This window comes from Saccharopolyspora halophila, from assembly GCF_039531955.1.
In the GTDB taxonomy this organism is placed as follows: domain Bacteria; phylum Actinomycetota; class Actinomycetes; order Mycobacteriales; family Pseudonocardiaceae; genus Saccharopolyspora; species Saccharopolyspora halophila.
This window is the reverse complement of record NZ_BAAARA010000004.1, coordinates 1-55,794: the sequence shown is the minus strand read 5'-3', so window position 1 is coordinate 55,794 and position 55,794 is coordinate 1. Positions and strand designations below refer to the sequence as shown.

Genomic DNA, 55,794 nt, shown 5'->3' with positions numbered 1-55,794 from the left:
GACCGAGAAGACGATCATCCAGACGTGGAAGAACGCGAGCGCGATGCCGGCGAAGGCCGCTGCCGCGGCCAGACCGACCGGCCAGTAGCTGCCCGGGCTGAAGAAGCCGAGCTCGCCCGCGCCGTCGCTGATCTCCGCGTCCGGGTTGTCCTCCGGGCGGTCCTCGATCCGGCGCGCCACGAAGGAGAAGTAGCTGCCGATGATCAGCGAGAGGCCGCCGACCAGGATCAGGGCCACGGTGCCGACCGGCTCCTTGGCCCACCAGCCGTACACGACCGCAGACAGGAAGAAGAAAACGGTGATGATGTTGAAGATCTTGGATTCGACCTTCATGGAGTCCTCGCTCTCACGCCGTACGCCCCGTCGAGGGCACCCCTAGCTGTTGTTCACGCCCAGACCGGAGGGCTGGCCACCGGTGCGATCGGTGTTGAACGGAACACCGGTCACCGCGTGCGGCGTGCACAGCTCGCCGCAGTTCATCTCCTCGAGCGCCTCGGCCGCGGTGAACGGCCTGCCGGACTCCGGATTGACCCGCGTGCGCAGCTGCATGTACTGGTCGAACTTGTCCTTCGACAGCGCCCGGACCTCGAAGTTCATCATCGAGTGGTAGGTGCCGCAGAGCTCCGCGCACCGGCCAACGAAGGAGCCTTCCCTGTCCACGGTGTTCTGGAAGACGTTGTTCTGGTCGTTCTTCTCCGGGTGCGGGAAGGTGTCCCGCTTGAAGTGCCAGGCCGGGACGAAGAACGAGTGGATCACGTCCGTCGAGCGGATGTGGTACTCCACCCGCGAGCCCACCGGAACGACCAGCAGCGGGATCTCGCTGCTGCTGCCGACCGTGCGGACCGGCTGGCCGTCCGGCGTCTGGTAATCGGGGTAGTTGAACTCCCAGTTCCACTGGAACGCCACGACGTTGACCTGCTCGTCCGGGTTCTCCGGCGTGGCCAGCACCTTGTTCTGCGTCGTCGCGGTGAAGAAGAACAGCACCACGACCAGAACGAACGGAATCGCCGTGTACAGCAGCTCCAGCGGCAAGTTGTACTGGAACTGACGCGGCAGCTCGTCGTCGTTCTTCTTCTTGCGGTGGAACGCGACCGACCAGAAGATCAGCGCCCACACGATCACACCGACCGCGAGTGCAGCGATGACCGACCAGGTCCACAGGTTGCGCATCGCGTCGGCCTGAGGGGTGATTCCCTTCGGCCAACCGAACCGCAGGACCTCGTCAGTCGAGCAGCCAGTAGCCGCGACACCAACCAGGCCGATCAGACCAGCGACCTTGACCAGCCGTGGCACTCGGGTCCCCTCCTTCAGGCCCACTGCGCGACGCCTCCTCGTACAAACTTCACCGAAGCGGCTCGAGAGTCCCGCGGTCAGGCCGACCGCGGACCCGCCGCCGGAATCCTGCGCAGCAGCCTAGCCCAGGTGTAGCCGCAATACTGCTCCGGGGGCGGAGATCGTGACGCACACCCCGCGCGTGCAGCGCGCAGTCGCGGTGTCTGCATACTGGAACCCAGCCTTTTCCCCTCGACTCGGAGAGGTGCACCAGACGCGTGTGCGGCCTGCTTGGACTTGTTTGTCCCACCGAAGAGAACGCCGGTAACGCGGTCAACGCCGTGGCCAACGCGCTGCCGTGCCAGCGGCACCGGGGACCGGATGAGAGCGACACCTGGCAGGGCGGCGAGGCCGTGTTCGGCTTCAACCGCCTGTCGATCATCGACCTCGAGCACTCCCACCAGCCGCTGACCTGGGGGCCGCCGGAGAACCCGCGGCGCTACACGATCACCTTCAACGGCGAGATCTACAACTACCTGGAGCTGCGCGCCGAGCTCATCGAGCAGTTCGGCGCCCGGTTCGGCACCGACGGCGACACCGAGGTGATCGTCGCGGCGTACCACTACCTGGGCACTTCGATGGTCGGCAGGCTGCGCGGCATGTTCGCGTTCCTGATCTGGGACAACGAGCGCAAGGTCGTCTTCGGCGCCCGCGACCCGTTCGGGATCAAGCCGCTGTTCTACGCCAGCGGCCCCGGCGGCATCGCCTTCGCCAGCGAGAAGAAGAGCCTGCTGAACCTGACCAACACGCTGCGCATCCCCGAGGAGCTCGACCACAAGGCGATGCAGCACTACCTGGTGCTGCAGTACGTTCCCGAGCCCGAGACGCTGCACCGGCAGATCCGCCGGATCGAGTCGGGGACCTCGTTCACCGTGGCCCCGGGCGGGCAGCTGGTCACCGAGCGGTACTTCCAGCCGAACTTCCGCGCCCGGCCCGCCAACACCGACGCCGACGCCAAGCGGCTGCACAACCAGATCGTCGACGTGATGCGCGACTCGGTCGCCAAGCACATGCGCGCCGACGTCACGGTCGGCGCGTTCCTCTCCGGCGGCATCGACTCCACGGCCATCGCGGCGCTGGCCAAGGAGCACAACCCGAACCTGGTCACCTTCACCACCGGTTTCGAGCGGCAGGGCTACTCGGAGGTGGACGTGGCCGCCGAGTCGGCAGCGGCGATCGGGGTCAAGCACGTGGTGCGCACCGTCTCCGCCGAGGAGATGATGGAGGCGCTGCCGCTGATCATCTGGTACCTCGACGACCCGGTGGCCGACCCCGCGCTGGTGCCGCTGTGGTTCATCGCGCGGGAAGCCCGCCAGCACGTCAAGGTGGTGCTGTCCGGTGAGGGCGCGGACGAGCTGTTCGGCGGCTACTCGATCTACCGCGAGCCGCTGTCGCTGGCGCCGTTCGAGAAGGTCCCGGGCGCGCTGCGCAAGGCGATGGGCAAGGTCTCCACGCACATCCCGGAGGGCGTGCGGGGCAAGGACCTGCTGCGCCGGGGCGCGCTGGACCTGGAGGAGCGCTACTACGGCAACGCGCGCATCTTCCGGGACGACCAGCTGCGCGGCGTGATGCGCAGCTTCGATCCCGGCGTGTCGCACAAGGACGTGACCGCGGGCCCGTACCGGCAGTCGCAGGGCTGGGACCCGGTGACGCGGATGCAGCACACCGACCTGTTCACCTGGCTGCGCGGCGACATCCTGGTCAAGGCCGACAAGATGACCATGGCCAACTCGCTCGAGTTGCGGGTGCCGTTCCTGGACAACGAGGTCTTCCGGGTGGCCAGCACGATCCCGCTGGAGCAGAAGGTCACCGACGAGACCACCAAGTACGCGCTGCGCCAGGCGCTGTCCCAGGTGGTTCCCTCGCACGTGCTCAACCGCCGCAAGCTCGGCTTCCCGGTGCCGATCCGGCACTGGCTCAAGGACGAGATGCACGACTGGGCGCGCAACATCATCCAGCAGTCGCAGACCGATCACCTGCTGGACCGCTCGGCGATCCTGCAGCTGCTGGAGGAGCACCGCTCCGGCGTGCTGGACCACAGCCGCCGGCTGTGGGCGCTGCTGGCGTTCATGATCTGGCACGCGATCTTCATCGAGGGCCGCATGCAGCCGGAGGTCCCGGAGCCGCACTACCCGGTCCGCCTCTGAAGCTCGACCGAGAGCAAGAACGGCCTGTTCCCCGCTGGGAGCAGGCCGTTCTTGCTCGAACGGGGGAAATCGACCGGCTCCTGCTGGTGAGCCGGACCGGCGCGTTGGATCATGCCTCGCGATGTTTCCCGCCACGAATGGAGACGCGGTGCCCTCGAACCCGGAAGCCCTCCGCGACCAGCCGACCGCCGATCAAGCGGCGGATCCGCGCGACGCGGGTCGCGTCGCCCGCGAACGCGACCAGGCCGTCCACGAGCTCCTCGAGCTCGAGCACGCGGCGACGGAAGGCCCCCAGGTCCCGCGACAGGCGTGATCCCGCGGATCAGGCGCCGATGGCCAGCCAGACAGCGGTGTTCGCGGGCAGCTCTCCGGTCCAGGTTCCGGAACCGTCGCTGCGAACGAGCAGTTCACCCGGCAGGTCCAGGACGACCGGCGAGTCGCCGAAGTTGGTCGCGCAGGCGAAGCCGGGATCCCGGCTGAAGGCGAGAACGCCGTCCGGCGCGTCCAGCCAGGACAGCTCCCCGTCACCCAGCGCCGGGTGCTCCCGGCGGATCGCAAGCGCCGCGCGGTAGGTCGACAGGGTGGAATCCGGGCTGCCCGCTTGAGCCTGGACCGCGGATCCGGCCCAGCTCGCCGGGATCGGTAACCAGCTCGCCGCCGCGCTGAAGCCGAACGGCGGCTCGTCTCCCGACCAGGGCATCGGGACCCGGCAGCCGTCCCGCCCCGGATCGGTGCCGCCGGAGCGGTGCCAGATCGGGTCTTGGCGGGCCTCGTCCGGGAGGTCGAGGACCTCGGGCAGGCCCAGTTCCTCGCCCTGGTAGACGTAGACCGAGCCGGGCAGGGCGAAGCTGAACAGGGCCGCCGCGCGGGCGCGTGCGCGGCCCCGCGCGCCATCGCCGTAGCGGGTGACCGGACGGCGAACGTCGTGGTTGCCGAGGACCCAGGTCGTGGTGGCCCCGACCCGCGCGGTGGTGGCCAGCGACTCGGTGACCACCGAACCGAACTCCGCCGCGGACCAGGGTGCTTCCAGCAGGGCGAAGTTGAAGGCCTGGTGCAGCTCGTCCTCGCGCACGTAGCGCGCCAGCCGTTCGCTGGTGGAGGCCCACGCCTCGGCGACGCCGATCCGCCCGCCCGAGTAGGAGTCGAACAGCTGCCGCCAGTCGCGGTAGATCTCGTGCACCTCGTCCTGGTCGAAGTACGGCAGCTCGCCCTTGCCCAGCAACGCGATCTGCTCGTCCAGACCTGTGTCGGGCAGGTCCGGGTGCTTGATCATGCCGTGCGCGACGTCGATGCGGAATCCGTCCACCCCGCGATCCAGCCAGAACTTCAGCACCTTGCGGAAATCCGCGCGGACCTGCGGGTTCCGCCAGTTCAGGTCGGGCTGCTCGGGTGCGAACAGGTGCAGGTACCACTGCCCGTCCGGGAGCCTGGTCCAGGCGGGACCGCCGAAGATGGATTCCCAGTCGTTGGGCGGCAGCTCGCCGTCCTGCCCGCGGCCGTCGCGGATCAGGTAGCGATCGCGGGCCTCCTCCCCCGGCTCGGCGGCCAGCGCCTCGGCGAACCAGGCGTGCCGGTCCGAGGTGTGGTTGGGCACGATGTCGACCAGCACCCGCATCCCGGCGGCGTGCGCCTGCTGGAGCAGCGCGTCGAAGTCCGCGAGGCTGCCGAACAGCGGGTCCACGTCGCAGTAGTCGGCCACGTCGTAGCCGCCGTCGGCCATCGGGGACGGGTAGAACGGGGTCAGCCAGATCGCGTCCACCCCGAGCTCGGCCAGATGCGGCAACCGCTCGCGCGCGCCGGCCAGATCGCCGACGCCGTCTCCGTCGCCATCGGCGAAGCTGCGCACGTAGATCTGATAGACGACGGCATCACGCCACCAGGACATGCTCTCGGGCTCCTTTCAGAATGCGGCGGAGCCGCATGCGGTGTGGGACTCGGCTCGCGCCGCTGCGGGTTCTCAGACGTCGTCGGGTGAGGACAGCCGCAGCGCCGCGTAGGTGGCCACTCGAGTCGCGGATCCCGGAGCCCGACGGCGGCTGAGGTTCCGCTCCTCGCGCCGCCACGCAAACCTCAAACTGAAAAATCTCCTGAGCACCCCTCAAATCTCTCGGGTCGATTCGCGGACGATCAGATTGGGCCGGAACATGCGGCTGAAGCTGGTGGAGGCGCCCTCGGCGGTGTCCGGATCGAGCTGGCGCAGCAGCTCGTCGACCGCCGCCGCAGCCATGTCCCGGATCGGCTGCGCGAGGGTGGTCAGCGCGGGCTGGCAGTAGGCGGCCATCGGGATGTCGTCGAAGCCGACCACCGAGATGTCCTCCGGGGTGCTCAGCCCGCGGCGCTTGGCCTCCCCCATCGCGCCCAGCGCCATCACGTCCGAGGAGCACAGCACCGCGGTCGGTTTCGGGCCGTCGAGCAGCCGCGCCATCGCCTGGGCTCCTCCGTCGGCCGAGAACGCGCCGTGGGCGACCAGCTCGGCCTCCGGTTCCACACCGGCCTCCTCCAAACCCGCGGCCCAGCCCGCGCGCTTGAGCCGGGAGGGCAGCGCCCGGGCCGGGCCGCTGACGAAGCCGATCCGGCGATGCCCCAGGTCCAGCAGGTGACGGACGGCGGTGTGGCCCGCCAAGTGCTCGTCGACGGTGATGTCCGGGACGTCCAGGCTCGGCGCACCGCCGTTGATGAACACCATCCGCACGCCGTCGCGGCCGAGTTCCTCGTAGTAGCTGCGGCTGCGGCGCTCGTCGTTGTCCGGGTTGGCGATCTCCGGGGAAACGAAGATCATCCCCTCCACGCCGCGCGCGAGCAGCATCCGGACGTATTCCTTCTCGGTCATCGCCGCCCGGGTGTTGCACAGCATCGAGGCGTAACCGGCTTGCGAGGCGCGGCTTTCCACGGCCTCGGCGAAGGCCGGGAAGACCGGGTTGGACAGCTCCGGGACCAGCAGGCCGAGCACACCGGTGCGGCGCAATGCCCCTACGCCGCGAGCGGTGTGCGGCATCTGGTTGAGCACCTCGAGCACCCGCTGGCGGGTCCCGTCGGCGATCCCGCCCTTGCGGTTGAGCACTCGGCTCACCGTGGACACGCTCACGCCCGCTTGCCGGGCGATTTCGGCCAGATCCGCCACCTGTCGCTCCGCTCGTTCTCGATGCCGTCGCGAACATCCTGCACGCGATCGCAATAATTTGCAAACCATCGACATCCCAACGGACCTGAATATTTCCTTCCGCCTCTCCAAAAACCTTGACTTCAGTCACATATTGGGTATGCAATCGACTGCCAGATGTTCGCAAAAATTTGCAAACAGGAGGTCGGGATATGAGACCCGAGGCCACGGTCATCGCCGCCCTGGGCCTGGTCGGCTCGCTCACCCTCGCCGGGTGCGGTGGCGCGGAGAGCAACGCGAACGAGGTCGTGTACTGGGACACCAGCGGCTCCGCGGAGAGCGAGGTGTTCCGACAGGTCGCCGCCGAGTGCGAGAAGTCCGGCGACTACGACGTGCGGGTCGAAACGGTCTCGTTCGACCAAGCGCTGAACAACTACAAGACCGCCGCGCAAGGCGGCCAGGGACCGGACGTGCTGCGCGCCGACGTCGGGTGGATCTCCCAGCTGGCCGAGGCCGGGCTCATCCAGGACCTCTCCGGCACCCCGCTGGCCACCGATACCGCCGACTACCTGCCGAAACCCCTGGAATCGACCAAGTACCAGGGCAAGACCTACGCGGTCCCGCAGGTCACCGATTCGATGGCGCTGTTCTACAACAAGCGCAAGCTCGCCGAGGCCGGCGTCGAGCCGCCCGAGAGCTGGGAGGACGTCAAGCGGATCGCACCGAAGCTCGGCGGCGAGAACGCGTTGTTCATCAACAACGACGAGTACTACGCGCTGCCGTTCCTCTACACCCACGGCGGCGACCTGGTGGACACCGAAGCCAAGGCGATCACGGTCAACTCGCCGGAGTCGGTGCGCGGCATCCGGATCGCCAAGGAGCTGCTCGACGCGGGCGCGGCGCGCACCGCGCTGGACCAGCCCAACTCCTACAGCAGCATGAAGACGGCCTTCACCAGCGGCGAGGTCGCGATGGTCATCGACGGCCCGTGGGCGGTCCCGGAGTACACCGGATCGGCCGCTTTCTCCGACCCGAAGAACCTGGGCATCGCCCCGATCCCGGGTTCGGCTACCCCCTCGCCGGTCGGCGGGCACGACTACGTGATCCGGCAGGGCAGCGACGCCACCGAGGCATCGCAGCAGTTCATCCGGTGCATGAGCAGCACGCGGAGCCAGGCCAGGATCGCCGCCGAGCTGGGGCTGCTGCCGACCCGCAGCTCCGCCTACGAGGACCCGGACGTGGCCGACAACCCGATCGTGCAGGCGTTCAAGCCGCTCGCGGCCGCCACGCACAGCCGCGCGTGGATCCCGGAGAACAACGAGCTCCTCGAACCGCTGCAGACCGCCTACGCCGACATCCTGGCAGGCCGCCAGGACCCGCAGCAGGCGCTCGACGGGCTGGCGGACAAGTACAAGAGCACGGTCCTGCCCGACTACGCGAAGCGCTGATCGACGATGCGGAACTTCCTCGGCCGCCACTGGTTCGCCTTCGCGATGGTGCTGCCAGTGATCGCGGTGCTGGCGCTGCTCGTGGTGCTGCCGCTGCTGCAGGGGCTGTACTTCACCTTCACCGACATCAACGACACCAACATCGCCAACCCGATCCTGGACCGGGAGGCGACCTACGAGTTCCTCGGCTGGCAGAACTACGTCAACGTGCTGTCCGGCTCGGCGGCCTACGGCTCGTTCTGGGCGACGCTGCTGCGCACGCTGATCTGGACCTTCGCCTGCGTGGGCTGCCACTACGGCATCGGCATGGGACTGGCGCTGCTGCTCAACCGGCGGGTGCGCGGGCGCGGCGTCTACCGGGTGCTGCTGATCCTGCCTTGGGCGGTGCCGGTGTTCATCAGCGCCTTCGCCTGGCGCTACCTGCTCAACTCCGAGTACGGGCTGGTCAACTGGGCCCTGGAGGCGGTCGGGTTGCCCGGGCAGGTGTGGCTCGGGCAGTCGAACCTGGCGCTGCTCTCGGTGATCGTGGTCAACGTGTGGCTCGGCGTGCCCTTCATGATGGTCGCGCTGCTGGGCGGGCTGCAGGCGATCCCCTCGGACCTGTACGAGGCCGCCGACATGGACGGCGCCACGGCGTGGCAGCGCTTCACCAACGTCACGCTGCCCGGCCTGCGGCCGGTCTCGTCCACCGTGGTGCTGCTCGGCGTGATCTGGACGTTCAACATGTTCCCGGTCATCTACCTGATCACCGGGAACAACCCGCACACCCGGATCCTGGTGACCTACGCCTTCGAGCGGTTCTTCTCCGGTGCCACCAGGGATTACGCCATCGCGTCGACCTACGGCGTGCTGATCCTGTCGGTACTGCTGGTGTTCGCCGCGATCTACCGCCGCGCGATGGTGCGGCAAGGGGAGGTGCTGTAGGTGAGCCTCGACGTGGCGACACCGCGCCCCGAGACGACCCGTCCGGCCGCCCCGGCGGCGAGGCCGCGGCGATCGCGCTCCCGGCTGGCCAGCGCCGGACTGCACGGCGCGCTCGCACTGGCCTCGCTGATCGCGGTGTTCCCGGTGTTCTGGGTCGTGGTGGTGTCGTTCAAACCGAACGAGAAGGCGATCGCGGCGACCCCGTCGCTGGTCGACGAGTCGAGTTTGGACAACTACCGGGACGTGCTCGCCGGCGCCAAGGGCGCCTTCCTGACCTGGTTCGGCAACTCGGTGCTCATCGCGGGGCTGACCACGGTGCTCGCCGTGCTGCTGGCGGCGTCCACGGCGTACGCGCTGAGCCGCTTCCGGTTCCCCGGCAGGCACTGGCTGCTGCTGTCGTTTCTGGTGGTGCAGATGTTCCCGTTCGCGGTGCTGATCGTGCCGCTGTACAACATCCTGCTCAAGCTGGGCCTGCAGGGCAGCGCGCTCGGGCTGGTGCTGGTCTACTGCAGCACCGCGATCCCGTTCTGCACCTACATGCTCAAGGGCTACTTCGACGGGATCCCTGCCGATATCGACGAAGCGGGCCGGGTCGACGGGCTCAGCCCGTTCGGCGTGTTCTGGCGATTGGTGCTGCCGCTGGCCCGGCCGGGGCTGGCGGTCACGGCGTTCTACTCGTTCATCGTGGCCTGGAGCGAGGTCGCCTTCGCCTCGGCATTCCTGTCCGCTTCGGACGAGTCCAAGACGCTGGCCGTGGGGCTGCAGGTGTTCGTGCAGCAGAACCGGGCCGAGTGGGGCCACCTCGCCGCGGCCTCGGTGCTGGTGGCCATCCCGGCGGTGGCGGTGTTCTACGCGGTCCAGCGCTTCCTGGTCAGCGGCCTGTCCGCGGGCAGCGTGAAGGGCTGACCGGTTCGCGGGAGGTCCGGACGCCGGCTCCGGACCTCCCGCGAACCGTCTCACCGACCGGGAGCATCGCGTGCGTGTTCGCGCTGCCCGGCGTGACGTCCCGTTGCGAGCGGCTTCGCGGGATTACGCTGGTGCCGTGACGGTTTTCCGAGTGAATCGGCCATTGGTCCTCGACGGCGGGCTGGCCACCGAGCTGGAGGCGATGGGCCACGACCTCGCCGACCCGCTGTGGTCGGCGCGCTTGCTGGCCGACGCCCCGGAGGAGATCGTCGCCGCGCACGCGGCCTTCTACCGCGCGGGGGCGGACATCGCCACCACCGCCAGCTACCAGGCCTCGTTCGCCGGTTTCGCCGACCGGGGCATCAGCCGCACCGAGGCCGAGCGCCTGCTGCACCGCAGCGTCGAGCTGGCCCGGCTGGCCGGTGAGGTGGAGGCGGGCGAGACGCGCATCGTGGCGGCCTCCATCGGTCCCTACGGCGCCACGCTCGCCGACGGATCCGAGTACCGCGGCAACTACGGGCTGAGCAAGCGGCAGCTGCGCGACTTCCACCTGCCGCGCATGGAGGTGCTCGCCGAGTCCGGGCCGGACATCCTCGCGCTGGAGACCATCCCGGACGTGACCGAGGCCGAGGTCCTCGTCGAGGCCGCCGCCGAGGTCGGCGTCCCGGCCTGGTTGTCCTACACCGTCGACGGCGGCAGGACGCGGGCCGGCCAATCGCTGACCAGTGCCTTCGCGCTGGCCGAATCGGACGCGATCATCTCGGTCGGGATCAACTGCTCCGCGCCCGACGAGGTCCTGCCCGCGCTGGAGACCGCCCGCGCGACCACGGCGAAACCGCTGATCGCCTACCCCAACAGCGGCGAGTCCTGGGACGCCGACCACCGCACCTGGATCGGAGCCACCCATCTCTCCGCCGACCAGGCCCGCGAGTGGCGCACCGCCGGGGCCAAGATCATCGGCGGCTGCTGCCGGGTGCCGCCGGAGGAGATCACCGCCCTCGCCCACGCGTTGACCACGACCTAGCGGTCAGCCCGGCCGCCACCACGCGGACTCGACGCGCGCGAACGGCCGGACACCGCGCGGCGGACTGAGCCGGTGGACCTCGATGCCGAATCGCCCTTCGACACCGATTACCTGCACTCCTACCGCGCCGGGATCGACGCGCGAGCTGCGGCCGAAGCCGACCTGAGCCGACAAGCCGCTCCACCTCGCCCTCGGCCCACGGGCGGCTGTCCGAACCGCTGACCGCCCGCGGGTGCCGAGTGACCGGTCCGACGCCTGGGCGCACTTTCTCGACATCGCGCGACGGCCGCACCCGGCAGATCCCCTTCGCGGTGCGGCTGCACACCGCTCCGGAGCTGCCACGCCCGGCTGCTCCGCGCGGGAGTTCGCCGCCCCCGGGTTCAGCGGCGAGGACGCCGAGCCGCTGGCCGCCGCGCACCCGACGGATGATCGTCACCACCACTCGCCCGTGATCCACCCGGGGAAGTCCGCGGGTCTTCGCCGGGCGAGAGCTCGCGAACTTCGCGCGCGAGGTGGCCGGTGGGCGGTCAGCTCTGCGGGCGCAGCACCGACTCCGGAACCGCGAAGCCGCGGATGCGCTGCGGGTGGTCGCCGACCGGGATCCGGGCGGCCTCCTTCTTCCCGTCGAAGTCGATGATCGAGACGTCGTCGCTGCCGCTGTTGGACAGCATGCAGTACTGGCCGTCCGGCGTGGCCGCGGCCCAGTAGGGCTTGTCGCCGGTGGGGATGATCGCGTCGGTGGTCAGCGACGGCACCGAGACGATCGCCGCGTAGTCCGAGACCGTGCCCGCGTCGCAGAGCTTGGTGTGGTCGGCGTTGGCGTCCAGGCCGTGGTGCGCCGAGTCCAGCGGGTACTCGTCGCGGCGCAGCTGCTCGGCGTCCTCGGACAGCGGCAGGTGCACGGTGCGGGTGATGCGCTTCTCGGCCAGGTCGTACTCGATGAAGCCGTGGTGGAAGGACAGCTGCGCGTACATCGTGCTCCCGTCCGGGGTCACCAGGAACGGCCGGATGCCCGCGTCGAAGTCGATGACGTCGCGCACCTCGTCGGTCTCGGTGTCCACGATGGTCAGCTGGCGCTTGCCCTTGAGCGGGTCCAGCGCCGGGGCGTCCGGGGCGATCACCCGGCCGATCGTGGCGTTGTAGAGGGTCTTGCCGTCCTCGGAGTAGCGGTTCTCGTGCGGGAAGTCGCCGGTCGGGAACTCGCCGGTCACCGAACCGTCCTCGGTGTCGAGCAGCTGGACCACGTTCGCGGTCGTGGCCGAGACGGCCAGCTCGGAGCCGTCCGGGGACAACGCCATGTGGTCCGAGCGGAATCCGGCGACCTCGGTGCGCCACAGCTGCTCGCCGGAGTCCAGGTCGAAGGCCGCGACGTCACCGAGACTGGGCCGCGAGACGTACAGCGTGCGCCCGTCCGGCGAGACCCAGACGTCGTCGACGAGCTGGTCGTTCCCCTCACCAGCGGTTTCGCGGATGACCAGCATCGCGGCGCGCTCGTCGGGAGTCATCTCGCGCTTGCGCTGCTCGAGATCGGGCACCACATCGATCCGCTGGTACTTGTCGAAGTTCTCGGCGTCGACCAGATCGACGGTGCCGTCCCAGTTGTTCCCGACGAACATCACGTCGCGGTGCTGCTCGGCCGCGGCGGAGCCGGGCAGCACCGCCAGCGCGACCAGCGCCGCGGCGGACATCGCGCACGCTCGTGTTAAACCTGTTCGCATCCGAAATTGCCCTTCCTCCGCAAGTGGAACAACTCCACCAACGAACCCGAGATCGTTTCGGATGTGCCCGGCCGACCGGCCATCCGGTATTGCACCCGAAAAGCCGACGACCGGGCGTTCGTTCAGCCGATCTTCGCTGCTGCGTGCAGCGCGATGCCGGAGTTGGCGGGCACGGTGGCGCTGAACCAGCCGTTGCCGCCGACCTCCACGGTCCGACCGGTGCAGCCGCCGCCGGAGACCTCCCCGGTCATCACATCGCAGTAGGTTCCCGCGGGAAGCGAGGTCTGGTAGCTGCGATCCATCTCGGTGCCCTCGCGGTTGATCACCACGTAGCCCCTGTCCTCGCGGCCGAACGCGATCCGGCCGCCGCCGTCGTCCCACCAGTCGGTGAGTCCGGTACCCGCGACTGCGTTGTGGAAGCCGACCATGCCTGCGATGACCGGACGCCGGTGCTCGCACACCCAGGCCGCGTCCGGGCAGCTCGCGGGCTTGGTGGTGCCGTCGGCCTCGGTTGGCGGCCCGGCATCGGAGTCGTCGAAGGCGAAGCTGGAGATCAGCTTCGGCGTCCCGTAGGGGTAGGCGAGCTCGAAGGCCACGCCCAGGTCGTAGACGGCACCGTCCTCGTAGGTCAGCGTCGGCTCGCTGCGCTGGGTGTCGTGGTTGTCGATGAACACCACGGCCTGGTCACCGGGCAACGACATCGAATCCGGCAGGCTGCGCAGATCGGCCGGCGAGCCGTTCGCGAACGCCTCGGAAACCCGCCCGTGGTAGGCGAACTCGGTGACGTCGCCGTTGCCGGTGTACTCCCCCGCCGTCGTGGTGGAGTCGGCGATGACCTCCTGGAACACGTACGGCTTCTCGCCGGTGCCGGGAACGGTGTTCAGCGCGCCGAAGATCGCACCGATGTCCTCCGGCGGCATGTGCTTCGAGCCGTCCACCCGGAAACCGGACACGCCCAGGCCGACCAGCTCGTTGAGGTAGTCGATCTGGGTGCTGCGGACGTAATCGCTCTCGGTCTTGAGATCGGAGAGCCCCACCAGCTCGCAGTTGCGGACCTCCCACTTGTCCTCGTAGTTGGAGATGTCCCGCCTGCAGTCGTGGAAGTCCTGGTCGGCGTAGGTGCCGGGATAGTCGTACTTCTGGTGCTCGGTTCCGCCGCTGCCGGTTCCGCTGCCCGCCGACATGTGGTTGACCACGGCGTCGACGTAGATCTGCACACCGGCGTCGTTGCAGGTCCGGACCATGGCGGCGAACTGCTCGCGATCACCGCGGCGGCTCTGCAGCTGGTAGCTGACCGGCTGGTAGTCCTGATACCAGGAGTACCCGGTGTCGGGCAGCACCACGTGCTCCTGCGGCGGCGAGACCTGCACCGCCCCGTAGCCCTTCGGGCCGAGGAAGTCGGTGCACTCCCGAGCGACGGAGTCCCAGGGCCACTGGAACATCTGGACGATCGGCCCATCCACCGGTGCGGACGCCGGTGCGGGCGCGGGCGGCTCGGCCGCGCGCTGCTGCCCGAAGGCGGCGGGAACCACCGCGGTGCCGACCACGGCGGCTGCCAGCGCGAGCACGGATAATCGCATAGCGCTCTCCTCTGAGGTCGAAGCGAACGCCTACGATCACATTTTCTTGCGCGAGTTAAGTCAATACGACTTTAGAAGCAGGGATTTACCAGCAAAAACGGTTCGCAAAAATTTGCAAAATCAATCCGGAAGCACGGCGACGAGTTCGTCGGCCGCGGCGACGCCGTAGGCATTGGTCAGCCGCTTGTGGCACCGCTGCAGGTTGAGCGTCCACTCCTGAGTGCCGGTGACCTCCAGGACGTGCACCGCGATCAGCGAGCCCAGCTGCGCCGAGCGCTCCAGCGACAACCCGCTCTCCACCCCGGCCAGGAACCCGGCGCGGAACCCGTCCCCCACCCCGGTCGGGTCGGCCTTGCCGAGCTCGGGAACCGCGGCGACGCGCACCCGCTCGCCGTCGCGCCCCACGACCTCCGCACCATCGGCGCCGAGGGTCGTCACGCGGGTGCCCACCCGCCGCATGACGTCGTCCTCGGTCCAGCCGGTCTTCTGCAGCAGCAGACCCCACTCGTAGTGGTTGGTGAACAGGTAGTCGGCCCCCTCGACCACCCGGCGCACCTGCTCGCCGTCGAGCCGGGCGAGCTGCTGCGAGGGATCGCTGGCCCACTGGAAGCCGAGCTGACGGCACTCGTCGGCGTGCCGCAGCATCGCCTTCGGGTCGTTCGGGCTGATCAGCACCAGCTCCGCCGAGCGGGCCGCGACGATCGGCGCCAGCTCGATGTTGCGCGCCTCGGACATCGCGCCCGCGTAGAACGAGGCGATCTGGTTGAAGTCCTGGTCGGTGGTGCACACGAACCGCGCGGTGTGCGCGTACTCGGAGAGGTGCACGCCGCCGCAGTCCACGCCGTTGCGCTCCAGCCAGGACCGGTAATCGGCGAAGTCCTCGCCCGCCGCGCCCACCAGCACCGGGTCGCGGCCGAGCATCCCGAGCGCGAAGGCGATGTTGGCGGCCGCACCGCCGCGCCGCACGACCAGGTCGTCGACGAGGAAGCTCAGCGAGACCCGCTTCAGGTCGTCCGCGACCAGCTGGTCGGCGAAGCGCCCCGGGAAGTGCATCAGGTGGTCGGTGGCGATGCTGCCGGTTACTGCGACGGACACGGAACGCCTCCAGATCATTACCAGCCGTGATTCCTCGAGGTGAGCCTAACGCCGCGCGCCGCTTTCAGCCGTGCGCCAGCGAAGGCGGGCCGACGGGCGCGCGCGCCTTGCGGAGATAATCGGGGCATGCGCGATGTGGAGATCTCCGACGAGATGATCAGGCTCGGCCAGCTGCTCAAGCTGTCCGGACTGGTCGAGGACGGCACCGAGGCCAAGGAAGTGCTGGAGGAGGGCCTGGTGACGGTCAACGGCGCCGTCGAGACCCGCCGCGGCAAGCAGCTCACCGACGGCGACCAGGTCGCCATCGAGGACGAGGAGGTCCGGGTGGTCAGCAGCTGAACGACCGCGCCGAGAACACGGGATCACTCGACCGTGGAAACGGCCCGGTTCCTAGCATCGGCGGTATGACCTCGGACTCGGAGTCACCCCGCAACCGGCGGATGAAGGGCCTGGGCGCAGGCGAGGTCGGCGAGGCCGCGCGCATCGCCTTCAACCTGGAGCGCTCCTCGCGCCAGGTCCGCGAGCAACGCGACCGGCAGGATCCGCGACAGGGCGATTCGAGCACGACGCCCGAGGAGTAATCACCGGACAGCGAACGGCCGGCGCTTCGCCGGGATCACCCCATGGTGGAAACTGCCCAGTTCATACCATCAATGATATGAACTGGGGCACCGTAGAGCTGGAACCGGGAAGTTCGTGAGTGGCTGGTGGGCCTCGCTGTAGCTCACTTCGCGACAGTTACTCGGTGAGCCGCACACGAAGCAACTTCGGGGCAAGCTGCGGGAGCTCAGGTTCCACCTTGACGGCGACGCAGCGCGGATCACCTACTGGATCGCCTCCGGACGGCGGATCGTGCTGCTGACCGCCTCCCGCAAAACCAGGGCACGAGAGTGCAGAGAAGTAGAGCGGGCATGGCGTGCCCTCCAACGATGCCTCGCCGAAGGCCACACGGTGGATGAACACGATGATGACGAGGGGGTCAGGCCGTGGTGACGTCGGACTGGGAGTCGCTTCGCAGCCGTCGGATGAACGAACCGGGGGCCTCTGAGGCTTACGAAGCCGCCCGAATCGCCTTTGAACTGGGCCGCTCCACGCGCGAGCTCCGCGAAGAACGCGAATGGACGCAGGCGCAACTCGCCGAAGCAGCCGGAATGAGCCAACCGGCCGTGGCCCGCCTCGAAGCCAGTGGCACCGTGCCCACCATTCCCGTGCTGGAGCGGTTGGCGCACGCGCTGGGAGTGGAGCTCGTCGTGGAGTTCGCCTCCGGCAAATCCGCCGCGGGCGCCTGAACGGCGAAGAGGCCGGTGCCCAGGTGGGCACCGGCCTCTTGCCGAATCAGAGAGCGACTGTCAGTGGAACGAGTCGCCGCAGGCGCAGGAGCCGCCCGCGTTGGGGTTGTCGATGGTGAAGCCCTGCTTCTCGATCGAATCGACGAAGTCGATGACGGCGCCCTGCACGTACGGGGCGCTCATCCGGTCGACGACCACACCGAGGCCGCCGAAGTCGCGTCGCGCGTCACCATCGAGGGAGCGCTCGTCGAAGAAAAGCTGGTAGCGCAGGCCCGCGCAACCACCGGGCTGGACGGCGATGCGCAGGTGCATGTCATCGCGACCCTCCTGCTCGAGCAGGGCCTTGGCCTTCTCGGCGGCAGAGTCGGTCAACTCGACACCGTGGGCGGGCGCCTCGGTCTCGGTCGTGGTGTTCGGGGCGGTCATGGACACTCCCTCGGTCTCGCTCATCCGAATCCGGCGTGAGGTGCAACCACACCCGGACGCGGGCTATTCCCACGGGGCGAACCCGGGGACGCATTGATGTCTCCTCCGTACATGGTGGCACAGACAGCCCCGGAACTGGTGTGAGCTGTCCGGCGATATCCGTTCTGGGCGGTCTCCTGCAACTGCCGCAGCGGCGTCGAATAGCCTGGAGGGGTGAGGTTCCTTCGCCGCAACACTGAGCAGAACGCCACGGACGACGCCGACGACCAGACTGCGCAGTCCGCGGCGGAGCAGGAGCAGAGTCACACCCCGAAGAAGGGGCGACCCACTCCCAAGCGGCGGGAGGCCGAGGGCAAGCGCCGCGGACCGGTCCCGCCGCCACCGATGACCCAGCGCGAGGCCATCAAGCGCTCCCGGGGCAACAAGGAGGAGCGCCGCAAGGCCACGGCCGAACGCCGCGAGCGCATGATGCAGGGCGACGACCGCTACCTGATGCCGCGCGACAAGGGCCCGGTGCGCGCCCTGGTGCGCGACCTGGTCGACACCCGCCGCAACCTGATGGGCCTGTTCATGCCGCTGGTGCTGATCGTGTTCGTCAGCACCCTGGCGCAGAACATCGTGATCCAGCAGTACGCGACCCTGTTCTGCATGGTGCTGCTGGTGCTGATGATCGTCGAGGGCCTGATCCTGGGGCGCTACGTGAACCGGCACGTCCGGGCGAAGTACCCCGACCACAAGGACCGCCCGATGGCCCTGGGCTGGTACGCGTTCACCCGAGCCATGCAGATCCGCAAGCTCCGCGTCCCGCGCCCGCGCTACAGCCCCAAGGACATCGCCAAGCTCGGCTGAGACTCCCGCCGAGAGGTCCCCGCGAGACCAGCTCGCGGGGACCTCTCGCTCAGCAGGGCGCCGACCCGAGGCTCAACCGCCGAGCTCACCACGCCGAACGGCTCCCAAGAACCGCGACCACGCCTCCCGGCGAACCTCCAGCACTCCCCGGTCCGCGCGCCCGGCCTCCTTCGTGTCCCGCACCCCGGCCAAGCTCCCGTCCGCGGTGAACCCGACCTCGACGCAGTTGCCATTGTTGCCCCCGGACCGCGTGGCTTTGCGCCACTCCCCATAGGTACGACTCGGCTTCGGCATCGCGTGTCCCCTCACTCTCGCTTCAGCAGGCTCGGACCGCCTCGAGCAGCATCGCGCGCGTTCCCTCCGGACCCGCCGAACGCTGTTCAAGATCGGCCACGTTGACCGTATAGCGCTCGATGTCTCCAGGGTCCTCCTGGTAGATGGCACCGCGGTCGTGCTCGACGTAGACGAACGCGGGACTCTCCTCGTCCGGGAATCGCATCATCACGAACGACCCCAGCATGGCCGCGTGCTGCCCGGCAGCGAAGGGAAGAACGCGCAACTCGACGTGCGGGAGCCGGGAAGCCTCCACCAGACACTCCAGCTGGTGACGCCACTCCTCGGGCCTTCCCACCGGCCGACGGATCACAGCCTCGTTCAGAAAGAAGCGCAGTTTCGGCGGATGCTCCCCATCGATCCGCTCCTGCCTCTCCCGCCTCAGCGCAACTGACTTATCAAGATCCTCGTCAGCAGCAGCGGGTCGCGCGGCCCGCGCGATCGCTCGGACGTACGCGGGAGTCTGCAACAACCCCGGAACGAGCTCCGCCTGGTACTCCCAAATGACCTCAGCATCGGCCTCCAGGCCGACGAACTGCCGGAACCAGTCGGGAACCGTGTCCCGGTACGCCGTCCACCAGCCGCGCTGATTCGCCTCGTTGGCAAGTCGCAGGAGGTAATCGACCTTCGCAGCGTCGAGGTCGTACAGCTGCCCCAGCGCCCGCAATGTGGGCGGCTTGACGGTCTGGCGCGCCTTCTCGATCTTGCTGACGTTGGATTCGGTCATCCCGAGCCAACCCGCAGCATCCTTGATCGTCTTTCCGGATTGCCTGCGGAGTTCGCTCAGCGTCGCGCCGAGCTGACGCCGACGAACATTCGGTCCGGGTTGCTTCGTCACGGGCTGCCTTTCCAGCGGTGATCACGAACTCGCAAGAGTCTGACACGCCACACAGGGTGTTGATCACCCGATGTGATCATCTCATTTACGAGAAGTTGTGTTTGCGACATGTCGCATGCGACCTTCTGTTTGCGACGTCAACACCGCACCAATCCTCCCCCGCGCGGAACGGCACCGTGCGGGGACTCGTCCGGCACACCCCTCCAACAGTCGGACGAGCCATGCCGTCGGCCGGGCAGCGTGATCTTCGGGCGCCCCGCGCCCGGCCGACGGCCTCCACGCCTGAGCCCCGGAGGTCATTGGCATGAACACGCAGGTAATCCTGGCACGAGCACGACGCGCAGGAGCGACGACCGGGCGCCCCTCTGCGGACGGACCGCCGGAGGTCCACGCCTACCGCGTCGGCGAGGAAGGCTCACCGCTCTGGGAATCGGCCTGCGGAATCCGGCTGGCCGAGCGCGATGCCGAGATCGTCGGAAGGTTCACCGGCACGCCGTGCACGGCGTGCTTCCTGACCGCGATCATGGCCGGCGACACGACGCCGATCACCCGCGCCGAGCTCGATCCCCCTCCCCGCGTTGAGCTCGCCAACGGCGCGACCTTCCCCGTCCGCTACGTCGCCTCCTGGCGAGAACGCGTGATCCACCTGCCCGACACCAACCCGCCCAGCACCGAACTCGACGGCGAACCCGTCGTCATGGCCCGATGCGGCAACCTCGGCTGGCCCACCACCAGTCCAGCGGGATGGCACCTGTGCGAGGAGTGCGATCAGCTGCCGAACGAGCGGGACACCCGGCCCGCGATCTCCGGTCCACCCATCCCGTTCCCGGTCGAGGTCACTCCACTCGCGACCGGAGCGGGCGAAGACGTCGACCCATTGCCGGAGCCTGAGCAACACGAGTGACGAATCCCAATCCGGAACATGCTGCTCTCAGTCATGGACGGCCTTCGGCCACTGCCGGGGCCGTTACGGGCGGCCTTTGGCGGCGCTGTCAGGGCGATCGCCGGTGCTGCTCGTCGGATCGGGCTCCAAATTGCCGCGGACGAGACGTGGAACTCTACGACCGTTGGTGGGAAGGGAAGCCGTGCACCAGTTCCCCTAGCCCCGTCCCTGACCGGCCGCCGCCATCGGAGGCACCACCGTTGCGGCCACAACGCCGAGCGACCGCGTGGTCCCGGCTATCGCTTCTGCCAGTACTGCGGTTGCAGGTTGAGCCGCAGGAAGTCCCGCGCCATCTGATTGGTCTCCGCACGACGGACGTAGACCGAGTGCAGGATTCCGTTGTAGACGAGATCCCACAGCTCGCGGTTCAGCTGGAGATCACCGAGCTGGACCGAGAGCTTGTTCCCGCGCGCGTCTTCCAGCTCGAGATATCGAACCGCACCTCCCGTGGTCGCGTTGACCTCGGTCAGCTCGTACGTCTTGATGAAGGACTTCTTGCCGAGGCAAGGCCAGTCAGCTCCGGCGGAAAGCCTCGTGCCGCGGTTGTACAGCCAGACGAACAGCAGGAACGGGGCCATGATCACCCACAGGAACCAGTGCGCAGTCCAACCGAATCCACCGTCGCGGACCGTGAGAAAAACGACGAAGATGGCCAGCAGGATCGCGACGAAGTTAGACCCCGCGACCGGTCGTCGCGCAGAACCACTCCAGCATCGGCCCCTCGCCCTCCGGTGGCTTCGGGACCTTGATCGCACCGTTCTTGCGCTTTTCTTCGGGCCTCTGCCACTCGGGTTCCAGCGGTGCGTGCGGCGGACGAGGCTCACCGGTCCGTGCATCCGGCTTCGGAGGCAGGTCGGTCTCACGCATCGTCTACCTCGCCCCAGAACAGATCACTTGCCCAGTCCCCAACCGCATCAGCCGCGTGTCCGACAGCCCGGTAGCCCCTGCGACACCGAGCTATTCATCACGTCGAGCGTTGCGAGTCCCGCGCTCATGTTCAGGATGGCGGCGAAGATCGCGCTCAACATCGCGGGACCCGTGGAAACAGGACGCGCCCGCCCGGATCATCCGGACGGGCGCCTTCACATCGGGCTCGCGGGGACGCGGGCCGGTGCGCGGCGGCGTCAGTCGTCCACGTCCTCCTCGACCGAGACGATCTCGCCGTTGTCCGCGTCGATCTCGATCTCGTACTCGGTGCTGTCCTCGCGGAGTTCGAGTTCCCAGTCCATGCCGTAGCAGCGGTCCAGGTCGACCTGGGTCACGCTCGCGCCCGGGACCTCCTGCAGCGCGATTCGCTTGGCCCGTTCGGCGTCCACCGAGGGGTCCGCGGTCGAGCAGTGCTCCGGCCACGGATTTCCCGCGTGAGCCCAGCGCGGTTCCGGGCCCGTGTAGATCTCGTCCGGTGCGGGGCCGGTGTAGTGGTCGCCGGGACCGGTCTGGGGCCGGTCATCATCGGTGCCCTTCGTCGGCGCATCGGACTGCTCGACCGACACCGGGCGGGTGCTCGCGGCGCCGCTTCCGGTCTGGCCATCCTCGGCGGTGCAGGCGACCGCCGTGCTTCCGAGGATCAGCAGGCCGCCCGCGACCGCGATCGCACCGAATGGCTTCTCGTTCCCCGTCATGTCGTGCCTTTCCGTCGGTTCGACGATGTCGCATCGCCGTCGCCGACGTTGGCAGCGGCACGGCTAATCGGGCGCTAGTCGAATGCTAAAAGCACGATAAGAATCGTCATCGCAGCTCACAGATCCGCGACCCCGAGCTCGACGACCACGCGAGCCCCACCGGCCGGTGATCGTTCCAGCCGCACCGCGCCACCCGAGTCAACGGCGACGCGGCGCACGATGTCCAGCCCGAGACCGCTGGATCCGCTGCCGCTGGCACCGCGTTGCAGCGGGCCCGCGTCCTCCGCGGGAAAACCCGCGCCCTCGTCGTCGACGACCACGACCGCCGTCTCGTCGTCGCGGGACAACGACACGGCGAACCCGGCCCCGTCCTCGGTGTGGCCGAAGACGTTGCCGAGCAGGGCGTCCACGCACGCGGCCAGATCGGCCTCCGCGACCGCGACCGGCAACGGGCCCTCGGCCAGGTCGATCCGCACCTCCCGCTCGGTGTCCTCGGCGAGGACCGACCAGAACTCGACCCGCTCCGCCACGACCGCCGCCGCGTCGCAGTGCTCGGCCACCTCGCCGGTGGAGGCGCCGCTGCGCCGCTGCGCTTCGTCGATGATCCCGGTGACCGTGCGCTGCAGGACGTGCACGTGCCCGGTGATGCGCTCCGACTCGGCCGGATCGGACAACGCCTCGGCATCCAGTCGCAGCGACATCAGCGGTGTGCGCAGCCGGTGCGACAGGTCGGCGGCGCGCTCCCGCTCCTCGGCCAGCAACTCGCGGATTCGACCGGCCAGGCGGTTCAGCGCCGTGCCGACATCGCGCATCTCAGGCGGCTCCTCCGCCCGTGCCCTGGCGTCGAGTTCCCCAGCCGCCAGCCGGTGGGACACCCCGGCGAGTTCGCGCGTCGAGCGCACCAGACCGCGCGCCATCCGGTCGGCGACGAGCGCGCTCAGCCCCATCAGCACCACGCCCAGTGCCGCCAGCAGCAACCACGCGCGGTGCACCCCGCGCATCAGCTCCTGCTCGCTGACGGAGGTGCGGATCACGGCCTGGTCACCGGCCGCGTCGCCCACCGAGACCGCGACCTCCACACCGCGCTCGGTGTCCACGGTGAGACTGCGTCCCCGTTCGGCCAGCCTGACGGTCGGCGTCCGCTCGGCATCCGCACCGATCTGCGTGCCGTCGGAGCGGAAGACGGTGATCGGGAACCGCCCGCTCGCGTTGGCCTGCTGCACGCTGAGCTCCAGCGCGTGCTCGTCCGCGGTGGCCACCACCGAGGTGAGGGCCTGCGCCTGCACGGTCGCCTCGTTGACCGCGCGGTCGAACGCCACCGCGCGCGCGAGCACGGCCAGCGGGACGAGGAAGGCGACGGCCACGAGCGCGGTCGTCGCCACCACCAGCAGAGCGATTCGACGGCGCATCAAGCGCTCCCCCGCGCCCCTGGGCCGTCCAGTCGAACGCCGACGCCGCGCACGGTGTGCAGGTAGCGCGGGTCCTTCGCGGTTTCGCCGAGCTTGCGGCGCAACCACGAGAGGTGCACGTCCACGGTCTTGTCCGCACCGCCGTAGGGCAGTTGCCACACCTCGGCGAGCAGCTCCTGCTTGCTCACCACCTGCCCAGGACGGCTGGCCAGGTAGTGCAGCACGTCGAACTCGCGCCGGTTCAGGTCCAGCTCCTCGCCGTCGAGCACCGCCGTCCGCGAAGCGGGCTCGAGGCGCAAGCCGCCCACGACCACGGCCTCGGGCGCCGCGTGCGCACCGCCGCGGCGCAGCACCGCGCGGATGCGCGCGTCCAGCTGCCCCGCGCCGAACGGTTTGACGACGTAGTCGTCGGCACCGGCGTCGAGCACCTGGACGATCTCGTTCTCCGCGCCCAGGGCGGTGGCGACCACGATCGGCACCCGGCTGACCGCGCGAACCATCCGCAGCACTTCCCGCCCGTCCAAGTCCGGCAGGCCGATATCGAGCACCAGCACGTCCGGGCGCAGGCTCACCACGCGGTTGAGGCCGTCCATGCCCGTCGCCGCGGGCGTGACGGCGTGCCCGAGCTCCTGCAGCGCCTCGCTCAACGATGCGCGGATGCTCACATCATCTTCGATCAACAACACGTGCGCCACGCACCGCACCGTAGCCCGCGCGGGCCGGGAAGGTTGACATAGTGGAGGCCATGGCCCGTTCCACGCGCACCGCCCTGGCAGTGCTCGGTTGGCTGGCCGCCTCGGGCATCGCGGTCGCGCTGGGCCTCGTCGCGGTGTCGGCGCTGGGACGCGGCATCCTCGACCCGGGGCCTCCGATCACCAAGCCGAGCGATGTGGCCGCGGAGCTGTCCCGTCCGGCACCCGCCCGGACCGAGACCGCTCCGGAGGCCTCGCCAGGCGCTGAGCCGCTGGCGCGCCACGTCGAGCGGACCCCGGGAGGCACCGCGGTGACCGGATGCGACGCCAGCGGACGCACGATGCTGGTGTCCTGGAGCCCCGCTCAGGGCTTCCGAGCGGACGACATCAACGACGGTCCGGACGACGAGGCCGAGATGACCTTCACGTCCGCCGACACCGACGTGGACATCTCCGTCGAGTGCAGCGGCGGCCGGCCCCGCACCACCGTCGAAGTGGACGGCTGAGCACGGCGGCCGATCGGCCCGGGACCGACTCGGATCACAACGAGGCCCGCGCAGGACACCCGTGCCGGTACGGTCACGGGTCGGATCGATCGGGAGGTCTTGTGCGAACGCTGGTGCTGGGTGGGGCTCGGTCCGGGAAGTCGGCGCACGCCGAGGGGTTGGTTCCCGACTCCGCCGAGGTGATCTACGTGGCCACCGCGCGGCGGGTGGACGGGGACGCCGAGTGGGACGCGCGGATCGCCCAGCACGTGGCTCGCCGTCCCGCCGCCTGGCGGACCGTGGAGGCTCCCGACGCCGAGGCGCTGCGGCGAGTGCTGGCCGAGGCGCCGGAAGGGGCGCAGCTGCTGGTCGACGACCTGGCAACCTGGTTGACGGGCGTGCTCGACGACGCCGGGGCGTGGGAGCGCGATCCGGCCGCGATGGAGATCGTCGCGCGGGAGTGCTCCGAGCTGGTCGAGGCCGCCGCCGGGTGCGCGGCGCGGTTGGTGCTGGTGTCGGCGGAGGTCGGCCTCGGCGTCGTGCCCGCCACCCGGTCTGGAAGGCTGTTCCGCGACGAGCTCGGCTCGCTCAACGCCCGGTTGGCGGACGTGTGCGACGAGGTTCTGCTGCTGGTGGCCGGTTGCCCGCTCCGCCTGCGATGAGCCGGGCTGCGCTGCACGAACACGGAGGTTTTCCCTTGTCGACCGAACACAACGACCTCGAGTTCCCGGCCGTTCCGGGACCCGATGAGCAGGCTGGGCGCGAAGCCGTGGCGCGGCAGGCGCAGCTGACCAAGCCCGCGGGCTCGCTCGGGCGGCTGGAGGAGCTCGGCGTGTGGGTCGCCGCGCGGCAGGGCGCGTGCCCGCCGCGGCCGTTCGCGCGGCCCCGGGTGATCGTCTTCGCCGGTGATCACGGCGTCGCGCAGGAAGGCGTCTCGGCGTATCCGCCGGAGGTCACCGCGCAGATGGTCGGCAACTTCCTGTCGGGCGGTGCCGCGGTGAACGTGCTGGCCCGCCAGTCCGGGGCGACCGTGCGGGTGGTCGACATGGCCGTGTCGGCCGACACGGCACCGGTGGTCAGCGCCCACAAGGTCAACAACGGTTCCGGGGCGATCGACCGCGAGGACGCGCTGACCGACGAGCAGGTGCGCGCCGCCATCCGGGCCGGGCGCGCCATCGCCGACGAGGAGGTGGACTCGGGCGCCGATCTGCTCGTCGCGGGTGACATGGGCATCGGCAACACCACTCCGGCGGCGGTGCTGATCTCACTGCTGACCGGTACCGAGCCGGTCGCCGTGGTCGGGCGGGGTACCGGGATCGACGACCAGGCCTGGATGCGCAAGACCGCCGCGATCCGCGACGCGTTGCGCCGGGCGCGCAAGGTGCAGCACGACCCGGTGGAACTGCTGCGAACCTCGACCGGGGCGGACATCGCGGCGCTGGCCGGGTTCCTCGCCCAGGCCGCGGTGCGGCGCACGCCGGTGCTGCTGGACGGCGTGGTGATCGGAGCGGCGGCGCTGGTGGCCGAGGAGCTCGCGCCCGGAGCGCGGCAGTGGTGGCTGGCCGCGCACCGCTCGGCCGAGCCGGGCGGTCAGCTGGTGTTGCGGCACCTGGACCTCGAACCGGTGCTGGACCTCGAGCTTCGTCTCGGCGAGGCCTCCGGTGCGCTGACGGCGCTGCCGGTGGTGACCTCGGCGATCAAGGTGCTCGCGGAGATGGCCACCTTCGCCGAGGCCGGTGTCGGCGGTCCCTCGGAGGCCGAGGCGACCGGCCCGAAGTCGTGATGGACGGGCTGCGGCTGGCCGTGTCCTGGCTGAGCGTGCTGCCGGTTCCCGCGGGCGAGGTCAACGACCGCTCGAGCAAGCAGGCGATCGCGCTCGCGCCGCTGGTCGGCGCGCTGCTGGGGGCGGCGGGCGCGCTGCTGCTGTGGGGGCTGTCGTTCACCGGCGCTCCCCCGCTGCTGGCGGGCCTGCTGGTGGTGGCGCTGCTGGCGCTGCTGACTCGCGGGATGCACGTCGACGGCCTGGCCGACACCGTCGACGGGCTCGGCTGCTACGGCGGCCCGGAGCGGGCGCTGCAGGTGATGCGCGATGGCGGCACCGGGCCGTTCGCGGTGGTGGCGCTGATCATCGCCGTGGGTGCGCAGGCGGTGAGCATCGGTGCGCTGGTGCAGCAGCCGTGGGTGCTGGTGCTGGCCTGCGCGGTCGGGCGCGCAGGTTTCGTGTTGTGCTGCCGCGCCGGAGTCCCCGCCGCCCGGCCCGAAGGCCTGGGCGCGCTGGTGGCGGGCACTCAGCCGAGCTGGCTGGTGGCCGCCTGGTGGCTGGTCCTGATGCTGGCGGCCTTCTCGCTGGCCGGCCCGCAGGCCTTCCTCGGCGTGCTGCTCGCGGCTGCCCTGCTGAACCTGTTCACCCGGCACGTGACGCACCGCTTCGGCGGCATCAACGGCGACGTCCTCGGCGCCGCCTCGGAAATCGGTACCACCCTCGTCCTCATCGCGGCGGCCCTCGGGCTCAGCTGACAGTTTTGCCTAAAACCGTCAGGCTGCGGCGCCCGAAATGTCCGGACAGTTTTAGGCAAAACTGTCGCGCGCATGAAAAGGCGGCCCACCTGGTGGGTGGGCCGCCTTCGGGTTCGCCGTGCGTCAGGCCAGGTTGGTCATCCAGTTGTGGGTGTCCTCCGAGATGCCCTTCTGGATGCCCGTGAGACGGTCTCGCAACTTCATGGTGACCTCGCCCGGCTGACCGTCGGAGACGGTGAACTCGCCTTCGCGGTGCTTGACCTTGCCGACCGGGGTGATGACCGCGGCGGTACCGCAGGCGAAGACCTCGGTGAGCTCACCGGTGGCGGCGGCCTTCTCCCACTCCTCGGCGGTGATCTTGCGCTCCTCGACCTGCATGCCCAGCTCCTTGCCGAGCTCCAGCAGCGAGGACCGGGTGACGCCGGGCAGCAGGCTGCCGCTCAGCGCCGGGGTCACCAGGCGGGCGTTCTCGCCGGACCCGAACACGAAGAACAGGTTCATCCCGCCCATCTCCTCGACCGTGTGCCGGTCGCAGGCGTCCAGCCACACCACCTGGTCGCAGCCCTGCTCCACGGCCTCGGCCTGGGCGAGGAACGACGCGGCGTAGTTGCCCGCGAACTTGGCCGCACCGGTTCCGCCGGGCGCGGCCCGCACGTACTCGTGGCTGAGCCACACGGTCACCGGCTTGATGCCACCGGAGAAGTAGGAACCGGCGGGCGAGGCGATCAGCGAGTACAGGTAGCTCTTGGACGGGCTGTTCACACCGAGGCCGATGTCGGTCGAGACCATGAACGGCCGCAGGTACAGGGAGCTCTCGCCCTCGGTCGGCACCCAGTCCCGGTCCGCGGCGACGAGTTCGCGCAGCGACTCGATGAACAGCTCCTCGGGCAGCTCGGCCATCGCGATGCGCCGCGCGGAGTCCTGCAACCGGCGCGCGTTCGCCTCCGGCCGGAAGGCGCCGATCGATCCGTCGGGCTGGTGGTAGGCCTTGAGTCCCTCGAAGATCGCCTGCGCGTAGTGCAGCACCGAAGTGGCCGGGTCGAGCTCGAACGAGTGGTAGGGCTCGAGCTTGGCGTCGTACCAGCCACGCCCCTCCTGCCACTTGATGGTCACCATGTGGTCGGTGAAGAACCGTCCGAATCCCGGATTCTCCAGTACCTCCGCCCGGCGGTCCGCAGTAGCCGGTTGCGGGTTGGGGCTCCGGGTGAAAGACAGCGCTTCAGTCATGGACGTACGTTATCGCGCCCGCTGGAGCAGTGGAAACCGGATCACTTCGATTGGTCGTCCAAGTATCCGGGCGACGGCGAGAACTGGAAATGTCCGGACCGGATTCGGGTGATCCGGGGCGCGCGGGAGGCCTATGATGTGTCCATGAACGAGGCGTCCCGCTCTTCCGCCCCACCCACCCCGACCACCACCAACCAGGACGTGCTGGCCGCGTCACTGGCCGCGCTGATGCCGCTGGGCGGCGGCCTGCTGCTGGTGCTCGGCTACGTCTGGGTCGGAGCCTTCGGCGCCGTTCTCGCCGCGGCGGGCGTCGCGGGCTGGGCCTACTGGTGGTACGGCAAGAACCAGCAGCGCTGGTTCCCGGCCGACCTGCGGGGCGGCCAGGTGGGCGGCATCGCCGTGCTGGTCGCGGTCATCACCCTGCTGCTGTTCCTGTCGATCTCCTGAACCCGCTGGCTCAGAACCGCAGCACGGATTCGGGCAGTTCCGGCAACGCCCACCGCGGGTCCGGTGCCGAGTCGCAGTAGGTGCCGTCGAACGGGAACCGGCCGTCCTCGGCCAGCTTGATCATCCGCTCGCCCTCGGCGCGCAGCTCCTCGGCGTGCTGACGCTCGAAACGCCCCGCCGCCACGGCCGCGGGCAGCTCGTGCTCGTCCTTCCACGACCAGGTGCCGTCCGGCAGCACCTCGACGTCGAGCACGCCGTCGACCCGCCGCACGCCGGCCTCGTCGCGCCCCAGCGGGACCTCGAGGTTGACGTACCAGTTCTGGAACGTGCCGTCGGCGTCGAAGAACCACCACACCGACGACCAGTGGTGCTCGTAGACCAGCCGCAGCGTCGACGTCCCGCGCCAGGTGGAACGCCGGGGCACCCGCGGACCGCTGAAGCGCTCGTCGAGCGGCATGTCGCGCGGTCCTCGTCCGTCCGGCGAGGTCGTGGTGCGGATCGGCGTGCCGGCCAGCACCCAGCACAGCAGCTGGTCGCCGTCGTCGCCGACGACGCGGCCCGGGTGCACCGTGCCCAGCGATCCGTCCAGCCGCCAGAAGCTGTAGAGCACGTCCGAGCCGGGAAAGAACGTCCGGTTGCGCTCGAGTTCGGTCCTGGGCTCGAGGTTGGTGGTTGGCATGGTCCCGCCTCACTTCCAGCGGCGGGACACACCTCCCGCCAGCAACGGTCCGATGACGACGACGGCAACGGTGCACAGCATGGCATCGACCGGCATGCTCATCGCCAGCACGACCGACAGCCCCATCCCGAGGCAGGCCGCGCGCATCGACCACGCGGGCCCGTCGGCGAGCAGCAGCCGCGCCCCCGCGCTGGCGAGAGCGTAGTGCAGCAGCAGCGCGCACGCGGCGAACGACATCGCCGCCACCGGCGAGACCACCAGCGCGACCACCACCGCGGCCACGCCGCCGAGCAGATCCAGCAGGTAGGGCGTTCCGCCGGAGCCGACGCGGCCGAGCGCGCGGGGCAGCTCGTTGTCGCGGGCCAGGCTCGACGCGGTCGAGCGGAAGGACTCCAGCGCCCCCAGCAGCACCGGAAGCAGCGCGACCGCCGCGCCCACGCTGATCAGGGGACGCATGTTCGTGGCTGCCGCCGCGGTGAGCACCTCGCGAACCGGCGACGGCGAGAGCGCGAGCCGAGCCCATCCGAGCTGGTAGGCCAGCGCCAGGGTCATCACGACGAGCGCCGCGGTGACCACGCCCAGCGAGATCGCCGCGCCGCGCCGGATCGCCCGTCCGGTGAAACGCCGTCCGTCCGGTGCGGTCAACCGTTCGATGCCGAGGAAGGCGACGAAGAGCACGCCCGCGGCACCGAACGGACCCACGGCGCTGCCGGCGGCCTCCCCCGCGGGCTGCCCGCCGACCGGGGCGATCGCGAAGCAGGTCAGCGCCACCAGGCCGATCACCAGCAGGCTCAGCGCGGTCCAAAGCCAGGCGGCGCCGCCCTCGATGCGCAGGCCGGTGGTCGCCGAGAGCACCACCAGCAGGATCGCCGCCGCGGCCACCTGCGGCGCGGCCGAGGGGAGGAAGAAATCACCCAGCACTCGGGCGATCGCGGCCATCGCGGCGACCTGCCCGGCCAGGTGGGCCGAGGCGCCCACCCTGGAAGGGAGCAGCCCCACCCGCTCCCGCACGCACGCGTAGACGGCACCGCGCCCGCGGTAGGAGTCGGACTGGTGAGCGGTCGTGACGGCCGCGCAGATCGCGGCCACCAGCGCTACCGGCAGGCCGAGCAGCGCCCACGGCCCGGCCGCGGCGACCGCCGGGGCGGGTCCGAGCAGCACCCCGATCCCGAGCATCCCGCTGAGCGCGAGCGGCACGGCACCGCCCACCGCGCTCGATCGAACACCCGTTTCAACCTGTTCGGTCACGCGACCACCCTTGCAGAGGATTGCCCGTGGATCAGCCGCTCTCCGGCTGATCCGTGGCGAGGGATCGCTACCAAGCGTAAGACGGAGGCGCGGACGGGCTTCGAGCGAGCTGCGCCGTCAGCGAACCTGTGGGTTTCCGGATGGCGGAGCGTTCTAGAGTGCCTTCAGCTTCGCTTGTGGGTCCTCGCAGCATGCGGCGGTAGCCGCTGCGGTGTGAGACTCAGCCGGCGCCGCGGCGGGTTCTCGGAGGTCGCCGGGTGAGGAGAGCCGCAGCGCCGCGCAGGCGGCCGCTCGAGTCGCGGATCCCGGAGCCCGGCGGCGTCCGAGGTTCCGCTACCGGCACCGCCACGCGAACCCCAAACCGAAATATCTCCCTGTCCAGCACGATCCGGAGGATGACCACGTGACGACCCCCAAACTCGCGCTCACCGACACCGCAGTGAGCAAGCTCAGCGCCGACGCGCTCGTCATCGGCACCGTTCAGGGCGCCGATGGCCTGGAACTCGCCCCCGGGGCCGCTCAGGTCGCCGAGGCCCACGACGGCGACCTGGTCAAGGTGCTGACCTCGCTGGGCGCGACCGGCAAGGCCGACGAGGTCGTCAAGCTGCCCGCGAGCGGCAAGCTCAAGGCCGGGGTGCTGGTCGCGGTGGGCCTGGGCAAGCCGGGGGACGCAGGCGTGACCGCGGAGGCAGTCCGCCGCGCCTCCGGTGCCGCGGCGCGTGCGCTCTCCGGCGTCGAGCACGCCGCGAGCACGCTATCGGCTGGTGAGCTCTCGGCCGCCGTGCAGGGCACCGTGATGGGCGCCTACGGCTACACGGCCTACAAGTCGAGCGACGGCGGTGACGGACCGGTGGCCGCGGTGGACTTCCTCGTCGAGGACGCCAAGGCGGACTCGAACTCCCACGCGCTCAAGGGCGCCACCGCCATCGGCGAGGCGGTCAACACCGCCCGCGACCTGATCAACACCCCGCCGAACGACCTGTTCCCGGCCTCGTTCGCCGAGCGCGCCACCGAGCTGGCCAAGGCCGTTGGCCTGGAGGTCGAGGTCCTCGACGAGAACGCGCTGCGCAAGCAGGGTTTCGGCGGCATCCTCGGCGTCGGCGCGGGCTCGACGCGGCCGCCGCGGCTGGTACGCATCAAGCACAAGGGGCCGAAGGCCGCCAAGAAGGTCGCGCTGATCGGCAAGGGCATCACGTTCGACACCGGCGGCATCTCGCTGAAGCCGGGTGCGGGCATGGAAAACATGACCTCGGACATGTCCGGCGCCGCGGGCGTGGTGGCCACCATGGTGCTGGCCGCCAAGCTGAACTACCCGCTGGAGATCACGGCGACGGTGCCGATGGCCGAGAACATGCCCTCGGGCAGCGCCTACCGCCCGGGCGACGTGCTGAGCATGTACGGCGGCAAGACGGTCGAGGTGCTCAACACCGACGCCGAGGGCCGCCTGGTGCTCGTCGACGCGATCACCCGCGCCTGCGAGGACGGCCCCGACTACCTCGTCGAGACCTCGACGCTGACCGGTGCGCAGGTGGTGGCGCTGGGCAACCGCACGCCCGGCGTGATGGGCGACGACGAGTTCCGCGACCGGGTCGCGAAGCTCTCGCAGGGCGTCGGCGAGGGCGCCTGGCCGATGCCGCTGCCCGAGGAGCTGCGCGGCGACCTGGACTCCAAGCTCGCCGACCTGGCCAACGTCACCAACCACCGCTGGGGCGGGATGCTCGCGGCGGGCCACTTCCTCAAGGAGTTCGTGGCCGACGGCGTCAAGTGGGCGCACATCGACGTCGCGGGCCCGGCCTACAACACGAACTCCCCGTGGGGCTACACGCCCAAGGGAGGCACCGGTGTCCCGGTCCGCACCCTCGCCGCGGTCCTGGCCGACATCGCCGACCGGGGCTGACGCCGCTCTCCGGAGCTGCCCTGCCGGGCGGCGCGGGCGGTGGAAACCGCCTCGTCGCCCGGGGCAGATCGGTCCAGCCCGAAGCGTGCGCGGCCCGGTGCTCGTCCAGCCGCTCACGCCGGGTGGGCGCCGCCGATCGGGCATCACTCATGTGGGTCAGGCCACAAAAAGGTAACCGTGCACGGGGTCCGAAATGTCACGATGGGTTAATGACCCAATCTGAACCGGCCACTGTCACCGAGACCCGGCACGGCTATCAGGTCGACGTGGTGTGGACCGGAAACACCGGACAGGGCACTACCTCCTACCACTCCTACGAGCGCACCCACGAGGTCCGCGCCGCGGGCAAGGACTCCATCGACGCCTCCGCGGACCCGGTCTTCCTGGGCGAGGGCGACCGCTACAACCCGGAAGAACTGCTGGTCGCATCGCTGTCGCAGTGCCACATGCTGTGGTTCCTGCACCTGGCGGCCGACTCCGGCGTGGTGGTCACCGGCTACCACGACCGCGCCCGCGGCATCCTCGCGGAGAACGCGGACGGTTCCGGCCAGTTCGAAGCCGTGGAACTGCTCCCGGAAGTAACCGTCTGCGATCGCGCCAGCGTCGACGTCGCCGAGGCGCTGCACGAACGGGCGCACGAGCTCTGCTACATCGCCAAATCGGTGACGTTCCCGGTCAGGTTCACCCCGACCGTGCGGATCGCGAACTGAACCGCGACGCGAGCTGATCGATTCAGTCATCACCGGCGGCCGTGCGCGCGGAAATGCCGCTCGGCGGCGTTCCGCCTCACGGCCGCTCGTCCGCGGCGCGTTGCGCCCGCCTGCGCAGAATTCGCTGCCTGGCCTGGTAATCGCGCATCCGCTGCGGATATCCGACCTTGTGCACCTCGTACAGCGGCATTCCCATCGCGCGGGTGAGCCGACCGGCCGCTTCCGGGCTCGCCACCCGTCGCCGGGTCCATTCCCCGTCGTGCGCGACCAGCAGCAAGGTCGTCTCGGTGACCAGCGTGCGCGGTTCCAGAAAGCCCTCGACGCCGCGCCGCTGCTCGGCCCAGGCCCGCAGGTGCGCGGAATCGTCCGAGGAGGCACCGCGCACCCGGCCGGGACGACGGCGGCCGCGGAACCGGTCGAAAAGTCCCACCGCGCTCTCCCTCCAAGCCGAAGAACCGGGTTCGCATTCGAATACCGGTCCGAACGTCTCCTTCGATTTTGCCACCCGCATCGCCCGGAGAATCCGAAAATCGGCTGATAATCGTGCCACCCTTCGACCACTTCTCGATGAGGGTGACGAACAGATCACCCCGCCCGCGTCGCATCGGCGGCTCGGGTGGTGACAAGATGGCCAGTGGTGCGCGTGACCACCTGGTCAAGTCACCGCAAGCAAGCCAATGAAGCCCTGTCGAGGAGTGCGAAGTGACCGACACGTCCGCCGATCTGGTCATCCTCGGCGGCGGTTCGGGCGGCTACGCCTGCGCTTTCCGCGCGGCCGAGCTCGGCCTGTCCGTCGTCCTCATCGAGAAGGACAAGCTCGGTGGGACCTGCCTGCACCGAGGATGCATCCCGACCAAGGCCCTGCTGCACGCGGGCGAGGTCGCAGACTCCGCGCGGGAGGCCGACCAGTTCGGAGTCCGCACCGCCTTCGAGGGCATCGACATCGACGGGGTCAACAAGTACAAGGACGGCATCGTCAGTGGCCTGTACAAGGGTCTGCACGGCCTGGCCAAGCACCACGGGGTGACCCTGGTCGAGGGCGCGGGAACCCTGGTCGACGCCAAGACCGTCGAGGTGAACGGCACCCGCTACACCGGCAAGAACCTGGTGCTGGCCACGGGTTCGTACTCCAAGTCGCTGCCCGGCCTCGAGCTCGGCGGCCGCGTCATGGCCAGCGAGCAGGCCCTGAACCTGGACTACGTTCCGGAGAAGGTCGTGGTGCTCGGCGGCGGCGTGATCGGTGTCGAGTTCGCCAGCGTGTGGCGCTCCTTCGGTGCCGAGGTCACCGTGGTCGAAGCGCTGCCCAACCTGGTTCCCAACGAGGACGAGTTCCTGTCCAAGCGCCTCGAGCGCGCCTTCCGCAAGCGCGGCATCAAGTTCAAGACCGGCGTGAAGTTCACCGGCGTCGAGCAGAACGACAACGGCGTCTCGGTGAGCCTGGAGAACGGCGAGACCTACGACGCGGACCTGATGCTGGTGGCCGTCGGCCGCGGGCCGAACACCGCGGGCCTCGGCTTCGAAGAAGTCGGCGTCACCATGGAGCGCGGCTTCGTGCGCACCGACGAACGCCTGCGCACCGGTGTTCCCGGCGTCTACGCCGTCGGCGACATCGTGCCGGGCCTGCAGCTGGCCCACCGCGGTTTCCAGCAGGGCGTGTTCATCGCCGAGGACATCGCCGGGCTCAACCCGCAGCCGATCGACGAGGCCGGCATCCCGCGGGTCACCTACTCGCACCCCGAGGTCGCCTCGGTGGGTCTGACCGAAACCGCCGCCAAGGAGCAGTACGGCTCGGTGGAGACCTTCACCTACGACCTCGCGGGCAACGGCAAGAGCCAAATCCTCAAGACCAGCGGCGCGGTCAAGCTGGTCCGCGCCACCGACGGCCCCGTCGTGGGCCTGCACCTGGTCGGCGACCGCGTCGGCGAACTCATCGGCGAAGCGCAGCTGATCTACAACTGGGAAGCTCTGCCGGACGACGTCGCTCCGCTGGTGCACGCTCACCCCACCCAGACCGAAGCTCTGGGCGAGGCTCACCTCGCCTTGGCCGGCAAGCCGCTGCACGTCCACGGCTGAACGGCGCCCAGTCAGCCGCACCCCGCCACACCCACGAGGAGTCAGCAACAGATGGCCTTCTCCGTTCAGATGCCGGCACTCGGCGAGAGCGTGACCGAGGGAACGATCACCCGGTGGCTCAAGCAGGAGGGCGAGACCGTCGAGGTCGACGAACCCCTGCTGGAGGTCTCCACCGACAAGGTCGACACCGAGATCCCGTCGCCGGCAGCCGGTGTGCTTCAGCGCATCATCGCCAAGGAAGACGACACCGTCGAGGTCGGCGGCGAGCTCGCGACGCTCGGTGAGTCCGGCGAAGAGGCCCCGGCCCCCGCCGCGGAGTCCGCTCCGGCCCAGGAAGCCCCGGCCGCCCAGGAAGCACCCGCCGCGCCGGAGCCGCAGGCCGCCGCATCGGCGCCCGCCGCATCGAGCGGTGGAGCCGCGCAGGGCACCGACGTCGAGATGCCCGCGCTCGGCGAGAGCGTGACCGAGGGAACGATCACCCGGTGGCTCAAGCAGGTCGGTGACACGATCGAGGTCGACGAGCCGCTGCTGGAGGTCTCCACCGACAAGGTCGACACCGAGGTCCCGTCCCCCGTGGCGGGCACCCTGCTCGAGATCAGCGCCGGTGAGGACGACACCGTCGAGGTCGGCGCCAAGCTCGCGGTGGTCGGTTCCGCCGACGCCGCCCCGGCTCCGTCCACGCCCGAACCGGAACCGGCCCCGGCCGCCGCTGCGGAACCCGCCGCTCCGGCCCAGCCGGCAGCACCGGCGCAGCCCGCCGCTCCGGCGCAGCCCGCCGCTCCGGCGCAGCCCGCCGAGCAGGAGCAGCCCGCCGAGCAGGAGCAGGACTCCGCCCCGGCAGGCGGTACGCCGTACGTCACGCCGCTGGTGCGCAAGCTGGCCAACGAGCACGGCATCGACCTGACCACCCTCAAGGGCAGCGGTGTCGGCGGTCGCATCCGCAAGCAGGACGTGCAGGCGGCGATCGACGCGAAGCAGGCCCCGGCGAGCTCCGCTCCGGCCACCGCCCCGGCTTCGCAGAGCGCCCAGGCCACGACGCCGGCTCCCTCGGAGGAGGCCGAGGCGCTGCGCGGCACCACCCAGCCGATGTCGCGGTTGCGGCAGCTGCTGGCCCGCCGGATGGTCGAGTCGCTGCAGACCGCGGCGCAGCTGACCACGGTGATCGAGGTCGACGTGACCAAGATCGCTCGCCTGCGGGACCGCGCGAAGGGCAACTTCGAGGCGACCGAGGGCGTCAAGCTCTCGTTCCTGCCGTTCTTCGGCAAGGCCGCTGCCGAGGCGCTGAAGCTGCACCCGAAGGTCAACGCCTCGATCAACGAGGAGCAGAGCCAGGTCACCTACCACGGCGCCGAGCACCTCTCGATCGCCGTGGACACCGACCGCGGCCTGGTCTCGCCGGTCATCCACGACGCCGGGAACCTCAACCTCGGCGGACTGGCCCGCAAGATCGCCGACCTGGCGGCGCGGACCCGCAACAACAAGATCAAGCCCGACGAGCTCTCCGGTGGCACCTTCACCATCACCAACACCGGTAGCCGGGGCGCGCTGTTCGACACGCCGATCCTGAACCCGCCGCAGGTGGGCATGCTCGGCACCGGCTCGGTCGTCAAGCGCCCGGTCGTGGTGGCCGACGAGAACGGCGGCGACACCATCGCCATCCGCTCGATGGTCTACCTGGCGCTGTCCTACGACCACCGCCTGGTCGACGGCGCCGACGCGGCCCGCTTCCTGGCCACGGTCAAGCAGCGCCTGGAAGAGGGCGCCTTCGAGGCCGACCTGGGCCTGTAACGGCTGATCCGCGGTCGTCCCGCCCCGCACCGCGAGCGCGGCGACCACCGGACGCGGCGACGGCCGCTCACCTCTTGGGGTGGGCGGCCGTTCGTCCTTCGCGCGAAATGTTCGCGCCAAGTCGGTCGATGCGGGACGATGCCGGGCATGCGCGTCGTCGTCGCCGGATCATCGGGCCTGATCGGTACGTCCTTGGTCGCCGGGCTTCGCCAGGCCGATCACGAAGTGGTGCGCCTGGTGCGCCGGGTGCCAGCCGCTCCGGACGAGCGCGGCTGGGACCCGGACACCGGTTCGCTGGACGCCGATGCGCTCGACGGGGCCGATGCGGTGGTCAACCTGTCCGGCCCGGGCATCGGCGACAAGCGCTGGACCCCCGAGCGCAAGCGCCACCTCGTGCAGGCCCGCGTGCGCGCGACCGAAGTGCTCTCCGAGGCGGTGGCCAAAGCGGGCGTGCCGGTGCTGGCCAACGCCTCGGCGGTCGGCTACTACGGCGACACCGGATCGCAGCCGGTCACCGAGACCTCGGCACCGGGCACGGACTTCCTCGCCGACCTGTGCCAGCGCTGGGAGGCGGCGACCACGGCGGCCGCCGATGCGGGCGCCCGGGTGGCGCTGCTGCGCACCGGTCTGGTGATCGCCCCTTCGGGCGGCCTGCTCGGGCAGCTGCGGCCGTTGTTCAAGCTGATGCTGGGCGGCAGGCTCGGCTCGGGACGGCAGTACATGCCGTGGATCTCCCTCGACGACGAGATCGCCGCGATCAGGTTCGTGCTGGAGAACCCGGCGATCTCCGGCCCGGTCAACCTCACCGGGCCCGCGCCGGTGACCAACGCCGTGTTCACCCGCGCGCTCGGCGAGGCGCTGGGGCGGCCCGCTCCGTGGATCGTGCCCGGTTTCGCGATGCGCGCCGCGCTGGGCGAGCTCGCCGACTCCGCGCTGACCGGGCAGCGCGCGCTGCCGACGGTGCTGGAGGCCAACGGGTTCTCCTTCCAGCACCCCACGATCGACGCAGCGCTCGCGGCCGCGACCGGCCGCTGAACGAGCCGCTGAACGAGCCGCTGAACGAGCCGCTGTGCGGAAGCGTAACCTGGGCGGACGTGAGCCGAGCTGATTCTTCGTGCCGCACCTCCTCGGCAGCGGTGGACGTGAAATACCTGGGTGTCATCGACTACCTCGACGCGTGGGAGCTCCAGCGGGAGCTGGCCAACGGCCGTCTCGAGGAGCAGAACCCGGACACCCTCCTGCTGCTGGAGCATCCTTCGGTGTACACGGCGGGCAAGCGCACCTCGACGGAGGACCGGCCGACCGACGGCACCCCGGTCATCGACGTCGACCGGGGCGGCAAGATCACCTGGCACGGCCCGGGCCAGATCGTCGGCTACCCGATCGTGGGGCTGGCCGATCCGATCGACGTGGTCGATTACGTGCGCCGCCTGGAGCAGGCCCTGATCCACGTCTGCGACGAGTTCGGGCTCGACGCCGGGCGCGTGGACGGCCGCAGCGGTGTGTGGCTTCCCGCCGACGGCGCCCGGCCGGAGCGCAAGATCGCCGCGATCGGCATCCGGGTGCAGCGCGGGGTCACGATGCACGGCCTCGAGCTCAACTGCAACGCCGACCTCGGCGGCTTCGACCGGATCGTGCCGTGCGGCATCAGCGATGCGGGAACCACCTCGCTGTCGGCCGAGCTCGGCCGCAACGTCACCGTTGACGAGGCCTACCCGATGGTCGAGCAGGCGGTGCTGGACGCCCTGGACGGCCGCCTGGCGGTGACCGAGCGCGACATCCCCAGGGATCAGCCCACCGCGGCCGGGGTGACCTTGTCCCTGGACCCGAGCCTGCGCTGAGCGCCCCGCGACCGGAACTCCGGCAATACCTGACATCTCGACACCGCTCCTCTAGTATTCCGTAATTACGGACTACTGGAGGAGCGGTCATGCCGACATCCCGCCGGAGCCTGCTGATCGCGGCAGGTGCCACGGCTCCCCTGCTGCTCGCGAAACCCGCTCCGGCCCGGGCTCAGCCGGATCTGAGCACCCCCGAAGGCTGGCTGAACTGGGTCTCCGCCCACCGCGACGCGATCGGGCTCGCGATCGACGACGGCCGCGGGCACCGGCTCGCGCACGCCGCCGACACCCCGCGCCCGCTGGCCTCGGCGGTGAAGGTGCTGCACCTGGCCGCCTACGCCGAAGCCGTGATCGCGCGCCGGATCGACCCGGACGAACGAGTGCGGGTGGGCGACTGGGAGCGCTACTACGTGCCCACCGATGGCCACGCGCACGCCAACGCCCTGAGCCAGCTCGGGATCCCGGCCGATTCGAGCGAGTTGTACGCCGCCGATCCCGAGCAGCGGGTGGCGCTGCGCGACATGGTCTCGATGATGCTGCTGTTCAGCGACAGCGCCGTGCCCGACTTCCTGCGCGATCGCCTGGGCGCCCACGCGGTGGTCACGGCGGGCCGCACCCGCGGCTGGTGGCGAGCGGACGTGCGATCGCTGTGCGCGGAGTACCTGTTCCTGGCCCTGCCGGAGACCGCTCCCCCGCCAAGATTGCCCGTCGCGGCCCGGCGGGCCTGGGGGTTCGCCCTCGAGCGCCGCTATCGCGACGAACCCGCGCTGCGGCAGCGCGTTCGAGACTGGCGGCTGCACCAGCCGATGCCGCCGCTGCCCGAACAGGTGGCGTGGGCCTCGTCGACGGCGGCCGGCTCGCCGCGCGAGCTCGACGCGGTGCACCGCGCGCTGGCGAGCGAGTCCGACCCGGCCTCGACGCTGGCGCGCGAGCACCTCGAGGCTCCAGCGGCGGGCGGGGCGCTCCCGCCCGGCGTGGACGGCATCGGCTTCAAGGGCGGCAGCCTGCCCGGCGTGGTCACCGCGGGTGCGTCGGTGCGCCGCTCCGACGGCACGATCGGCACCGGCGGGCTGGTGGCGCACGACCCGGCCGCACGGGGCGAGCTCGTCACGAGCAACCCGGCAGCGCTGCTGCTGCCGGCGATCCGCGACGCCCGGTGGCGGGACCGGCTGGGCGCGGCCCTGGGCCGCTGAGGCAAGCTCGCGGCGTGGACTTGCAACAACGCGTCGAAGCCCTGGAATCCCGCATCGCCGCCCTCGAAACCGAGCGGTCCGGCGACGACCGGCAACCGACCGCGCCCAGCGGGTCCGCGGTGAGCTACGACGGGCACCTCGCCGGGCCGGTGGAGCTGGAATGGCACATCCGGGCCGATCCGGCGCAGGTCCTCGACCTCCCGGACGGGCCGCGCGCGGACGTGCTGGCCGCCCTGGGTCACCCGGCCCGGGTGGCCATCGTCCGCCTGCTGGCCGAGAGCGGACCGCAGACCTCGGCGGCGTTGCAGCACACCACCGATCTGGGCTCGCCCGGCAAGCTCTACCACCACCTCAAGGCCCTGACCTCGGCCAACCTCGTCGAGCAGGACAAGCGCGGTTCCTACCGGCTGCGCCCGCAGGCGACGATCCCGGCGCTGGTCCTGCTCACCGCGGCCTCCGACATCGCCGGTCAGCTCCGCGGCTGACGGCTCACAGCTGCGGTGCCACCTGGTCGGCGACCAGGTCGAGGTGGTCCAGGTCGGACAGATCGAGGACCTGGAGGTAGGCGCGGGTGATCCCGGTGCGCTCGCGCCAGGTGCCGATCTTGTCGACGACCTCGGCCGGAGTGCCCGCCAGCCCGTTGGCGCGGAGCTCGTCGACCTCGCGGCCGATCGCCTCGGCGCGGCGGGCCAGCTGGGCCTCGTTCTCGCCCACGCACAGCACCATCGCCGCCGAGCGCACGATCTCACCGGAGTCCCGGCCGATCGCGGCGCAGGCGGCGTCGACCCGATCGAACTGCGCGGCCGCGGTGTCGATGTCGACGAAGGGCAGGTTGAACTCGTCGGCGAAACGAGCGGCCAGCCGGGGCGTGCGCTTCTTGCCGCCGCCACCGATGAGCACCGGCGGACGCGGCGACTGCACCGGCTTGGGCAGCGCGGGCGACTCGCTGAGCTGGTAGTGCTCGCCGTCGAACGAGTAGGTCTCGCCCTCGGCGGTGCCCCACAGGCCGGTGATGATCTCCAGCTGCTCGGCGTAGCGGTCGAACCGCTCCTTCAACGACGGGAACGGGATGCCGTAGGCGGTGTGCTCCTGCTCGTACCAGCCGCTGCCCAGCCCCAGCTCGATGCGACCGCCGGACATCTGGTCGACCTGGGCGACCGAGATCGCCAGCGGCCCGGGCAACCGGAACGTGCCCGCGGTCATCAGGGTGCCCAGCCGCAGCCTGCTGGTCTCGCGGGCCAGGCCGCCCAGCGTCACCCAGGCATCGGTCGGGCCGGGCAGGCCCGAGACCTCGCCCATCTTCAGGTAGTGATCGGAGCGGAAGAACGCGTCGTAACCGGTGGTTTCGGCGTGCTTGGCCACCCGCACCAGGTCGTCGTAGGAGCCGCCCTGCTGGGGCTCGGTGAAGATCCGGAGCTTGAAGTTCTCAGTCACGGATCATCAGGCTAGCGGCGCGCACGCGCCGTGGCGCCGAGAGCCGCGCGGTCCCGCCGAATCAACTCGGCGAACTCGATCGGGCCAGGCGCAGCCCGGTCAGCACCTGCTCCACGCAGGCCGCGATGTCGGCCCGCTCCCGGATCGGTGCGGCCGAGCCCGCGATCGCCGTGGCTCCCGCGGACAGCGCGCCGAACATGATGCGGGCGAGCGCGTCGACCGGCAGATCACCGATCTCACCGGACTCGACGAGGGTGTTCACCACGGTGCGCAGCACGCCGAAGGTGTGCGCCTCCTCGGCGGTGCGCCAGCGCTCCCAGCCCATCACCGCGGGCCCGTCCTGGACCACGATGCGCTGGTACGAAGGCTCCAGGCAGACCTCGAGGAACGCGCTGAGCCCTGATCGGGTGGCCTCCCAGGGATCGCCGGAGTCGGACACCACCTCGGCGAGCCGATCGACCACGTCCGCCTCGACCGCGGCGAAGGCCGCCTCGAACAACGCCTGCTTGCCGCCGAAGTGGTGGTACAACGCGCCCTTGGTGACCCGCGCCCGCTTGGCTATTTCGTCCAGCGACGTCCCCGAGTAACCGCGCTCGGTGAACAACTCGACCGCGGAAGCCACCAGCGCCTGCCTGGTTGCTTCCGAGTACTCGACGCGCCGCGAACGAACTGTAGGCATGCTCACAAGCGTATGACATACCGACGGTACGTCACCGTGATACCGTCGATCATGCGACATACCGATGGTATGCCACACACCTGGGGTATCCCCGAACTCCTGGAGAGCGCCATGAGCTGGAACACCTACTACCAGCGCAAGCACGCGATCGCCGAGGTACTCGACAACGCTCGCCGAGACCCCCGATCGGCCCTCGACACGATTCCGAACCCGTTCACCGGTGCGGGGGAACTGCTGGCCGCACTGCACTACAAGTGGATGCAGCAGCTCAACGGCAGGGTCGAAGTGGCCCTCGCCGACACCGAGCACTCGCCGCACGGCGACCGCGTCGAAGCGGTCACCACGGCGTGGCGCCGCACCGCCGCGACCAACCCCGCGCTGCGGGACGTGCTCGAGCACCACGCCGAGCACCCCGTGCTGCGGGCGGCCAACGCGCAGCAGCACCGGATGCTGGCGCTGGCCGCGGGCCTGGCCGAGCAGCACGAGGACGAGCACGACATCGCCCGGGTCGGGCAGGCCTTCCTGCACCTGCTGCGCGCGACCCCCGCGCAGGCCGAGGAGCGCAGCCGCCCCGGCGTGCTGCGCAAGCTGATCCCGAGCAGGTGACCGGCCGAGCGGTTCCGACCGGCCCCGAACCGGGCGGAACCGCTCGCTCACCCGCGGCGCGCGCGGCGGTGATCGCAGTCACCGCTCCCGCTCCCATGGACGAATCCGACAGGTGAAGGCGTAGCCTGGGGCCGTGACTGTGGCGCCTGAGGGTCGAAAGCTGCTGCGGTTGGAAGCCCGCAACAGCCAGACCCCGATCGAGAAGAAGCCGTCTTGGATCAAGACCCGCGCGAAGATGGGTCCCGAGTACCAGGAACTCAAGGGTCTGGTCCGCCGCGAAGGGCTGAACACCGTCTGCGAGGAGGCGGGTTGCCCGAACATCTTCGAATGCTGGGAGGACCGGGAAGCCACCTTCCTCATCGGTGGTGACCAGTGCACCCGGCGCTGCGACTTCTGCCAGATCGACACCGGCAAGCCCGATCCGCTGGACACCGAGGAACCGCGCAAGGTCGCCGAGTCGGTGCAGGCCATGGGCCTGCGCTACTCCACGGTGACCGGCGTCGCGCGCGACGACCTCGACGACGGCGGCGCGTGGCTCTACGCCGAGACCGTCCGTCAGATCCACCAGCTCAACCCGGGAACCGGCGTCGAGCTGCTCATCCCGGACTTCAACGCCGACCCCGACCAGCTGGCCGAGGTCTTCAGCTCGCGGCCCGAGGTGCTCGCGCACAACACCGAGACGGTGCCGTCGGTGTTCCGCCGGATCCGCCCGGGCTTCCGCTACGAGCGTTCGCTCGAGGTCATCACCAAGGCCCGCGAGGCCGGGCTGGTCACCAAGTCGAACCTGATCCTGGGCATGGGCGAGACGCCCGACGAGGTGCGCCCGGCGCTGCAGGACCTGCGCGATGCCGGCTGCGACATCATCACCATCACCCAGTACCTGCGGCCCAGCGCGCGGCACCACCCCGTGGACCGGTGGGTCAAGCCCGAGGAGTTCGTCGAGCACACCCAGGCGGCCGAGGAGATCGGCTTCCCCGGTGTGATGGCCGGACCGCTGGTGCGCTCCAGCTACCGCGCGGGCAGGCTCTACGCCAAGGCGACGGTGCACCGCGGCATGCCGCTGTCGGAGAACCTCGCCCACCTCGCCCAGGCGGGCGAGGCCTCGCAGGAAGCCCGCAGCGTGCTGGCCCGCCAGAACAGCTGATCCAACGCGCGAAACGGGGTGCCCGGACCTTCCGGGCACCCCGTTTCGTCGTCGGGTACGGCCTGCCCGCGCAGGCCCGCGAGAGTACGGCTCCATTACGCATTCGGGGCACGTATGCACCGTCTCCAGGTGGAGCCGTATCCTGAAGTACATGGCCAAGCAGGACAAGGCCGCCAAGAAAGAGGCGGCCAAACAGCGACGTCAGGCGAGCGCCGGCCGCGTCAAGCAGATCTTCGAGGCGTTCAAGATGCAGCGCCGGGAGGACAAGCTCCTCCTCCCGCTGATGCTCGGCGCGTTCCTCGGCGTGACAGTCGTGGTCTTCCTGCTGGGCATGATCTGGAGTCTGCACTGGGTGTTCCTCCCGGTCGGCCTGGCGTTCGGCCTGCTCGCAGCCGTGATCATCTTCGGTCGCAGGGTGCAGTCCACCGTCTACAAGAAGGCCGACGGCCAGCCGGGCGCGGCGGGCTGGGCGCTGGACAACCTGCGCGGCCGCTGGGTGCTCAACCAGGCCGTGTCCGGTACCGCCCAGCTGGACGCGGTGCACCGGCTGATCGGCAGGCCCGGGATCGTGCTGGTCGGCGAGGGCGCTCCGCACCGGGTGCGGACCCTGATGTCCCAGGAGAAGAAGCGCGTGGCACGCGTCGTCGGCGAGACCCCGATCTACGAGATCATGGTCGGCAGCGGGGAAGACGAGGTCCCACTGCCGAAGTTGCAGTCGCGGATCATGAAACTGCCGCGCAACATCGGCCCGAAGCAGATCGACGCGCTGGAGAGCCGCCTGGCGGCGCTGGCCAGCCGCAGCGGAAACGCGATGCCCAAGGGCCCCACTCCGCAGGGTGCCAAGATGCGCAACATGCAGCGGGCGGCGCGGCGCGCCAAGTAGCGATCGGGCTGTTGCGCGCGAAACAACAGCGAAAGCGGGCCGGCGGGAACAATCCCCCGGCCCGCTTTCGCTGCTCGGCGGCAGTATCCGCACGGGCAGAGCTCCTCGCTGCACGCGGCGGCAGCCGCCGTCTCAAGTGCGGGACTCAGTCGGCACCGCCGCGGGTTCTGACGCGTCGTGTGGCGAGGACAGCCGCGACGCCGCGTAGGCCGCTACTCAAGGAACGGATCCCGCAGCCACACGACGCGTCAGGTTCCGCCACCCGCACCGGCCAGCAAACCGGGAACCAAGAATCTCCTCAGTCAGCGGCGGAGGACGATGGTTTGGGTGAGCCGGTCGTGCCAGGAGCGGCCGTTGAAGTCCCAGATCACGGCCGGGATGATGAAGGCGGTCAGCAGCGCGCGGAGCACGGCGCGCAGCAGGCCGACCGGCTTGGTCGAGTCGGTCCGCGCCACCCAGATCCGCGCCAGCGTCATCCCCGGCGTCACGCCGAAGAAGGTCACCGGCAGCACGGTGATGACGAACCAGGTAAGCACGCTCCAGTCGCCGGGGTAGTTCGGCGCGGTGAACGCGGCGGTGATCACCGCCGCCAGCAGCAGGTCCACCACGAACCCGAGCAGCCTGCGGCGCAGCGGCGCGGCCGACCCGGGACCGGATTCCGGCAGTCCCTGTTCCTCGCCGCGATACGCGGGACGGGCGTCGTGTCCCTGCTCACGCACGTTGTTGAATGCGGCCCTCGGGCCGTCCAGCCAGGAGCTGAGCACATTTCGCACGTCATCCAGGGTACGTGCCGCCCGCGCGGCCACTCCCCCGGCGCAGCGGGGGTGACCATGCGTGCAACCCCTACCGCCCGATCAGGTGGCCGTTAACGCGCGCGAAACACTGGAGTGACGACAGGGCAACACCGATGGCATAACGTCAACGACGAGCCGGCGGCGACCAGACGTGGCACCGGTGAGCTGTACGAATCTGCGTGAAGGAGCCACCGAGCTTGTTCAAGAATCCAGACGAGGTCCTCCGCTTCATCGCTGATGAGGACGTGAAGTTCGTCGATGTCCGGTTCTGCGACCTGCCGGGCGTCATGCAGCACTTCACGGTGCCCGCCAGCGCGTTCGACGAGACCTCGTTCACCAACGGCCTGGCCTTCGACGGCTCCTCGGTTCGCGGCTTCCAGTCGATCCACGAATCCGACATGCTGCTGCTGCCGGACCCCTACACCGCGCGGCTGGACCCGTTCCGCTCCGCGAAGACCCTGATCCTCAACTTCTTCGTGCACGACCCGTTCACGTTGGAGCCCTACAGCCGCGACCCGCGCAACATCGCGCGCAAGGCCGAGCAGTACCTGACCGAGTCCGGCGTGGCCGACACGGCGTTCTTCGGCGCCGAGGCCGAGTTCTACATCTTCGACGAGGTCAAGTTCGGCGAAGGCCCGAACAAGACCTTCGCCGAGGTCGACTCGGTCGAGGGCTGGTGGAACACCGGCCGCGAGGAGGACGGCGGCAACCGCGGTTACAAGACCCGGCTCAAGGGCGGTTACTTCCCCGTCGCGCCGTACGACCACTTCGGCGATCTGCGCGACGAGATGACCCAGCAGCTGCAGGAGTCCGGCTTCGAGATCGAGCGCGCCCACCACGAGGTCGGCACCGGCGGTCAGGCCGAGATCAACTACAAGTTCAACACGCTGCTGCACGCGGCGGACGACTTGCAGCTGTTCAAGTACATCATCAAGAACACCGGCTGGGCCAACGGCAAGACCGTGACCTTCATGCCCAAGCCGCTGTTCGGCGACAACGGCTCCGGTATGCACAGCCACATGTCGCTGTGGAAGGACGGCAGCCCGCTGTTCTACGACGAGGCCGGTTACGCCGGTCTGTCGGACACCGCGCGCTACTACATCGGCGGCATCCTGCACCACGCCCCGAAGCTGCTGGCCTTCACCAACCCGACGGTGAACTCCTACCACCGCCTGGTGCCCGGCTTCGAGGCCCCGGTGAACCTGGTGTACTCGCAGCGGAACCGCTCCGCCTGCATGCGCATCCCGATCACCGGCTCGAACCCGAAGGCCAAGCGCGTCGAGTTCCGCTGCCCGGACCCGTCCGGCAACCCGTACCTGGCCTTCGCCGCGATGATGATGGCGGGCCTGGACGGCATCAAGAACAAGATCGAGCCGGCCGAGCCGATCGACAAGGACCTCTACGAGCTCCCGCCGGAAGAGGCCAAGAACGTTCCGACCGTGCCGAGCTCGCTGGCCGAGGCCATCGACAACCTGGAAGCCGACCACGACTTCCTGCTCGAGGGTGGCGTGTTCACCCCCGACCTGATCGAGACCTGGATCCAGTTCAAGCGGGAAGAGGAGATCGACCCGATCCGCCTGCGCCCGCACCCGCACGAGTTCTCGCTGTACTTCGACGTGTGAGTCGATGACCAGCCCGAAACGGCCCGCCGGCACTCCCGGCGGGCCGTTTCGCGTTCGCACCCCGCGCGCCTCCGGACGGCTCGGGCGTCCTGCGGGACGCACGCGGTCGCCCCGCGACGCGCCTCTGCTCCGGTCCGGCACCGAGCGGCGAATTCCCGCCTTCGTCGTTTCCGCTCGCTTCGCGCGGCGTACCGTTCCCGCGTCCGGAGAGCGAGGTGTGGATGTCCGCGGTGACCAGGCTCGTGACCTTCGTCGAGGTCGACGGCGAACGACGGGAAACGATCAGCGTGTCGGCACGGCTGGAGCTCGAGCTCACCAGCGGCGCGCGGGTGGTCCTCCTGAACGACCGGGGCTGGTCCGGCTCCGGCGGATGGACCTCCACCTCGGCGACCTGCGTGCGCGAGACGGCGCGCGCGGTGGTCGGGCCGGACGAACCGCTGGACGGCGTCTCCTACGAGCACGAGGCAGCAGCCCACTGGGACTCGCTGGAGCAGATCGCCCGCGACCGCGGAGTCGCCGCCGACGCGACCGAGCTCCGGCGGTTGCCGCACGACGTCGTGCTCAGCGCGGAAGTGCTCGCCCGCATCGCCCCCGACGATTGACCGCGCTCACCCGGCCACCTCGCCGAGCGCGGTGCCCAGGATCGCCACTCCCCGGTCGATCTCCTCTTCGGTGGCGGTCAGTGCCGGAGCGATGCGGAACGTGCCGCCCATGCCGGGCAGCTGCACGATGTTCATGTGCAGGCCCAGCTCTGCGCAGCGCCTGGTGACGGCGGCGCCGAGCTCGTCCGCGCCGGCGCCATCGCTCGCGGCGACCAGCTCGAGCCCGACCAGCAGCCCGCGCCCTCGCACGTCGCCGATCACCGGATGACTGCCCGCGAGGTCGTCCAGCCCGCCGCGCAGCCGGTCGCCGAGCTGGCGAGCGCGCTGATCGAGCCGGTCGCGGCTGAGCACGTCCAGAACCACGTTGCCGACGGCCGCGGGCAGCGGGTCGTTGACGTGGGTGGTGAAGAACAGGAATCCGCGGTCGTGCGCGCGCTGCTCGATCTCGGCGCTGGTCAGCACCGCGGCCAGCGGAAGCCCCGCACCGAGGGTCTTGGACAGGGTGAGGATGTCGGGCACCACGCCGTCGCGCTCGAACGCGTACCAGTCACCGGTGCGGCACAAGCCCGTCTGGGCCTCGTCCAGGATCAGCAGCATGCCCCGCTCGTGGCACTTGTCCCGCAGCGCGGCCAGGTACCCCGGCGGGAGGTCGACCACGCCACCGGAGCTCAGGATCGGCTCGACCAGGCAGGCCGCGAGGGCGCCGACCGACTGCGCGTCGATCAGGTCGAAACCGAGGTCGAGCTGGCGGCGCCAGTCCAGGTTCCCCTCGGCGTCGACGATGTCCGGCCGGAACGGGTCCGGCACCGGCAGGGCGAAGTTGCCCGGCGCACCCGGCCCGTACCCGGTGCGTCCGGCGACGTAGGTGGCGTTCGCGGCCGCCTGGGTCATGCCGTGCCAGGACCGCGCGAACGAGACGACCTCGTGCCCGCCGGTGACCAGCTTGGCCATCCGCAGCGCCGCCTCGTTCGCCTCCGCACCCGTGCTCAGGAACATGGCCTTGTCCAGCGGATCCGGCACGGTCCGCACGATCCGCTGCGCGAGATCGACGACCGGACGACTGAGCATGCCGCTGTAGAGGTGGTCGAGCCTGCCGACCTGCTCGCGGACGGTCGCCACGATCTCCGGGTGCGAATGGCCGAGGATCGCGCTCATCTGGCCCGAGGTGAAGTCGAGCAGCTCCTTCCCGTCCTCGGTGACCACCGTGCTGCCGGTGGCCCGCTCGATGATTCCGTCGCTGAAGTCACCGTGCCCCGAGTAGCGGACCAGGTTCCGCGCCGCGTCATCCATGCTCCCGACGCTAACCCCTGGAACGCGCGCGATCACCCGGTGAACTTCCCGAGCCCCACGTCGTCTACGGCATTCCGCGTCGATCAAGGGATCGGTTGCCTTCGAGCAGGCCGGTCGATGGCGTAGACGTAGTGGTCGCGGTCGTCGATCGGGTTGTCCGGTTCCAGCTCGCCCTCGGCGACGCGGCTCAGACCGGCCTTCTCCAGGGCTCGCCAGGAAGCCCGATTGGCCGCGGACACGGGCACCACGATCGAGGGGGCGCTCGGGTAGTCGTCCCAGGTGGATTCCACGATCGACCGGACCACGCGGCTGCCCAGACCCCGACCGATCCGCTGCGGATCGCCGATCAGGTAGTCGATGCTCACCGCCTCCGCGTCCACCTCGAGGATCGGCGCGAGCGCTTCCAGGTATTCGGGGTAGTCGCCATACCTGCTGCGCTGCACCAGGCCGACCGGCAGGCCGTCGAGGAGCACGAGCAGGTCCTCCGACGGCTCCGCGCCCCTGGCCGCGGCGCCGAAGTCGCGCGCGACCGCCTCCGGTGAGGTCTCGTGGTTCCACCACCGGGCCACGTGCGGCTGCCGAAGCCACTGCCCGAGCAGCGGGAAGTCCTCTTCGGCAAGCCTGCGCCAACTGATCATCCGACCACCTCACCATGAGCGCTCACCTCCGGTAACGCTTCGCCGGACCGCCCTCATCCCTGCTGTTGCTCGCAACGGGCGCGGGCGAGCCGGTGAGCCGCTCGGAGCAGGTCGCGGGTCGGCTCCCGCGTGGGCTCGGCGGGGTTGATCACCGAGACCCAGCCGGCGGTGCCGTAGAGCGGGTGCGCCACGAAAGCGTCGGTGACCGCGGGGTCGATCTTCTCGATGGCGGGCTCGCGCGGTGCGCGGCCGATCCATCGGATGAACGCCTCCTTGTCCGGACGGATGTTCACGCGGAATGCTCCTGGCCGGTCCAGACCCGAGGGTGCCTCTCCCGGGTAGTTCTTGGTCACGATCGTCGCGAACGGCTGGGTTCTCCCCGGGACGATTCCCTCGGGCGAGTAGTAGAAGAAGGCATCGCCCCAGGCGATTTCCGGCGTGCCGTCACCGGGCACGGGCTTGAGCACGACGACTCCGCCCAGTCCGGCCACGAATTCGATCAATTCACCCATGGTCATGGCTTCGAGCGTTACATTGAAGTGCTTGTGGAGACTTTTGCGCCACCGAACTGGAGGAACCCGGTGCCAGGTCGCGAATCGGACAGGCTCCGCACCAGCGATGTCGCCAAGCGCGCCGGTTGTTCCGTTCAGCAGGTGCGAAACCTCGAGCAAGCCGGCGTGCTCCCGCCCGCAACACGCACGACCAACGGTTACCGGGTGCACGGCGAGATCCACGTGCACTCCGCCATCGCCTACCGGGAACTGGCCGCCGGCACGGGCCCGGCCGAAGCGAAGAAGATCCTGCGAGCGGTCCACCGCGGTCACCTCTCGGACGTGCTGTCCCAGCTCGACGGGGCGCACGCGCGCATCGATGCCGAACGCGCCGAACTGCGGCGCGCCAAGGCCGCCGCACATGCCATCGCGGACGAGCCGATCGCCGACGTGCGCCCGTCGGACTCCATGAACATCTCCGAACTAGCCGCGGCGCTCGGCGTCCGGACCTCGACGCTCCGGCACTGGGACGCGGAGGGGCTCGCGGTCCCCGTCCGCGATCCCGCGCGGGCGACGCGCCGCTACCTGCCACCCCACGTGCGGGACGCGCGGATCGTCCACCAGCTCCGCCAGGCCGGTTACCGGATCGAATCGCTCCGAGCCCTGATGCCGGAGTTGCGGAGCGGCCGCCGGTTCCCGGACGTGGACGCCGCACTGGCCGCCCGGGACACCAGCATCGAGAAGCGATCCCGCGCCCTACTCACCGGCGCAGCCGCGCTCCACGAGCTGCTCGCGCGCAGAGCGACCAACGATGATCAGTAATAACACCGCATGATCAAATTCCCTGCCACGAGCTGCGCGGGACTCCGGTGGTGCCGGGGCGGAAGCGCAGCAGCGAACCCGCGTAGCGGTCAGCGGTGAAGGCGATTTCGTCGTAGCCGAAGCAGGCGGAGGTCACGTAGAGCTCCTCCAGACGCGACCCGCCGAACGCCAGGCCGGTGACCCGGCGGGTGGGCGCCCACAACACGGTCTCCAGGTCACCGCCGGGGGCGTATCGGTGGATGCGTCCCGTCCAGTGCATGGCCACCCACACGCAGCCCTCGGCATCGACCGCGATGCCCTGCGGGGTGCCCTCGACTTCCGGGCACGACACCCACTGCCTGCCGGAAACCGCGCGGGCGCGTTCCACGTCGTAGTCGTAGACCCAGATCGCGTGCAGATCGGTCACGTAGAGCTTGTCGCCCTCCGGGCTCCAGGCCAACCCGCCCGGTCCGGTCAGCCCGTCCACGAGCAAGCGAGCACGACCGCCCTCCAGCACGTAGCAACCACCCGCACGGAGATCGCCCGCGTAGGTGACGGTGCAGGCCACGAATCGACCCGCGGGATCGCAGCCACCCGCCCCCATCCGGTCTCCGCCGCGCACCTGGACGACCGGGTCCAACCCGGCACGCGCCAGGTGCACCCGCCCGAAGCCGTTCTCGGTGGCCGCGATCAGCTGTCCCTGGCGCGTCGAACCGAGCGCGGTGACCTTGCCCGGCAAGATCCGCACGTCGTCCGCACCGGTATCCCGGTGGTAGGTGTGCAGTTCGCGGCGCAGCAGATCCACCCAGTACACGCAGTTGAGCGCCGACATCCACAGCGGGCCGGTTCCGCACAACGCCTGGCGATCGACGAGCAGCTCGAACTCCTCGGACATCCTCGCCCCCGATCAAGCGATGGCCTGCCCGATCAGCCTAGGAAGCGCTCCGGCCGCGCATGCACCGCCGACCGGCGGGTTTCTGGTGGGTGCGGTGCGATTTCTCCGCTCGATCGGGGCTCGCGGAGGTGCGCGCCCCGGGACCGCGCCCACCGTGGCGACCGCGTTCAGGTGTCGTAGAAGACCCGCTCCACCACCGCGCGGGCGTGGCGGGTGACCCGGAGGTAGTCGTCGACGACCTCCCCGGTGTCGACGCTCGAGGGATAGCCAAGCGCCGCGGCCACGCCGACGCGCTCCTGCGACTTCTTCGGCAGCTGATCGCCCGGCTTGCCGCGCACGAGCATCACGGCGTTGCGCACCCGGGTCGCCAGGGTCCACGCCTCGATGAGGTCGTTCGCATCGGACTCGGCCAGCAACCCCGCTTCGGCGGCGGCGCGCAGCCCGTCCACGGTGGACGTCGTGCGCAGCGCCGGTACGTCGCGCGCGTGCTGCAGCTGCAGCAACTGCAACGTCCACTCGACGTCGGCGAGACCACCGCGGCCCAGCTTGGTGTGCGTGGCCGGATCCGCACCGCGCGGGAGCCGTTCGGAATCGACCCGGGCCTTGATCCGGCGGATCTCGCGGGCCTTGGCCTCCTCGAGACCGCCCTCCGGGTAGCGGATCGGGTCGATGGCGCGGCAGAACCGCTCGCCCAGGTCCGCATCGCCCGCGACCGCGCGGGCTCGCAGCAGGGCCTGGGCCTCCCAGACCTCGCCCCAGCGCCGGTAGTAGCCGAGATAGGAGTCCAGGGTGCGCACCAGCGGACCCTGCTTGCCCTCCGGCCGCAGGTCGATGTCGACCTCCAGCGGCGGGTCCTGGCTGGGCTGCCCGAGCAGCCGCCGGACCTGCTCGACCACGGTGCTCGCGAACTTCACCGCCGTTTCCTCGTCGGCACCGTTGCACGGTTCGCACACGAACATCACGTCGGCATCCGAACCGTAGCCCAGTTCGGCACCGCCGAGCCTGCCCATGCCGATCACCGCGACGCGGGCGGGAACCTCGCGATCCGCGCTGGCCGCGGTATCGCGCATCGCCATGTCCAGGGTCGACTCCAGCACCGCGACCCAGATGCTGGACAACGCGCGGTAGACCACCGCCGGCTCGACCAGCCCCAGCAGGTCCGCGCAGGCGATGCGCAGCAGCTCGTGCCTGCGCAGCGACCGCGCGGCGGCCGCGGCACGGCTCGGATCGCTGTACCGGGAAACCGTGCTGCGCAGCGACATCGCCACCTCGACCGGATCCCGCTCGGACAGCGCGGGGGTGTCCGCGAGCAGCCGCAGCACCTCCGGGGCGCGCATCAGCAGCTCTGGCACCAGCTTCGAGGTGCCGAGCAGCTGGGCCAGGCGCTCGACGACCACGCCCTCGTCCCGCAACAACCGCAGGTACCAGGGAGTTTCGGCCAGCGCTTCGGAAACCTTGCGGTAGGCGAGCAGGCCGCCGTCCGGGTCCGGGGTGTTGCCCAAGAGGTCCAGCAGCACCGGCAACAGCGCGCCCTGGATGCTCGCCCGGCGCGACATTCCCGCGGTCAGCGCCCCGATGTGGCGCAGCGCGCCCTTCGGCGAGCCGTAACCCAGCGCGGACAGCCGCTCCTCGGCCGCCGAGGTGGTCAGTCGCAGCGCCTCGGTGGGCACCTTCGCGACCGACTCCAGCAGCGGGCGGTAGAACAGCTTCTCGTGCAGCCGCCGAACCTGCTTGGCGTGCCTGCGGAACTCCGCGACCAGCGCCTGGCCCGCGGTGTTGCGGCCGCTGGAGCGGAACCCGACGGCACGGCCCAGCACGCCGAGACCGCCGGCGTCGTCGAACTCGGGGAACAGGTGGGTGCGCCGCAGCTGCCGCAGCTGCAGACGGTGCTCGACGGTCCGCAGGAACCGGTAGGAATCCACCAGGTCCGCCGCATCGGCACGGGCGACGTAGCCGCCCTCGCCCAGCGCGCGCAGCGCCTCCAAGGTGGACGCCGAACGCAGTTCCTCGTCGCTGCGGCCGTGCACCATCTGCAGCAGCTGCACCGCGAACTCGACGTCGCGCAGCCCGCCGTGCCCCAGCTTCAGCTCGCGCTCGACCACCTCCGCGGGCACGTGCTCCTCGACCCGGCGCCGCATCGCGCGCACGTCGACGACGAAGTCCTCGCGCTCCGAAGCCGTCCAGACCAGCGGCTGCACCGCCTCCAGGTAGCGCGCGCCGAGCTCCCGGTCCCCGGCGACCGGCCGAGCCTTCAGCAGCGCCTGGAACTCCCAGGTGCGCGCCCAACGCCGGTAGTAGTTGAGATGTCCGTCGAGGGTGCGCACCAGAGCGCCCGCCTTGCCCTCCGGGCGCAGCGCCGCGTCGATCTCGAAGAAAGCCGGGCCGACGATGCGCATCAGCGTGCTGGCCAACCGGGTCCCGGTCGCGATGTCGTCCTCGCCGTCGGCGACGAAGACCACGTCGACGTCGCTGACGTAGTTGAGCTCGCGACCGCCGCACTTGCCCATCGCGACCACCGACAGCCGCGGCGTGTCGTGCACACCGACCTGCCGGAGTTCGGCCACCGCCACCGACATTGCCGCGCGCAACGCGGCCACCGCGGCATCGGAGAGCAGCTCGGCGACCTCCTCGTAGGGCACCGACGACAGCGCGGGTTCGGCGATGCTGGCCAGGTCGCGCGCGGCGATGTCCAGCAGCAGGCCGCGGTAGGTGGTGCGCAGCGCGCTGATCGCCCGCTGCCCGCACAGCTCGGCCACCGGCCCGTCCTCGGTGCCCGGCTCGCCGTCTCCCTCGGCCCTGACGGCCTCCAGCAACGCGGACGTGCGCTCGTCCAGGTTCCGCGGAGGGACGGCGTCGGCAGTCAGCCGCTTCCAGTCCGCCGGGTTGGCCACCAAGTGGTCCGCGAAAGCCGTGGAATCGCCCAGGACGCCGAAGAGCCTGCCGCGCAGCTCGACGTCCTCGGCCAGCGCGGCCGAGAGCGATTCCCACTCCTCGGCCATCGACTCGCGGAGCCGGTCGACCGAGTGCAAGGCCAGATCCGGATCGGGAGTGCGGGACAGCGCGACCACGATCGGCTCGGCCGCGCCCGGTCCGGTATCGGACCACCAGCCGGCTCCGCGCAGCTGGGTCTCGGCACGTTCCGCATCGCTGAACCCGTAGCGGGCCACGGAGGGAACCAACCCCGATCTCGGCGAATTGCTGTTGGCCATGAAATGAACCGTAGTCCGCTACCGAGGGGTCCGGAGACCGGACCTGACGATGATCACGCCATTGGCAGGAATCGGCTGGCCTTGCGATCACCCGGCGGGGTGGCCGCGAGCCGCACGAAACGTTCCGCCACCGGCTGCCAGGTCTCGGCGATCTCGGCGTGGAACTCCTCGAGGTGTTCCGGCTCCAGCTGACCGGGCCGTGCCGCTTCCGCCGCTTCCGGCATGTTGGCCGCCCAGTCCAGCACGATCTGCGGAGTGGTCTCGATGTGGAACTGCAGCCCGTACACGCAGGTGCCGATCCGGAAGGCCTGGTTCTCGCACTTGGGCGACGAGGCGAGCAGCTGAGCCGACGGCGGCAGGGTGAACTCGTCGTTGTGGAACTGGACCACGTCGGGAGTCAGCGCCAGCGGCCCCAGCAGCGAATCCTCGGCCGCCACATCGCGTTTGGCGACGAGCAGGGTGCCGACCTCGGGGCCGTCCGGAACCTTGCGGACCCGGCCACCGGTGGCCGCGGCCAGCAACTGGGCACCGAGGCAGATCGCCAGCACTGGCATGTCGCGGGTGACGGCCTTGCTCAGCAGCGAGCGGACCCCGGACAACCACGGGTGCTCGAGATCGTCGTAGGCGCCCATCTCCCCGCCGAGGACGACCAGGGCGTCGTAGTCGTCGAGCTCGGGAAGGTCCTGCTCCGCGGGCAGCACCACATCGAGCTCGGCGCCGGCCTCGGCGAACCACTCTCCCAGCGTTCCCACCGGGTCGATCTTCGAAGGCTGCACCACCAGAATCCGCACACCAGCCATACCGCAAACCCTACGTGCCTGGGCCGCATTCGCCCAACAACACGACCGCTACGCGGCTGTTCGTACGTGCTGGGGGTGTTCGGGTCGTGCATATAAAGAAGGGAGGGGTGCGGTATCCAGGACCAA

General features: G+C 70.0%; 60 protein-coding genes (1 of these 60 only partly in view). 30 read left to right on the top strand and 30 right to left on the bottom strand.

Annotated elements, in window-relative coordinates:
* Together ABD289_RS07790 and ctaC are read right to left on the bottom strand one after the other, a co-directional pair.
* Positions 1–333 carry the 5' portion of a cytochrome c oxidase subunit 4 gene (locus ABD289_RS07790; protein WP_344128230.1) on the bottom strand. The gene continues 66 nt to the left of window position 1, outside the view, so only the first 333 of its 399 coding nucleotides appear in the window; its start codon is at positions 331–333; the stop codon falls past the left edge of the window.
* A gap of 42 nt (positions 334–375) precedes the next feature.
* Positions 376–1,317 (bottom strand): aa3-type cytochrome oxidase subunit II, encoded by a 942-nt coding sequence (gene ctaC, locus ABD289_RS07785; protein WP_344128228.1) that lies wholly within the window; start codon positions 1,315–1,317, stop codon positions 376–378.
* 233 nt (positions 1,318–1,550) lie between these two features.
* On the opposite strand from ctaC, the gene asnB reads away from it, so the two are divergent.
* Positions 1,551–3,479: an asparagine synthase (glutamine-hydrolyzing) gene (asnB, locus tag ABD289_RS07780; protein WP_344128226.1), complete on the top strand. Its 1,929-nt coding sequence runs from the start codon at positions 1,551–1,553 to the stop codon at positions 3,477–3,479.
* Between the two features lie 109 nt (positions 3,480–3,588).
* On the opposite strand, the gene ABD289_RS07775 is transcribed toward asnB, so the two are convergent.
* The 3 genes from ABD289_RS07775 to ABD289_RS07765 form a co-directional block, all read right to left on the bottom strand.
* Entirely contained in the window at positions 3,589–3,753 is a 165-nt protein-coding gene (locus tag ABD289_RS07775; protein WP_344128224.1) for a hypothetical protein, read from the bottom strand.
* Positions 3,754–3,801: 48 nt separating this feature from the next.
* A complete protein-coding gene (locus ABD289_RS07770) occupies positions 3,802–5,364 on the bottom strand; it encodes a glycoside hydrolase family 13 protein (protein WP_344128222.1) in 1,563 nt (520 codons plus the stop codon).
* Positions 5,365–5,577: 213 nt separating this feature from the next.
* Positions 5,578–6,600, bottom strand: a complete 1,023-nt coding sequence (locus ABD289_RS07765; RefSeq protein WP_344128220.1) for a LacI family DNA-binding transcriptional regulator — start codon at positions 6,598–6,600, stop codon at positions 5,578–5,580.
* Positions 6,601–6,791: 191 nt separating this feature from the next.
* Between ABD289_RS07765 and ABD289_RS07760 the strand changes: the two genes are divergently transcribed.
* The 4 genes from ABD289_RS07760 to mmuM all read left to right on the top strand — a co-directional run bounded on the left by ABD289_RS07760 (position 6,792) and on the right by mmuM (position 10,881).
* Complete coding sequence (locus tag ABD289_RS07760; protein ID WP_344128218.1) at positions 6,792–8,027, top strand: extracellular solute-binding protein; 1,236 nt, start codon at positions 6,792–6,794, stop codon at positions 8,025–8,027.
* Positions 8,028–8,033: 6 nt separating this feature from the next.
* On the top strand, positions 8,034–8,951 hold the full coding sequence (locus ABD289_RS07755) for a carbohydrate ABC transporter permease (protein ID WP_344128216.1): 918 nt from the start codon (positions 8,034–8,036) through the stop codon (positions 8,949–8,951).
* On the top strand, positions 8,952–9,857 hold the full coding sequence (locus ABD289_RS07750; RefSeq protein WP_425564609.1) for a sugar ABC transporter permease: 906 nt from the start codon (positions 8,952–8,954) through the stop codon (positions 9,855–9,857).
* 151 nt (positions 9,858–10,008) lie between these two features.
* On the top strand, positions 10,009–10,881 hold the full coding sequence (gene mmuM, locus ABD289_RS07745) for a homocysteine S-methyltransferase (RefSeq protein ID WP_344128214.1): 873 nt from the start codon (positions 10,009–10,011) through the stop codon (positions 10,879–10,881).
* 3 nt (positions 10,882–10,884) lie between these two features.
* On the opposite strand, the gene ABD289_RS07740 is transcribed toward mmuM, so the two are convergent.
* The 4 genes from ABD289_RS07740 to ABD289_RS07725 form a co-directional block, all read right to left on the bottom strand.
* Positions 10,885–11,055: a hypothetical protein gene (locus tag ABD289_RS07740; protein WP_344128212.1), complete on the bottom strand. Its 171-nt coding sequence runs from the start codon at positions 11,053–11,055 to the stop codon at positions 10,885–10,887.
* Positions 11,056–11,408: 353 nt separating this feature from the next.
* Positions 11,409–12,569, bottom strand: coding sequence for a YncE family protein (locus ABD289_RS07735; RefSeq protein ID WP_425564607.1), 1,161 nt, complete (start codon positions 12,567–12,569; stop codon positions 11,409–11,411).
* 152 nt (positions 12,570–12,721) lie between these two features.
* Complete coding sequence (locus ABD289_RS07730) at positions 12,722–14,179, bottom strand: alpha-amylase (protein ID WP_344128208.1); 1,458 nt, start codon at positions 14,177–14,179, stop codon at positions 12,722–12,724.
* Between the two features lie 120 nt (positions 14,180–14,299).
* Positions 14,300–15,292, bottom strand: coding sequence for a carbohydrate kinase family protein (locus ABD289_RS07725; RefSeq protein WP_425564606.1), 993 nt, complete (start codon positions 15,290–15,292; stop codon positions 14,300–14,302).
* 108 nt (positions 15,293–15,400) lie between these two features.
* On the opposite strand from ABD289_RS07725, the gene ABD289_RS07720 reads away from it, so the two are divergent.
* The 4 genes from ABD289_RS07720 (at position 15,401) to ABD289_RS07705 (ending at position 16,563) form a co-directional block, all read left to right on the top strand.
* Positions 15,401–15,613 (top strand): RNA-binding S4 domain-containing protein, encoded by a 213-nt coding sequence (locus ABD289_RS07720; protein ID WP_344128206.1) that lies wholly within the window; start codon positions 15,401–15,403, stop codon positions 15,611–15,613.
* 65 nt (positions 15,614–15,678) lie between these two features.
* Positions 15,679–15,855: a hypothetical protein gene (locus ABD289_RS07715; protein WP_344128204.1), complete on the top strand. Its 177-nt coding sequence runs from the start codon at positions 15,679–15,681 to the stop codon at positions 15,853–15,855.
* A gap of 196 nt (positions 15,856–16,051) precedes the next feature.
* The gene (locus ABD289_RS07710) at positions 16,052–16,267 is read left to right on the top strand and encodes a type II toxin-antitoxin system RelE/ParE family toxin (protein WP_344129154.1); all 216 of its coding nucleotides are present in this window, start codon (positions 16,052–16,054) and stop codon (positions 16,265–16,267) included.
* Positions 16,261–16,563, top strand: coding sequence for a helix-turn-helix transcriptional regulator (locus ABD289_RS07705; RefSeq protein ID WP_344128202.1), 303 nt, complete (start codon positions 16,261–16,263; stop codon positions 16,561–16,563). The genes ABD289_RS07710 and ABD289_RS07705 overlap by 7 nt, the downstream gene beginning before the upstream one ends.
* A gap of 60 nt (positions 16,564–16,623) precedes the next feature.
* Here ABD289_RS07705 and ABD289_RS07700 read toward each other — a convergent pair whose 3' ends face one another.
* Positions 16,624–16,989, bottom strand: a complete 366-nt coding sequence (locus ABD289_RS07700) for a HesB/IscA family protein (RefSeq protein ID WP_344128200.1) — start codon at positions 16,987–16,989, stop codon at positions 16,624–16,626.
* 213 nt (positions 16,990–17,202) lie between these two features.
* On the opposite strand from ABD289_RS07700, the gene ABD289_RS07695 reads away from it, so the two are divergent.
* The gene (locus ABD289_RS07695; protein ID WP_344128198.1) at positions 17,203–17,838 is read left to right on the top strand and encodes a DUF3043 domain-containing protein; all 636 of its coding nucleotides are present in this window, start codon (positions 17,203–17,205) and stop codon (positions 17,836–17,838) included.
* A gap of 72 nt (positions 17,839–17,910) precedes the next feature.
* Here ABD289_RS07695 and ABD289_RS07690 read toward each other — a convergent pair whose 3' ends face one another.
* Positions 17,911–18,132, bottom strand: coding sequence for a DUF397 domain-containing protein (locus ABD289_RS07690; RefSeq protein ID WP_344128196.1), 222 nt, complete (start codon positions 18,130–18,132; stop codon positions 17,911–17,913).
* Positions 18,133–18,154: 22 nt separating this feature from the next.
* Positions 18,155–19,009 carry a helix-turn-helix domain-containing protein gene (locus ABD289_RS07685; protein WP_344128194.1) on the bottom strand — a complete coding sequence of 285 codons (855 nt, stop codon included), beginning with the start codon at positions 19,007–19,009 and terminating at the stop codon, positions 18,155–18,157.
* Positions 19,010–19,313: 304 nt separating this feature from the next.
* Between ABD289_RS07685 and ABD289_RS07680 the strand changes: the two genes are divergently transcribed.
* Positions 19,314–19,913 carry a hypothetical protein gene (locus tag ABD289_RS07680; RefSeq protein ID WP_344128191.1) on the top strand — a complete coding sequence of 200 codons (600 nt, stop codon included), beginning with the start codon at positions 19,314–19,316 and terminating at the stop codon, positions 19,911–19,913.
* 275 nt (positions 19,914–20,188) lie between these two features.
* Here the strand turns inward: ABD289_RS07680 and ABD289_RS07675 are convergent, their stop codons facing one another.
* The 5 genes from ABD289_RS07675 to ABD289_RS07655 form a co-directional block, all read right to left on the bottom strand.
* Positions 20,189–20,536, bottom strand: a complete 348-nt coding sequence (locus ABD289_RS07675; protein WP_344128189.1) for a hypothetical protein — start codon at positions 20,534–20,536, stop codon at positions 20,189–20,191.
* An 88-nt stretch (positions 20,537–20,624) separates the two neighbouring features.
* Positions 20,625–20,819 (bottom strand): hypothetical protein, encoded by a 195-nt coding sequence (locus tag ABD289_RS07670; RefSeq protein ID WP_344128187.1) that lies wholly within the window; start codon positions 20,817–20,819, stop codon positions 20,625–20,627.
* Positions 20,820–21,076: 257 nt separating this feature from the next.
* Positions 21,077–21,574, bottom strand: a complete 498-nt coding sequence (locus ABD289_RS07665) for a PepSY domain-containing protein (RefSeq protein WP_344128185.1) — start codon at positions 21,572–21,574, stop codon at positions 21,077–21,079.
* A 116-nt stretch (positions 21,575–21,690) separates the two neighbouring features.
* Positions 21,691–22,983 carry a sensor histidine kinase gene (locus tag ABD289_RS07660; RefSeq protein WP_344128183.1) on the bottom strand — a complete coding sequence of 431 codons (1,293 nt, stop codon included), beginning with the start codon at positions 22,981–22,983 and terminating at the stop codon, positions 21,691–21,693.
* Positions 22,983–23,678: a response regulator transcription factor gene (locus tag ABD289_RS07655; RefSeq protein WP_344128181.1), complete on the bottom strand. Its 696-nt coding sequence runs from the start codon at positions 23,676–23,678 to the stop codon at positions 22,983–22,985. The genes ABD289_RS07660 and ABD289_RS07655 overlap by 1 nt, the downstream gene beginning before the upstream one ends.
* 50 nt (positions 23,679–23,728) lie before the next feature.
* On the opposite strand from ABD289_RS07655, the gene ABD289_RS07650 reads away from it, so the two are divergent.
* From ABD289_RS07650 to ABD289_RS07635, 4 genes are all read left to right on the top strand, one after another.
* Positions 23,729–24,181 carry a hypothetical protein gene (locus ABD289_RS07650; RefSeq protein ID WP_344128178.1) on the top strand — a complete coding sequence of 151 codons (453 nt, stop codon included), beginning with the start codon at positions 23,729–23,731 and terminating at the stop codon, positions 24,179–24,181.
* Between the two features lie 101 nt (positions 24,182–24,282).
* The gene (cobU, locus tag ABD289_RS07645) at positions 24,283–24,822 is read left to right on the top strand and encodes a bifunctional adenosylcobinamide kinase/adenosylcobinamide-phosphate guanylyltransferase (RefSeq protein ID WP_344128176.1); all 540 of its coding nucleotides are present in this window, start codon (positions 24,283–24,285) and stop codon (positions 24,820–24,822) included.
* A gap of 35 nt (positions 24,823–24,857) precedes the next feature.
* Positions 24,858–25,943 carry a nicotinate-nucleotide--dimethylbenzimidazole phosphoribosyltransferase gene (gene cobT / locus ABD289_RS07640; protein WP_344128174.1) on the top strand — a complete coding sequence of 362 codons (1,086 nt, stop codon included), beginning with the start codon at positions 24,858–24,860 and terminating at the stop codon, positions 25,941–25,943.
* Positions 25,943–26,677, top strand: coding sequence for an adenosylcobinamide-GDP ribazoletransferase (locus tag ABD289_RS07635; protein ID WP_344128172.1), 735 nt, complete (start codon positions 25,943–25,945; stop codon positions 26,675–26,677). Before cobT ends, ABD289_RS07635 begins: the two co-directional genes overlap by 1 nt.
* Positions 26,678–26,800: 123 nt before the next feature.
* On the opposite strand, the gene ABD289_RS07630 is transcribed toward ABD289_RS07635, so the two are convergent.
* Positions 26,801–27,904: a branched-chain amino acid aminotransferase gene (locus tag ABD289_RS07630; protein ID WP_344128170.1), complete on the bottom strand. Its 1,104-nt coding sequence runs from the start codon at positions 27,902–27,904 to the stop codon at positions 26,801–26,803.
* A gap of 144 nt (positions 27,905–28,048) precedes the next feature.
* Here ABD289_RS07630 and ABD289_RS07625 point away from each other — a divergent pair, with 144 nt between their 5' ends.
* On the top strand, positions 28,049–28,351 hold the full coding sequence (locus tag ABD289_RS07625; protein WP_344128168.1) for a hypothetical protein: 303 nt from the start codon (positions 28,049–28,051) through the stop codon (positions 28,349–28,351).
* Between the two features lie 10 nt (positions 28,352–28,361).
* Here the strand turns inward: ABD289_RS07625 and ABD289_RS07620 are convergent, their stop codons facing one another.
* Positions 28,362–29,030 (bottom strand): DUF402 domain-containing protein, encoded by a 669-nt coding sequence (locus ABD289_RS07620; protein ID WP_344128166.1) that lies wholly within the window; start codon positions 29,028–29,030, stop codon positions 28,362–28,364.
* Positions 29,031–29,039: 9 nt separating this feature from the next.
* Complete coding sequence (locus tag ABD289_RS07615; protein WP_344128164.1) at positions 29,040–30,278, bottom strand: APC family permease; 1,239 nt, start codon at positions 30,276–30,278, stop codon at positions 29,040–29,042.
* A 403-nt stretch (positions 30,279–30,681) separates the two neighbouring features.
* On the opposite strand from ABD289_RS07615, the gene ABD289_RS07610 reads away from it, so the two are divergent.
* Both ABD289_RS07610 and ABD289_RS07605 read left to right on the top strand, forming a co-directional pair.
* Positions 30,682–32,175 (top strand): leucyl aminopeptidase, encoded by a 1,494-nt coding sequence (locus ABD289_RS07610; RefSeq protein WP_344128162.1) that lies wholly within the window; start codon positions 30,682–30,684, stop codon positions 32,173–32,175.
* A gap of 209 nt (positions 32,176–32,384) precedes the next feature.
* A complete protein-coding gene (locus tag ABD289_RS07605; RefSeq protein WP_344128160.1) occupies positions 32,385–32,885 on the top strand; it encodes an OsmC family protein in 501 nt (166 codons plus the stop codon).
* A gap of 76 nt (positions 32,886–32,961) precedes the next feature.
* Here the strand turns inward: ABD289_RS07605 and ABD289_RS07600 are convergent, their stop codons facing one another.
* On the bottom strand, positions 32,962–33,315 hold the full coding sequence (locus ABD289_RS07600; protein WP_344128158.1) for an oxidoreductase: 354 nt from the start codon (positions 33,313–33,315) through the stop codon (positions 32,962–32,964).
* 272 nt (positions 33,316–33,587) lie between these two features.
* Between ABD289_RS07600 and lpdA the strand changes: the two genes are divergently transcribed.
* From lpdA to ABD289_RS07570, 6 genes are all read left to right on the top strand, one after another.
* Positions 33,588–34,958, top strand: a complete 1,371-nt coding sequence (gene lpdA / locus ABD289_RS07595; protein ID WP_344128156.1) for a dihydrolipoyl dehydrogenase — start codon at positions 33,588–33,590, stop codon at positions 34,956–34,958.
* Positions 34,959–35,009: 51 nt separating this feature from the next.
* Entirely contained in the window at positions 35,010–36,746 is a 1,737-nt protein-coding gene (sucB, locus tag ABD289_RS07590) for a 2-oxoglutarate dehydrogenase, E2 component, dihydrolipoamide succinyltransferase (RefSeq protein WP_344128154.1), read from the top strand.
* Positions 36,747–36,893: 147 nt separating this feature from the next.
* Positions 36,894–37,781 carry a TIGR01777 family oxidoreductase gene (locus ABD289_RS07585; protein ID WP_344128152.1) on the top strand — a complete coding sequence of 296 codons (888 nt, stop codon included), beginning with the start codon at positions 36,894–36,896 and terminating at the stop codon, positions 37,779–37,781.
* Positions 37,782–37,840: 59 nt separating this feature from the next.
* Entirely contained in the window at positions 37,841–38,587 is a 747-nt protein-coding gene (lipB, locus tag ABD289_RS07580) for a lipoyl(octanoyl) transferase LipB (RefSeq protein ID WP_344128150.1), read from the top strand.
* A gap of 89 nt (positions 38,588–38,676) precedes the next feature.
* A complete protein-coding gene (locus tag ABD289_RS07575; protein ID WP_344128148.1) occupies positions 38,677–39,780 on the top strand; it encodes a serine hydrolase in 1,104 nt (367 codons plus the stop codon).
* A 14-nt stretch (positions 39,781–39,794) separates the two neighbouring features.
* Positions 39,795–40,265 (top strand): ArsR/SmtB family transcription factor, encoded by a 471-nt coding sequence (locus ABD289_RS07570; protein WP_344128146.1) that lies wholly within the window; start codon positions 39,795–39,797, stop codon positions 40,263–40,265.
* Positions 40,266–40,269: 4 nt separating this feature from the next.
* Here ABD289_RS07570 and ABD289_RS07565 read toward each other — a convergent pair whose 3' ends face one another.
* Positions 40,270–41,214, bottom strand: a complete 945-nt coding sequence (locus ABD289_RS07565) for an LLM class F420-dependent oxidoreductase (RefSeq protein ID WP_344128143.1) — start codon at positions 41,212–41,214, stop codon at positions 40,270–40,272.
* 61 nt (positions 41,215–41,275) lie between these two features.
* Complete coding sequence (locus ABD289_RS07560; protein ID WP_344128141.1) at positions 41,276–41,893, bottom strand: TetR/AcrR family transcriptional regulator; 618 nt, start codon at positions 41,891–41,893, stop codon at positions 41,276–41,278.
* 69 nt (positions 41,894–41,962) lie between these two features.
* Here ABD289_RS07560 and ABD289_RS07555 point away from each other — a divergent pair, with 69 nt between their 5' ends.
* From ABD289_RS07555 to ABD289_RS07545, 3 genes are all read left to right on the top strand, one after another.
* Positions 41,963–42,499: a hypothetical protein gene (locus tag ABD289_RS07555; protein WP_344128139.1), complete on the top strand. Its 537-nt coding sequence runs from the start codon at positions 41,963–41,965 to the stop codon at positions 42,497–42,499.
* Positions 42,500–42,632: 133 nt separating this feature from the next.
* Positions 42,633–43,643 (top strand): lipoyl synthase, encoded by a 1,011-nt coding sequence (gene lipA / locus ABD289_RS07550; RefSeq protein WP_344128137.1) that lies wholly within the window; start codon positions 42,633–42,635, stop codon positions 43,641–43,643.
* A 151-nt stretch (positions 43,644–43,794) separates the two neighbouring features.
* Positions 43,795–44,526 (top strand): DUF4191 domain-containing protein, encoded by a 732-nt coding sequence (locus ABD289_RS07545; RefSeq protein ID WP_344128135.1) that lies wholly within the window; start codon positions 43,795–43,797, stop codon positions 44,524–44,526.
* A 302-nt stretch (positions 44,527–44,828) separates the two neighbouring features.
* Here the strand turns inward: ABD289_RS07545 and ABD289_RS07540 are convergent, their stop codons facing one another.
* Positions 44,829–45,299, bottom strand: a complete 471-nt coding sequence (locus ABD289_RS07540; RefSeq protein ID WP_344128133.1) for an RDD family protein — start codon at positions 45,297–45,299, stop codon at positions 44,829–44,831.
* A gap of 218 nt (positions 45,300–45,517) precedes the next feature.
* On the opposite strand from ABD289_RS07540, the gene glnA reads away from it, so the two are divergent.
* Positions 45,518–46,942, top strand: coding sequence for a type I glutamate--ammonia ligase (glnA, locus tag ABD289_RS07535; RefSeq protein ID WP_344128132.1), 1,425 nt, complete (start codon positions 45,518–45,520; stop codon positions 46,940–46,942).
* Positions 46,943–47,163: 221 nt separating this feature from the next.
* Complete coding sequence (locus ABD289_RS07530) at positions 47,164–47,544, top strand: hypothetical protein (protein WP_344128130.1); 381 nt, start codon at positions 47,164–47,166, stop codon at positions 47,542–47,544.
* A gap of 6 nt (positions 47,545–47,550) precedes the next feature.
* Here the strand turns inward: ABD289_RS07530 and ABD289_RS07525 are convergent, their stop codons facing one another.
* From ABD289_RS07525 to ABD289_RS07515, 3 genes are all read right to left on the bottom strand, one after another.
* On the bottom strand, positions 47,551–48,834 hold the full coding sequence (locus tag ABD289_RS07525; protein ID WP_344128128.1) for an aspartate aminotransferase family protein: 1,284 nt from the start codon (positions 48,832–48,834) through the stop codon (positions 47,551–47,553).
* A gap of 83 nt (positions 48,835–48,917) precedes the next feature.
* Positions 48,918–49,472, bottom strand: coding sequence for a GNAT family N-acetyltransferase (locus tag ABD289_RS07520; protein WP_344128126.1), 555 nt, complete (start codon positions 49,470–49,472; stop codon positions 48,918–48,920).
* A gap of 53 nt (positions 49,473–49,525) precedes the next feature.
* Positions 49,526–50,143 carry a DUF6194 family protein gene (locus ABD289_RS07515; protein WP_344128124.1) on the bottom strand — a complete coding sequence of 206 codons (618 nt, stop codon included), beginning with the start codon at positions 50,141–50,143 and terminating at the stop codon, positions 49,526–49,528.
* Between ABD289_RS07515 and ABD289_RS07510 the strand changes: the two genes are divergently transcribed.
* Positions 50,126–50,785 carry a MerR family transcriptional regulator gene (locus ABD289_RS07510; RefSeq protein ID WP_344128122.1) on the top strand — a complete coding sequence of 220 codons (660 nt, stop codon included), beginning with the start codon at positions 50,126–50,128 and terminating at the stop codon, positions 50,783–50,785. The two genes, ABD289_RS07515 and ABD289_RS07510, sit on opposite strands and share 18 nt — an antisense overlap.
* 13 nt (positions 50,786–50,798) lie before the next feature.
* On the opposite strand, the gene ABD289_RS07505 is transcribed toward ABD289_RS07510, so the two are convergent.
* The 3 genes from ABD289_RS07505 to ABD289_RS07495 all read right to left on the bottom strand — a co-directional run bounded on the left by ABD289_RS07505 (position 50,799) and on the right by ABD289_RS07495 (position 55,668).
* Positions 50,799–51,659, bottom strand: coding sequence for an SMP-30/gluconolactonase/LRE family protein (locus ABD289_RS07505; protein WP_344128120.1), 861 nt, complete (start codon positions 51,657–51,659; stop codon positions 50,799–50,801).
* Between the two features lie 167 nt (positions 51,660–51,826).
* Positions 51,827–54,868: a bifunctional [glutamine synthetase] adenylyltransferase/[glutamine synthetase]-adenylyl-L-tyrosine phosphorylase gene (locus ABD289_RS07500; RefSeq protein WP_344128118.1), complete on the bottom strand. Its 3,042-nt coding sequence runs from the start codon at positions 54,866–54,868 to the stop codon at positions 51,827–51,829.
* Positions 54,869–54,921: 53 nt separating this feature from the next.
* Entirely contained in the window at positions 54,922–55,668 is a 747-nt protein-coding gene (locus ABD289_RS07495) for a type 1 glutamine amidotransferase (RefSeq protein ID WP_344128116.1), read from the bottom strand.
* Between the last annotated feature and the right edge of the window lie 126 nt (positions 55,669–55,794).

Coding starts and splice junctions, on each gene's coding strand:
- ABD289_RS07770 (WP_344128222.1), bottom strand. CDS start 5,364: ATGTCCTGGTGGCGTGATGCCGTCGTCTATCAGATCTACGTGCGCAGC.
- ABD289_RS07760 (WP_344128218.1), top strand. CDS start 6,792: ATGAGACCCGAGGCCACGGTCATCGCCGCCCTGGGCCTGGTCGGCTCG.
- ABD289_RS07755 (WP_344128216.1), top strand. CDS start 8,034: ATGCGGAACTTCCTCGGCCGCCACTGGTTCGCCTTCGCGATGGTGCTG.
- ABD289_RS07735 (WP_425564607.1), bottom strand. CDS start 12,569: ATGTCCGCCGCGGCGCTGGTCGCGCTGGCGGTGCTGCCCGGCTCCGCC.
- ABD289_RS07730 (WP_344128208.1), bottom strand. CDS start 14,179: ATGCGATTATCCGTGCTCGCGCTGGCAGCCGCCGTGGTCGGCACCGCG.
- ABD289_RS07725 (WP_425564606.1), bottom strand. CDS start 15,292: ATGATCTGGAGGCGTTCCGTGTCCGTCGCAGTAACCGGCAGCATCGCC.
- ABD289_RS07720 (WP_344128206.1), top strand. CDS start 15,401: ATGCGCGATGTGGAGATCTCCGACGAGATGATCAGGCTCGGCCAGCTG.
- ABD289_RS07715 (WP_344128204.1), top strand. CDS start 15,679: ATGACCTCGGACTCGGAGTCACCCCGCAACCGGCGGATGAAGGGCCTG.
- ABD289_RS07700 (WP_344128200.1), bottom strand. CDS start 16,989: ATGACCGCCCCGAACACCACGACCGAGACCGAGGCGCCCGCCCACGGT.
- ABD289_RS07690 (WP_344128196.1), bottom strand. CDS start 18,132: ATGCCGAAGCCGAGTCGTACCTATGGGGAGTGGCGCAAAGCCACGCGG.
- ABD289_RS07680 (WP_344128191.1), top strand. CDS start 19,314: ATGAACACGCAGGTAATCCTGGCACGAGCACGACGCGCAGGAGCGACG.
- ABD289_RS07670 (WP_344128187.1), bottom strand. CDS start 20,819: ATGCGTGAGACCGACCTGCCTCCGAAGCCGGATGCACGGACCGGTGAG.
- ABD289_RS07665 (WP_344128185.1), bottom strand. CDS start 21,574: ATGACGGGGAACGAGAAGCCATTCGGTGCGATCGCGGTCGCGGGCGGC.
- ABD289_RS07660 (WP_344128183.1), bottom strand. CDS start 22,983: ATGCGCCGTCGAATCGCTCTGCTGGTGGTGGCGACGACCGCGCTCGTG.
- ABD289_RS07650 (WP_344128178.1), top strand. CDS start 23,729: ATGGCCCGTTCCACGCGCACCGCCCTGGCAGTGCTCGGTTGGCTGGCC.
- ABD289_RS07635 (WP_344128172.1), top strand. CDS start 25,943: ATGGACGGGCTGCGGCTGGCCGTGTCCTGGCTGAGCGTGCTGCCGGTT.
- ABD289_RS07630 (WP_344128170.1), bottom strand. CDS start 27,904: ATGACTGAAGCGCTGTCTTTCACCCGGAGCCCCAACCCGCAACCGGCT.
- ABD289_RS07625 (WP_344128168.1), top strand. CDS start 28,049: ATGAACGAGGCGTCCCGCTCTTCCGCCCCACCCACCCCGACCACCACC.
- ABD289_RS07620 (WP_344128166.1), bottom strand. CDS start 29,030: ATGCCAACCACCAACCTCGAGCCCAGGACCGAACTCGAGCGCAACCGG.
- ABD289_RS07605 (WP_344128160.1), top strand. CDS start 32,385: ATGACCCAATCTGAACCGGCCACTGTCACCGAGACCCGGCACGGCTAT.
- sucB (WP_344128154.1), top strand. CDS start 35,010: ATGGCCTTCTCCGTTCAGATGCCGGCACTCGGCGAGAGCGTGACCGAG.
- ABD289_RS07585 (WP_344128152.1), top strand. CDS start 36,894: ATGCGCGTCGTCGTCGCCGGATCATCGGGCCTGATCGGTACGTCCTTG.
- ABD289_RS07575 (WP_344128148.1), top strand. CDS start 38,677: ATGCCGACATCCCGCCGGAGCCTGCTGATCGCGGCAGGTGCCACGGCT.
- ABD289_RS07560 (WP_344128141.1), bottom strand. CDS start 41,893: ATGCCTACAGTTCGTTCGCGGCGCGTCGAGTACTCGGAAGCAACCAGG.
- ABD289_RS07555 (WP_344128139.1), top strand. CDS start 41,963: ATGCCACACACCTGGGGTATCCCCGAACTCCTGGAGAGCGCCATGAGC.
- ABD289_RS07545 (WP_344128135.1), top strand. CDS start 43,795: ATGGCCAAGCAGGACAAGGCCGCCAAGAAAGAGGCGGCCAAACAGCGA.
- ABD289_RS07530 (WP_344128130.1), top strand. CDS start 47,164: ATGTCCGCGGTGACCAGGCTCGTGACCTTCGTCGAGGTCGACGGCGAA.
- ABD289_RS07525 (WP_344128128.1), bottom strand. CDS start 48,834: ATGGATGACGCGGCGCGGAACCTGGTCCGCTACTCGGGGCACGGTGAC.
- ABD289_RS07520 (WP_344128126.1), bottom strand. CDS start 49,472: ATGATCAGTTGGCGCAGGCTTGCCGAAGAGGACTTCCCGCTGCTCGGG.
- ABD289_RS07505 (WP_344128120.1), bottom strand. CDS start 51,659: ATGTCCGAGGAGTTCGAGCTGCTCGTCGATCGCCAGGCGTTGTGCGGA.
- ABD289_RS07500 (WP_344128118.1), bottom strand. CDS start 54,868: ATGGCCAACAGCAATTCGCCGAGATCGGGGTTGGTTCCCTCCGTGGCC.
- ABD289_RS07495 (WP_344128116.1), bottom strand. CDS start 55,668: ATGGCTGGTGTGCGGATTCTGGTGGTGCAGCCTTCGAAGATCGACCCG.